The organism is Pleomorphomonas carboxyditropha (assembly GCF_002770725.1).
GTDB lineage: Bacteria > Pseudomonadota > Alphaproteobacteria > Rhizobiales > Pleomorphomonadaceae > Pleomorphomonas > Pleomorphomonas carboxyditropha.
The window spans coordinates 343,207-400,326 of the sequence record NZ_NQVN01000002.1 but is presented as its reverse complement, the minus strand read 5'-3'; the positions used below and the strand labels follow the sequence as shown (position 1 = coordinate 400,326).

Annotated in this window: 51 protein-coding genes and 1 riboswitch (2 of these 52 cut by a window edge); of the genes, 34 read left to right on the top strand and 17 right to left on the bottom strand. The window is 66.4% G+C overall.

Going from position 1 to position 57,120, the window contains the following annotated elements; all coding sequences use genetic code 11:
- From CJ014_RS06295 to CJ014_RS28125, 17 genes are all read left to right on the top strand, one after another.
- Positions 1-870: the 3' portion of an FAD-dependent oxidoreductase gene (locus CJ014_RS06295; protein ID WP_165790767.1), read on the top strand. The gene continues 696 nt to the left of window position 1, outside the view; the window shows 870 of its 1,566 coding nt (coding positions 697-1,566); its start codon lies beyond the left edge, outside the window; its stop codon occupies positions 868-870.
- Positions 871-940: 70 nt separating this feature from the next.
- Complete coding sequence (locus tag CJ014_RS06290; RefSeq protein ID WP_100079677.1) at positions 941-1,720, top strand: cyclase family protein; 780 nt, start codon at positions 941-943, stop codon at positions 1,718-1,720.
- 60 nt (positions 1,721-1,780) lie between these two features.
- The gene (locus CJ014_RS06285; protein ID WP_100079676.1) at positions 1,781-3,070 is read left to right on the top strand and encodes an MFS transporter; all 1,290 of its coding nucleotides are present in this window, start codon (positions 1,781-1,783) and stop codon (positions 3,068-3,070) included.
- Positions 3,071-3,367: 297 nt separating this feature from the next.
- Positions 3,368-4,213 carry a beta-keto acid cleavage family enzyme gene (locus CJ014_RS06280; RefSeq protein WP_100079675.1) on the top strand — a complete coding sequence of 282 codons (846 nt, stop codon included), beginning with the start codon at positions 3,368-3,370 and terminating at the stop codon, positions 4,211-4,213.
- Between the two features lie 28 nt (positions 4,214-4,241).
- Positions 4,242-5,411, top strand: coding sequence for a thiolase family protein (locus tag CJ014_RS06275; RefSeq protein ID WP_100079674.1), 1,170 nt, complete (start codon positions 4,242-4,244; stop codon positions 5,409-5,411).
- An 11-nt stretch (positions 5,412-5,422) separates the two neighbouring features.
- Positions 5,423-6,073, top strand: coding sequence for a CoA transferase subunit A (locus CJ014_RS06270; RefSeq protein ID WP_100079673.1), 651 nt, complete (start codon positions 5,423-5,425; stop codon positions 6,071-6,073).
- A gap of 11 nt (positions 6,074-6,084) precedes the next feature.
- The gene (locus CJ014_RS06265) at positions 6,085-6,729 is read left to right on the top strand and encodes a CoA-transferase (RefSeq protein WP_100079672.1); all 645 of its coding nucleotides are present in this window, start codon (positions 6,085-6,087) and stop codon (positions 6,727-6,729) included.
- A gap of 124 nt (positions 6,730-6,853) precedes the next feature.
- Entirely contained in the window at positions 6,854-8,161 is a 1,308-nt protein-coding gene (locus CJ014_RS06260; protein ID WP_100079671.1) for an MFS transporter, read from the top strand.
- Between the two features lie 104 nt (positions 8,162-8,265).
- On the top strand, positions 8,266-10,230 hold the full coding sequence (locus tag CJ014_RS06255) for an NAD(P)/FAD-dependent oxidoreductase (protein WP_100079670.1): 1,965 nt from the start codon (positions 8,266-8,268) through the stop codon (positions 10,228-10,230).
- 119 nt (positions 10,231-10,349) lie between these two features.
- Positions 10,350-10,682, top strand: a complete 333-nt coding sequence (locus CJ014_RS06250; protein ID WP_100079669.1) for an acyl-CoA thioesterase — start codon at positions 10,350-10,352, stop codon at positions 10,680-10,682.
- A gap of 107 nt (positions 10,683-10,789) precedes the next feature.
- The gene (locus tag CJ014_RS06245) at positions 10,790-11,770 is read left to right on the top strand and encodes a sugar-binding transcriptional regulator (RefSeq protein WP_100079668.1); all 981 of its coding nucleotides are present in this window, start codon (positions 10,790-10,792) and stop codon (positions 11,768-11,770) included.
- 308 nt (positions 11,771-12,078) lie between these two features.
- Entirely contained in the window at positions 12,079-13,056 is a 978-nt protein-coding gene (locus CJ014_RS06240) for an ABC transporter substrate-binding protein (protein ID WP_100079667.1), read from the top strand.
- Between the two features lie 166 nt (positions 13,057-13,222).
- Positions 13,223-14,317 carry an ABC transporter permease gene (locus CJ014_RS06235; protein ID WP_100079666.1) on the top strand — a complete coding sequence of 365 codons (1,095 nt, stop codon included), beginning with the start codon at positions 13,223-13,225 and terminating at the stop codon, positions 14,315-14,317.
- Complete coding sequence (locus CJ014_RS06230) at positions 14,314-15,117, top strand: ATP-binding cassette domain-containing protein (protein WP_100079665.1); 804 nt, start codon at positions 14,314-14,316, stop codon at positions 15,115-15,117. Before CJ014_RS06235 ends, CJ014_RS06230 begins: the two co-directional genes overlap by 4 nt.
- Before the next feature lie 52 nt (positions 15,118-15,169).
- On the top strand, positions 15,170-16,087 hold the full coding sequence (locus CJ014_RS06225) for a tagatose-bisphosphate aldolase (protein ID WP_100079664.1): 918 nt from the start codon (positions 15,170-15,172) through the stop codon (positions 16,085-16,087).
- A gap of 97 nt (positions 16,088-16,184) precedes the next feature.
- Positions 16,185-17,102, top strand: coding sequence for an ROK family protein (locus CJ014_RS28130; protein WP_245427137.1), 918 nt, complete (start codon positions 16,185-16,187; stop codon positions 17,100-17,102).
- A 25-nt stretch (positions 17,103-17,127) separates the two neighbouring features.
- Positions 17,128-17,688 (top strand): P-loop nucleotide/nucleoside kinase family protein, encoded by a 561-nt coding sequence (locus tag CJ014_RS28125; protein WP_245427135.1) that lies wholly within the window; start codon positions 17,128-17,130, stop codon positions 17,686-17,688.
- 271 nt (positions 17,689-17,959) lie between these two features.
- On the opposite strand, the gene CJ014_RS06215 is transcribed toward CJ014_RS28125, so the two are convergent.
- From CJ014_RS06215 to CJ014_RS06185, 7 genes are all read right to left on the bottom strand, one after another.
- Complete coding sequence (locus CJ014_RS06215; RefSeq protein ID WP_100079663.1) at positions 17,960-18,724, bottom strand: SDR family oxidoreductase; 765 nt, start codon at positions 18,722-18,724, stop codon at positions 17,960-17,962.
- A gap of 106 nt (positions 18,725-18,830) precedes the next feature.
- Positions 18,831-20,330, bottom strand: coding sequence for a sugar ABC transporter ATP-binding protein (locus CJ014_RS06210; RefSeq protein WP_100079662.1), 1,500 nt, complete (start codon positions 20,328-20,330; stop codon positions 18,831-18,833).
- A gap of 159 nt (positions 20,331-20,489) precedes the next feature.
- Positions 20,490-21,425: a sugar ABC transporter substrate-binding protein gene (locus CJ014_RS06205; protein ID WP_100079661.1), complete on the bottom strand. Its 936-nt coding sequence runs from the start codon at positions 21,423-21,425 to the stop codon at positions 20,490-20,492.
- A gap of 163 nt (positions 21,426-21,588) precedes the next feature.
- Positions 21,589-22,572, bottom strand: coding sequence for an ABC transporter permease (locus CJ014_RS06200; protein WP_100079660.1), 984 nt, complete (start codon positions 22,570-22,572; stop codon positions 21,589-21,591).
- A gap of 245 nt (positions 22,573-22,817) precedes the next feature.
- Positions 22,818-24,311: an FGGY family carbohydrate kinase gene (locus CJ014_RS06195; RefSeq protein ID WP_100079659.1), complete on the bottom strand. Its 1,494-nt coding sequence runs from the start codon at positions 24,309-24,311 to the stop codon at positions 22,818-22,820.
- A gap of 3 nt (positions 24,312-24,314) precedes the next feature.
- Positions 24,315-25,256, bottom strand: a complete 942-nt coding sequence (locus tag CJ014_RS06190; RefSeq protein WP_100079658.1) for a transketolase family protein — start codon at positions 25,254-25,256, stop codon at positions 24,315-24,317.
- Positions 25,253-25,999: a transketolase gene (locus CJ014_RS06185; RefSeq protein WP_425351897.1), complete on the bottom strand. Its 747-nt coding sequence runs from the start codon at positions 25,997-25,999 to the stop codon at positions 25,253-25,255. Before CJ014_RS06185 ends, CJ014_RS06190 begins: the two co-directional genes overlap by 4 nt.
- Before the next feature lie 674 nt (positions 26,000-26,673).
- Between CJ014_RS06185 and CJ014_RS06180 the strand changes: the two genes are divergently transcribed.
- From CJ014_RS06180 to otsB, 3 genes are all read left to right on the top strand, one after another.
- A complete protein-coding gene (locus tag CJ014_RS06180) occupies positions 26,674-27,645 on the top strand; it encodes a sugar-binding transcriptional regulator (protein ID WP_100079656.1) in 972 nt (323 codons plus the stop codon).
- A 43-nt stretch (positions 27,646-27,688) separates the two neighbouring features.
- Complete coding sequence (locus CJ014_RS06175) at positions 27,689-28,471, top strand: SDR family oxidoreductase (RefSeq protein WP_100079655.1); 783 nt, start codon at positions 27,689-27,691, stop codon at positions 28,469-28,471.
- Positions 28,472-28,599: 128 nt separating this feature from the next.
- Positions 28,600-29,310: a trehalose-phosphatase gene (gene otsB, locus CJ014_RS06170; protein WP_165790766.1), complete on the top strand. Its 711-nt coding sequence runs from the start codon at positions 28,600-28,602 to the stop codon at positions 29,308-29,310.
- Positions 29,311-29,407: 97 nt separating this feature from the next.
- On the opposite strand, the gene CJ014_RS06165 is transcribed toward otsB, so the two are convergent.
- Together CJ014_RS06165 and CJ014_RS06160 are read right to left on the bottom strand one after the other, a co-directional pair.
- The gene (locus CJ014_RS06165; protein ID WP_100079653.1) at positions 29,408-30,655 is read right to left on the bottom strand and encodes an anaerobic sulfatase maturase; all 1,248 of its coding nucleotides are present in this window, start codon (positions 30,653-30,655) and stop codon (positions 29,408-29,410) included.
- A gap of 7 nt (positions 30,656-30,662) precedes the next feature.
- Positions 30,663-31,730: a LacI family DNA-binding transcriptional regulator gene (locus CJ014_RS06160; RefSeq protein ID WP_100079652.1), complete on the bottom strand. Its 1,068-nt coding sequence runs from the start codon at positions 31,728-31,730 to the stop codon at positions 30,663-30,665.
- Between the two features lie 168 nt (positions 31,731-31,898).
- Here CJ014_RS06160 and CJ014_RS06155 point away from each other — a divergent pair, with 168 nt between their 5' ends.
- Genes CJ014_RS06155 through CJ014_RS06130 form a run of 6 tightly spaced genes read left to right on the top strand, consistent with a single transcriptional unit; the run spans position 31,899 to position 37,667 of the window.
- The gene (locus CJ014_RS06155; RefSeq protein ID WP_100079651.1) at positions 31,899-33,332 is read left to right on the top strand and encodes a sulfatase family protein; all 1,434 of its coding nucleotides are present in this window, start codon (positions 31,899-31,901) and stop codon (positions 33,330-33,332) included.
- Complete coding sequence (locus tag CJ014_RS06150; protein ID WP_100079650.1) at positions 33,329-34,219, top strand: ABC transporter permease; 891 nt, start codon at positions 33,329-33,331, stop codon at positions 34,217-34,219. The genes CJ014_RS06155 and CJ014_RS06150 overlap by 4 nt, the downstream gene beginning before the upstream one ends.
- A complete protein-coding gene (locus tag CJ014_RS06145; RefSeq protein ID WP_100079649.1) occupies positions 34,216-34,986 on the top strand; it encodes an ABC transporter ATP-binding protein in 771 nt (256 codons plus the stop codon). The genes CJ014_RS06150 and CJ014_RS06145 overlap by 4 nt, the downstream gene beginning before the upstream one ends.
- A 37-nt stretch (positions 34,987-35,023) precedes the next feature.
- A complete protein-coding gene (locus tag CJ014_RS06140; protein WP_100079648.1) occupies positions 35,024-36,001 on the top strand; it encodes an aliphatic sulfonate ABC transporter substrate-binding protein in 978 nt (325 codons plus the stop codon).
- A gap of 12 nt (positions 36,002-36,013) precedes the next feature.
- Positions 36,014-36,898, top strand: a complete 885-nt coding sequence (locus tag CJ014_RS06135) for an SMP-30/gluconolactonase/LRE family protein (RefSeq protein WP_100079647.1) — start codon at positions 36,014-36,016, stop codon at positions 36,896-36,898.
- A 7-nt stretch (positions 36,899-36,905) separates the two neighbouring features.
- Positions 36,906-37,667, top strand: a complete 762-nt coding sequence (locus CJ014_RS06130; protein WP_100079646.1) for an SDR family NAD(P)-dependent oxidoreductase — start codon at positions 36,906-36,908, stop codon at positions 37,665-37,667.
- A gap of 135 nt (positions 37,668-37,802) precedes the next feature.
- Here CJ014_RS06130 and CJ014_RS06125 read toward each other — a convergent pair whose 3' ends face one another.
- The gene (locus CJ014_RS06125; protein WP_100079645.1) at positions 37,803-38,693 is read right to left on the bottom strand and encodes a LysR substrate-binding domain-containing protein; all 891 of its coding nucleotides are present in this window, start codon (positions 38,691-38,693) and stop codon (positions 37,803-37,805) included.
- Positions 38,694-38,852: 159 nt separating this feature from the next.
- Here CJ014_RS06125 and betC point away from each other — a divergent pair, with 159 nt between their 5' ends.
- The 7 genes from betC (at position 38,853) to CJ014_RS06090 (ending at position 48,670) form a co-directional block, all read left to right on the top strand.
- The gene (gene betC, locus CJ014_RS06120; RefSeq protein ID WP_245427158.1) at positions 38,853-40,322 is read left to right on the top strand and encodes a choline-sulfatase; all 1,470 of its coding nucleotides are present in this window, start codon (positions 38,853-38,855) and stop codon (positions 40,320-40,322) included.
- 167 nt (positions 40,323-40,489) lie between these two features.
- A complete protein-coding gene (locus CJ014_RS06115) occupies positions 40,490-42,538 on the top strand; it encodes an ATP-binding cassette domain-containing protein (RefSeq protein ID WP_100079643.1) in 2,049 nt (682 codons plus the stop codon).
- A gap of 17 nt (positions 42,539-42,555) precedes the next feature.
- Entirely contained in the window at positions 42,556-43,572 is a 1,017-nt protein-coding gene (locus CJ014_RS06110) for an ABC transporter substrate-binding protein (protein WP_100079642.1), read from the top strand.
- Between the two features lie 236 nt (positions 43,573-43,808).
- Positions 43,809-44,873, top strand: a complete 1,065-nt coding sequence (gene nifH / locus CJ014_RS06105; protein WP_342588524.1) for a nitrogenase iron protein — start codon at positions 43,809-43,811, stop codon at positions 44,871-44,873.
- An 11-nt stretch (positions 44,874-44,884) separates the two neighbouring features.
- Positions 44,885-46,423, top strand: a complete 1,539-nt coding sequence (locus CJ014_RS06100) for a nitrogenase component 1 (protein WP_100079640.1) — start codon at positions 44,885-44,887, stop codon at positions 46,421-46,423.
- Between the two features lie 13 nt (positions 46,424-46,436).
- Positions 46,437-47,819: a nitrogenase component 1 gene (locus CJ014_RS06095; RefSeq protein WP_100079639.1), complete on the top strand. Its 1,383-nt coding sequence runs from the start codon at positions 46,437-46,439 to the stop codon at positions 47,817-47,819.
- 176 nt (positions 47,820-47,995) lie between these two features.
- Complete coding sequence (locus CJ014_RS06090) at positions 47,996-48,670, top strand: B3/B4 domain-containing protein (protein ID WP_100079638.1); 675 nt, start codon at positions 47,996-47,998, stop codon at positions 48,668-48,670.
- A 17-nt stretch (positions 48,671-48,687) separates the two neighbouring features.
- Here the strand turns inward: CJ014_RS06090 and CJ014_RS06085 are convergent, their stop codons facing one another.
- Genes CJ014_RS06085 through thiS form a run of 4 tightly spaced genes read right to left on the bottom strand, consistent with a single transcriptional unit; the run spans position 48,688 to position 51,734 of the window.
- Positions 48,688-49,491 (bottom strand): HesA/MoeB/ThiF family protein, encoded by an 804-nt coding sequence (locus CJ014_RS06085; protein ID WP_100079637.1) that lies wholly within the window; start codon positions 49,489-49,491, stop codon positions 48,688-48,690.
- Between the two features lie 15 nt (positions 49,492-49,506).
- Positions 49,507-50,658: a 2-iminoacetate synthase ThiH gene (gene thiH, locus CJ014_RS06080; RefSeq protein ID WP_100079636.1), complete on the bottom strand. Its 1,152-nt coding sequence runs from the start codon at positions 50,656-50,658 to the stop codon at positions 49,507-49,509.
- A gap of 11 nt (positions 50,659-50,669) precedes the next feature.
- A complete protein-coding gene (locus tag CJ014_RS06075; protein ID WP_100079635.1) occupies positions 50,670-51,485 on the bottom strand; it encodes a thiazole synthase in 816 nt (271 codons plus the stop codon).
- Between the two features lie 54 nt (positions 51,486-51,539).
- On the bottom strand, positions 51,540-51,734 hold the full coding sequence (gene thiS / locus CJ014_RS06070; protein WP_165790764.1) for a sulfur carrier protein ThiS: 195 nt from the start codon (positions 51,732-51,734) through the stop codon (positions 51,540-51,542).
- Between the two features lie 141 nt (positions 51,735-51,875).
- Positions 51,876-51,982: riboswitch (TPP riboswitch) on the bottom strand.
- Between the two features lie 306 nt (positions 51,983-52,288).
- Here thiS and CJ014_RS06065 point away from each other — a divergent pair.
- Positions 52,289-53,317, top strand: a complete 1,029-nt coding sequence (locus tag CJ014_RS06065) for an ABC transporter substrate-binding protein (protein WP_100079633.1) — start codon at positions 52,289-52,291, stop codon at positions 53,315-53,317.
- 196 nt (positions 53,318-53,513) lie between these two features.
- On the opposite strand, the gene CJ014_RS06060 is transcribed toward CJ014_RS06065, so the two are convergent.
- The 3 genes in view from CJ014_RS06060 to CJ014_RS06050 are tightly spaced (at most 11 nt apart) and all read right to left on the bottom strand, a layout consistent with a single transcriptional unit that may run on beyond the window.
- The gene (locus CJ014_RS06060; RefSeq protein WP_100079632.1) at positions 53,514-54,506 is read right to left on the bottom strand and encodes an ABC transporter permease; all 993 of its coding nucleotides are present in this window, start codon (positions 54,504-54,506) and stop codon (positions 53,514-53,516) included.
- Positions 54,503-56,026, bottom strand: a complete 1,524-nt coding sequence (locus CJ014_RS06055; RefSeq protein ID WP_100079631.1) for a sugar ABC transporter ATP-binding protein — start codon at positions 56,024-56,026, stop codon at positions 54,503-54,505. The genes CJ014_RS06060 and CJ014_RS06055 overlap by 4 nt, the downstream gene beginning before the upstream one ends.
- Before the next feature lie 11 nt (positions 56,027-56,037).
- Positions 56,038-57,120, bottom strand: partial view of an ABC transporter permease gene (locus tag CJ014_RS06050; RefSeq protein ID WP_100079630.1) — the 3' portion only. The gene runs 60 nt beyond the window's last position; 1,083 of the gene's 1,143 nt are visible here — the last part of the coding sequence; its start codon lies off the right edge, out of view — the gene reads right to left on this strand; the stop codon is at positions 56,038-56,040.

The following is a 57,120-nucleotide window of genomic DNA, read 5'->3' as shown; positions in this document are numbered from 1 at the left end:
GCCGCCGCCCGCGCCGTGGTGCTGGCGGCCGGCGGTTACACCGAAAACCAGGAGATGGTCGACGCCTGGTGCCCGGTGGCCAACGATCCGGAAATCCGGACCTTCAGCCCCCAGGGCGGCAACAGCGGCGAGGTGTTCGCGCAGGCGCTATGGGTCGGCGCCGGGCTGCAGAACTGGCCGCATCCGGTGATGATCCACACCATCCCCGGCTTCCACATCGACCTGATGGCCGGCAACCAGTCGTTCATGCACGTCAACCGGCTCGGCAAGCGCTTCCAGAGCGAGTCGCTGCCCAACCAGAACCTGGTCAACGGCCGCTTCCGCCAGCCGGGCCGCCAGGCCTGGGCGGTGTTCGACGCCAAGTACGAGAAGGACCACGCCACCTTCGAGACCGGCTTCGACGGCCCGATCACCGAGCCGATCGACCAGCTCAATTTCCATGCCGACAAGGGCCGGCTCTGCCGCGCCGATACGCTGGAGGAGCTGGCGCAGCAGATGGGCGTGCCGGCCGACACCTTCGTGGCGACCTGCAAGCGCTATTCGGAGATGGCGCGGAACGGCAAGGACGAGGACTTCAACAAGGAGTCCTACCTGATGTTCACGATCGAACAGGCGCCGTTCTACGCCGTGCCGATCCGCTCGCACATCCTGGTGACGGTGGGCGGCCTCGACTGCGACCCCGACATGCAGGTGCTCGACGTCGACGGCAACAAGATCGACGGCCTCTACGCGGTCGGCAACATGCAGGGCAACTTCTTCGCCAACGAATATCCGCTGATGGCGCCCGGTCTCAGCCATGGCCGGGCGATCACGCTGAGCTACGTGCTCGGCGAAAGGCTGGCTCAGGCGGCCGTCGCCGCCCGGACCTGACCTCCTCCGGGCGCCGGCTCTCCCCCGGCGCCCGGACTTTCCCGGCAGCTCGCGAGGAGCAACCCGACAGATGTGTACCCCGAATTCCCCGCGGCCGGCCTGCCGTTGCCGGAACGCGGTCGACGACCTCTATGGCCGCCTCAAGGCCATGCGCACCGTGGATCTGGCGCCGCGGCTCGAACGCGGCATCCCGCGCTGGCCGACGCACCCGCATTTCTTCATCGATCCGACCATCACCTACGAGCATGACGGCTACTACTGCCAGAGCGTGGTGATGCCCGAGCACGTCGGCTGCCACGTCGACGCGCCGTCGCACGTGGCGCAGAACCGCAAGGACGACACCGTCGACACGCTGCCGGTGGACGCCCTCGTCGCGCCCGCCGTCGTCTACGACTTCTCCGACCGCGCCTTCCAGCCCGGCGAGGTGCTGACCACCGACGATATCGAGGCCTACGAGAAGAGGCACGGCTGCGCCGTCCGGCCGGGCGACATCGCGCTCGTCAACTTCGGCTGGCTGAAAGCCCACTGGCGCCGCGACAACCTGGCCCAGTGGTACGCCACCAACTCGCCGGGCATGAACGAGGAGGTCACCATCCTGTTCAAGGAGCGCGGCGTGACGGCGGTCGGCGCCGACACCATCGCCTGCGAGAGCGCGCTCGTCGATGGCCGCATCATCGACATGCCCGGCCACCGCAAGCACTGGCTGCCGAACGGCATCCTGATCCTGGAATCGGTCGCCAACCTCGAACTGGTCAGTCGCGAGTGCCTGTTCGTCGCCACCGCCCTGCCGATCGAGCGCGGCTCGGGCTCGCCGCTGCGACCGATCGCCTACTGTCCGCAATCCGATTGACCCGAAACGAGGGACGGGAGCCGCTGGGAGGCCGCCACCCGTCCCCTTGGGAGGAAAACGATGGAAACCGAACACCTGCCGGCGAGCTATTCGCCAATCCGCTGGGCGGTGCTGGTCGCCCTGTGCCTGTCCGGCGTCTGCTTCCAGCTCGTCGCCATGGCCTATGCGCCGCTGCTGGGCGAGGTCGCCAAGGGGCTCAATGTCGAGCTGCCGCAGGCGGTGCAGCTGATGACGATCTTCATGCTGTTCTCGTCCTTCTCCTTCTTCATCGGCGGCGTGTTCGCCGACCGCTACGGGCCGGCGCTGTCGGTGACCGTCAGCGCGGCGCTGGCCTTCGTGCCGACGTTCCTGACGCTGTGGGTCGGGGAATCCTACGCCGCCGTGGCGGTGATCCGCGCCCTGCAGGGCTTCACGGTCGGCTTCTGCATGGCCGGCATGGTGCCGCTGGCCATCCGCTGGTTCCCGATGGAGCAGCGGGCGCTGGCGCTCGGCATCACCGGCGCCTGCATCCCGCTCGGCGCCATGGCCGGCGTGGTGCTGACGCCGATGCTGTTCAACGCCTTCGGCGACTGGAAAGCGGCGATGGCCGGCATCTCGGTCATCCCGCTGCTCACCCTGCTCTACTGCGCCTTCATCTTCCGCCTGACCCGCGGCCGCGAGCCGGCGATGATCGGCGCGCCGGAAGGACAGGGCTCGGCCGGCGCCGGCGCCAGGGCCGCCCTCGCCTCGCCCTTCACCTGGCTCGGCGTCGTCGTCACCTTCGCCGCCAACTGGCTGATGCAGACCGCCTTCGGCATCACCCCGTCCTATTTCGCCGAAGCGGCGCCGGTCGGCCTCGGCCTCGGCCCGATGGCCGGCGGCAGCCTGATGTCGATCATGCAGGTCGCCTCGATCATCGCGCCGGTCATCGGCGGCTACATCACCGGCAAGTATCTCGGCGGCCGGCCGGGCGGCATGCTGGTGGCGGCGCTGCTGCTGTCGGTCACCTACGGCGCCTTGCAGTTCTCCGGCATCTACGGCGTGCAGCCGCTGTTCTTCCTGTTCCTGATCCTGCCCGGCCTCGGTATCGGCATGCTGATGCCGCTCCTGCAGACCAAGATCGCCGAGGCCTACGATCCGCGCATCGTCGGCACCATGAACGGCATCTGGATGGGCGTCGGCTCGTTCGGCGGCTCGGTGGGGCTGTTCGTGTCGGCGCAGGCGCTGGCCGCCACCGGCACCTACGTCTCGACGGTCAACATCCTCGCCGTGGTGGCGGTGGCCGGCGCGCTCCTGGCGATCGTGCTCAACCGCCTGCAGCGCGGTTCCAGCGCCGCGCCCGGCAATGTCGGCGACAAGGCGGCCGCCTGACGGAAAGGCAACGACGCAGGCAAGATATTCCGATCGGCGGGCGTGGTCCGCCGATCGGATTTCCCAATTCCCCGGGCAAATTTATCGGTTAATATACATATTCTTGCCGCCCATTATTCATAAGCCGCATGATCGAAATACACAAAAAGAATTACAAATAAGAAAGACGCATCCATATCATGGCGATGAAATACGTGACGTCGCCAATCAATACTTAGGATCGGAAAGGCTCCGCCATCCGATCCGCCCCCAAGGCACCGGCGACGTCCTGCGAACCCACGAAAGACAGGACGAGATATGAGCACGCAGGACAAGACGATCATCTCGGCGGCGCTGACCGGCGCGGTGACCCCCAAGGACGCCAACGAGTTCATTCCGCTGACGCCGGCGGAGATCGCCGAGGACGCCTATCGCTGCTGGCAGGCCGGCGCCGCCGTGGTGCATATCCACGTGCGCGACGAAGCCGGCCTCGGCACCATGGACCCGGCGAAGTTCGCCGAGACCATCCGCCTGATCCGCGCCCACGAGGATTGCGACGTCGTCATCAACTGCACGACGTCGGGCGACAGCCGGTCGGACGACGCCCGCCGCATGGAAGCGGTGAAGACCCTCGACGGCATCGAGATGGCCTCCTTCGACGCCGGCTCGTTCAACTGGATGCCGGGCGGCGTGTTCACCAACTCGCCGAAGTTCCTCGGCGAGCTCGGCGAGGCGATGATCGGGCGCGGCGTCAAGCCGGAAGTGGAGATCTTCGACGCCGGCATGCTCGGCGTCGCCGACTATTTCCTCGGCCAGGGCAAGCTCAAGGCGCCGGTGCATTACCAGCTCTGCCTCGGCGTGCTCGGCGCCATGCCGGCGACGGTCGAGAACCTCCTCTACCTGCATTCCAAGCTGCCGGAGGGCTCGACCTGGTCGGCCTTCGGCATCGGCAAGGCGCACCTGCCGATCCTCTACGGCGCGCTGGCGCTCGGCGGTCACGTCCGCGTCGGCCTCGAGGACAACATCTACTTCGCCAAGGGGGTGAAGGCCACCAACGTCAGCCTGGTCGAGCGCGCCGCCGCGGCGATCCGCCTGTTCGGCAAGCAACCCGCCAGCCCGGCCGAGGCCCGCGACATCCTCGGTCTCAAGCCGCTCGCCCGCTGAGCCCCTCTTCCAGACGGAAAATCCAGCCATGAGAGAAGCAGTTATCGTTTCGGCGGTGCGCACGCCGGTCGGCCGCTGCCGGGGCGCCCTCGCCCCGGTGCCGGCGCACATGCTCGGCGCCGCCGCCGTGCGCGAGGCGGTGAGGCGGACCGGCATCGATCCGACGCGCATCGACGACGTGATCTTCGCCAACCTGATGAACAACGAGATCAACAACATGGGGCGGATGGTGGCGCTGGAGGCCGACCTGCCGCTGTCGGTGCCGGGCATCACGCTCGACCGGCAGTGCGCCGCCTCGCTCAACGCCCTCGCCTACGGCGCCATCCAGATCATGGCCGGCTTCGCCGACGTCATCGTGGCCGGCGGCGTCGAGAGCGACTCCCGCCGCACCTATTCGCTGGAGAAGGCGGAGGTCGCCTATTCGGTGGCGCCGCCGAAGTTCGCCGACATCCATACGGCGCCCGACCGCATCGGCCACGTGACGATGGGCATCACCGCCGAGAACGTCGCCCGCCGCTACGGCCTGAGCCGCCGCGAGCTCGACGACTTCGCCGTCCGCAGCCACGCCCTTGCGGCCGCCGCCTGGGATGCCGGCCGCTTCGACGACGCGCTGGTGCCGATCGAGGTCGATCTCGGCAAGGGCCGCACCGCCACGGTGCGCCGCGACGAATGCGTGCGCGCCGACTGCTCGATCGAGACGCTCGCCGCCCTCCGCCCGGCCTTCATTCCCGACGGCCTCGTCACCGCCGGCAACTCGTCGCCGATGAGCGACGGCGCCGGCGCCATGGTGGTCATGGAGCGCGAGGCGGCCGAGGCCGAAGGGCTCGACGTGCTCGCCGTGTTCCGCGGCTACGCCGTGGCCGGCGTCGATCCCAACTACATGGGCCTCGGGCCGATCGCCGCCGTCGACAAGCTCCTGAAGCGGGCCGGCCTTTCCGTCGCCGACATCGACCTCTGGGAGCTCAACGAGGCCTTCGCCGCGCAGGCGCTCGCCTGCATCCGCGACATCGGCATGCCGATCGAGCGCGTCAATCCCAACGGCGGCGCCATCGCCCTCGGCCATCCGCTGGCCGGCACCGGCGCCATCCTCACCGCCAAGACCGTCGACGAAATGCGTCGCCGCAGCCTGGCCAACGCCGTCATCAGCTTCTGCGTCGGCGGCGGCCAGGGCGTCGCCGTGCTGCTGACGAGAAAATGAAGAGTGAACCCATGACCGGAAAGATCCGCTCCCGCGACGAGATCGTCGCCCAGTTCAAGGATGGGCAGACGATCATGTGCGGCGGCTTCGCCAATCGCGGCGTGCCCAACAACCTGATCCAGTGCCTGCTCGACAGCGGCGCCAAGCATCTGACGCTGATCTCCAACGACACCGGCGACGCCGACCTGACCATCGGCCGCCTCGTCCACCACCGCCGCGTCGACAGGATCGTCGCCTCGCATGTCGGCATGAACACCGAAACGGTGGCGCTGATCGAGGCCGGCGAGATCGCCGTGACCTTCGTGCCGCAGGGCTCGCTGATGGAGCGGCTGCGCTGCGGCGGCTCCGGCCTCGGCGGCGTGCTGACCAAGACCGGCCTCGGCACCATCATGCAGGAAGGCAAGCAGATCATCCGCGTCGACGGCGAGGACTACATCCTCGAGACGCCGCTCAGGGCCGACGTCGCGCTGGTGCGCGCCCGCATGGCCGACCCGCTCGGCAATCTCGCCTACCGCGGCACCTCGCGCAACACCAACCCGCTGGTGGCCAAGGCGGCGGACGTCACGCTGGTCGACGCCGACCTCCTGATGGAAGTCGACGAGATCGGCATCGACCGCATCGTCACCCCCGGCGTGTTCGTCGACATGATCCTGGCGCATTGAGGCGAAAGCAAATGGACATCCGCAACAGAATTGCCAAGCGCGTCGCCGCCTATTTCAAGTCGGGCGACGTGGTCAACCTCGGCATCGGCATGCCGAGCCTCTGCCCGGCCTATTCCGACCCCGGCGTCATGTTCCACACCGAGAACGGCCTGATCGGCGTCGGGCCGCTGTCGACCGGGCTGCGGCAGGTGGAAAGCTTCACCAACGCCTCCGGCCAGCAGTTCCTGCCGCTCTCGGGCGCCTCGGCCTTCGACAGCGCCGAGTCCTTCGCCATCGTGCGCTCCGGCCGCCTCGCCGCCACCGTGCTGGGCGCGCTGCAGGTGGCCGAGAACGGCGACCTCGCCAACTGGGCGCGGCCGGGCAAGATGGTCGGCATGGGCGGCGCCATGGACCTCGTCACCGGCGCGCCCAAGGTGATCATCGCCATGGAGCTCTGCGCGCGCGGCGGCGAGAAGAAGATCCTGAAGGCCTGCACCTTCCCGCTGACCGGCCGCGCCTGCGTCGACCACATCGTCACCGAGCAGGGCGTCATCGACGTCACGGCGCGCGGCCTGGTGCTCACCGACATCGTCGACGGGGTGACGCCGCAGGACATCGCCCGCCAGATCGAGCCGGAGCTGATCGTCGCCGACGACCTCAGGATCATGGAGGCCTGAGGGGGACGGCGAAGGCCGGAAAGCATCGATCAGACCATCGACCCTGGCGCCGGAGGCGGCGACCGGGGCCGTTGGCGAACCAAAGCAAAATCACGGGGCCACGATCCCGAAAGGGAGGAACATCATGCAGAACGAGACATCGGCGGCCGGGCTGACCGCCAGCGGGGAGGTGGCCGATCCCGCCGTCACCGATCTCAGCAGCAACTTCGGCCGGCACGGCTGGACGGTGATCGGTTTTCAGGCCGTGCTGTTCTGGTTCGCGGCGGGCCTCGCCACGCACGGCCTCAACATCACCCTGCCGACGCTGATCGCCCGCTACGGCCTCGACCAGGCGACGCTGCTGGCCTGGGCGACGCCGGCCGCCTGGGCCGGCGTGCCGGCCGGCTTCCTGGCCGCCAAGTTCGCCGAAAAATACGGCGCCAAGCTCACCATTCTGATCGGCATCGCCGCCTGCGCCGTCTGCTGGGGACTGATGGGACAGGCGAGCTCCGTCGCGCGGTTCGCGCTGTGCTTTGCCGGGCTCAGCTTCTTCGCCACCAGCTTCGGCTACATCGCCGGCCCGACGCTGATCGCCACCTGGTTCCCGCTGAAGAAGGACCTGGCGTTCGGCTGGACCACCGTCGGCCAGGCCCTCTCCTCGGCCTTCTTCGTGCCGCTGGTCGCCTTCTTCCTGGCCATCTTCGGCCCCGACTACGGCTTCTGGGGCCTGTCGGCCCTTCTGGCGGTATTGTTCGTGGCCGTCGCCCTCTTCATCCACAACCGGCCCGAGGAGGTCGGCTGCCATCCCGACAACGACCCGCGGTCGCTGGAAAAGCTCGCCGCCCTGAAGCGGGCGGTGCCGGCCGACGCCGCCGAGCTCACCACCCGCCGGCTGCTGCGCGACGTCGACGTCTGGCTGATCGGCCTTGCCACCGGCTGCGTCTACATCGTGCTGGTCGGCGTCATCAGCCAGCAGGTGCCGCGCCTGACCGCCCTCGGCCTGCCGATGGACACGGCCATCTCCTACGTCATGATCACGGCGCTGATCGGCATTCCCGGCGCCTATGCCTGGGGCTGGGTAGGCCAGAAGCTCGGCACCAAGCCGGCCCTCGTCGTCTACATGCTGTGGTGGCTGGTGGCCGTCGCGCTGCAGATGTTCGAGCCGAAGGGCGCCGTCCTCTGGGCCTCGCTGCTGATGATCGGCTTCAGCCTCGGCGGCGCCACCAACTTCGCCACGTCGATCGTCGCCAGCAAGTTCCGCCGCGAGCAGTTCGTCAAGGCGTTCGGCGTCATCCACCCGATCCAGTCGGTGGTACGCTGCTTCTCCTTCTCGATCCTCGCCTTCGGCCTCAACTTCCTCGGCGGCTATGCCGGCGCCTATGCGCTGCTCGCCGGCGTCTGCCTGCTGACCATCGTTCTGGTCTCGCGCATCGATACCCGGCCGATCGCCTGAACGGGACCTTTGCCGAACCGGGCCGAGCGATCACTGTGTTTCCATCCGACTTGACCGGTCCGGCCCCCGCCCGGACCGCAACCCCATGAGGGGAGGACCACGTCATGACGATACCGTTTCCCCATATCTTCACGCCTCTGACCATCAAGAAGACGACATTCAAGAACCGGGTGTTTGCGCCGCCGGTGACCACCAGCCGCTGTGTCGTCGACGGCGCCCCGACAGAGGAGGCAATCGACCAGTACGAAGGGCGGTCGCGCGGCGGCTTCGCCCAGGTGACGATCACCGAGAGCTTCGTCGATTTCGACTATGCCGCGCGCCACGAGCACGGCCTCGACATCGTGTCGCCGGGGCTGACCGTGCACCACCTGGAATCGGTCCACATCCTGACCGACGCGATCCAGGCGCACGGCGCCGTCGCCTCGATCCAATTGAACCACGCGGGCAACACCAACCATCCGGCGCTGCTCGGCGGCCGGAATCCGATCGGGCCGTCGGCGATGCTGCGTCCGGACGGCGTTCAGGTCGACGAGATGGACGAGGAGATGATCCATCGCGTCGCCGACAACTTCGCCGTCGCCTGCGCCTCGGCCCAGGCTCTCGGCTTCGACATGGCCATGCTGCATGGCGGCCACGGCTGGCTGCTCAGCCAGTTCACCTCGCCGCTGTCCAACAAACGCACCGACAAGTGGGGCGGCAGCCTGGAAAATCGGGCGCGGTTCGCCCGGCTGGTGCTCGACAAGGTCCGCCAGCAGGTGGGCGAGGACTTCCTCATCGAATACCGCGTGTCCGGCGACGAGCGCACGCCCGGCGGCATGCAGATCGAGGAAACCGTCGAATTCTGCAAGATGATCGAGGACAAGGTCGACCTCATCCACGTGACCAGCGGCATGTATTTCAACCACGTCGAGTCCAAGGCCTTCTCGTCCATGTACCACGACCACGGCTGCAACCTCGATCTGGCGATCCCGATCAAGAAAGCGGTCAAGGTTCCCGTCGTGTCGGTCGGCGGCTACAACGATCCGGCGCATATCGAGCGGGTGCTCGCCGACGGACTGGTCGACGCCATCGCGCTCGGCCGCCAGCAGTTCGCCGATCCGGAGTTCGTCAACAAGGCCCTCACCGGCCGGGCGGACGAGATCGCGCCCTGCCTGCGGTGTTCCTGCTTCAACCCGCTGCCGCCCGATCCGAACAAGCGACCCAGCGCGCCGCCGTTCCTGTGCACGGTCAACCCGCGGTCCGGACGCGAGCTGCGTCTGCGCTGGGCGCCTCCGCCCAGGAAGGCGAAGAACGTGCTCGTCGTGGGTGGCGGCGTCGGCGGCCTCTATGCCTCGATCACGGCCGCCGAGCGCGGCCACAAGGTGCTGCTGGCCGAGAAGACCGACAAGCTCGGCGGAACGCTGTGGTTCACCGAGGTCGATCCGCACAAGAACGACTTCCGCCGCTATCGCGATTCGCTGGTGACCCGCGCCCAGCGCGCCGGCGTCGATTTCGCGTTCAACACCGAGGTGACCGCCGGCTATATCGCCGACAGGAACCCCGACGCAGTGATCTGTGCCGCCGGCTCGGTGCCGGCGGTGCCGCCGATCAAGGGCATCGACCACGCCTCCCACGCGCTCCTCGCCTATGCCGACTTCGACAGGATCGGCCGGAGGGTGGTGATGATCGGCGGCGGGCTCACCGGTTCGGAGATCGCCCTTTACCTGGCCGAACGCGGCAAGGAGGTGCACATCGTCGAGGTGCGCGGCGACCTGGCCATCGAGGGCAACGACAGCCATCGCCGCGCGCTGCTGCCGCTGATGCGCAAGACGCCGGGCCTCAGCTGGTCGCTAAACACGACGGTCGCCGAGGTCACGCCGGAGGGCGTGATGCTCGTGGCTGCCGACGGCGCGCAAACGCTGCGCGCCGCCGACACCGTCCTCTTCGCCACCGGCATGAAGGCGCGCCGGGACGTGGTGGACGCGCTGCGGAACAGCGTGCCGTGGTTTGTGCCGGTCGGCGACTGCAGGCGCCCGCGCTTCATCCTCGACGCCGTCTACGAAGGCATGTCGGCGGCGATGGATCTCTGACGCGGATATCATGCGGCGCGGCTTCCCTCCGGCGGGATCCGCGCCGCCCCTTCCTTCGAGGAGCACCGACGGCGATAACGAAAGACCCACGCGGCGAACTCACCATCCGCATCAATGCCATGCCGGCCGACACCAACGCCTACGGCGATGTGTTCGGCGGGTGGGTCCTGTCGCAGATGGATTCGGCCGGCGGCATCGCGGCGGTCCATCGCTGCGGCGGCCGGGCGGTGACGGTCGCCGTCGACGCCATGACGTTCATCCAGCCGGTGAAGGTCGGCTACGTGCTGTGCGTCTACGCCGAGCTGCTGGCTGTCGGCCGCACCTCGATGCGGTTCCGTCTCGAGGCCTGGGCGCGGCGCTTCCTGTCCGACCGGCGCGAGAAGGTCACCGAGGCTGAGTTCGTCTACGTGGCCATCGACGCCGAGGGCCGGCCGAAGGCCATCGCTCCCTGACAGGCGATAGCCTGCCGCTGGCGGCCGCCAGCCAAGGGCGAGTGGGCGTGACGACCCGTCCAAACGGTCTTTTGATGCGGTTTGGTTGTTTCAATAAATTTCCTTCGATGATAAGGAGGGCTGCAATCTATTTCACGGAGGTCGATCTGTCCGATTCCACTGGGCAGGAGCCGGGATCCTCGCGGGCTCTCCTGCACACAGTCGCCAAGCTCTACTACCTGTCGAACATTCCTCAGAATGAGATCTCCCGACAGCTTGGCCTCTCGACGGCCACCATTTCGCGGCTGCTCAAGCGGGCGCGCGAGGATGGTATCGTACGGATCGAGGTTCGGGATCTGGTCGGCCCGGAGGAACTGGCCCGCGATCTCGAGCAAAAGCTCGGGCTGAAGCGAGCCGTCGTCGCCGACGTTCCCGAGACCAACGCGGTAACCTCGCTCGCCGGGGCCGTGTCCGGTTGCCTTTCCGACGCCGGACTTCATCCCGGCTCGGTGGTGGCGATCGGCTGGGGAAGAGCCGTACGGGACATCATCCAGGCCGGCCTCGAGCGAATCCCCGGCGTCGTCACCGTGCCGGCCAACGGCGGCATGCAGGAAACGGCCGCGCATTTCCAGATCAACGAATTCGTCCGCCTGGCGGCGGAACAGATGGGCGGGACGCCGCGCTTCCTGCACGCGCCCTACCTGCCGTCGGCCACGTTGCGCGAGGCCTTCCTGAGCGACCCCGGCATCCGCGAGACCATAGCCCTCTGGGACATAGCGGAAGCGGCCATTGTCGGCATCGGCCTGCCGCACGTCTCGCCGGCGGCCGGCCAGCTTGGCGTGACGCCCGATGAGCGCCAGCTCACCAGCGCGGTCGGCGACGTGATCCGCCACTATTTCGATATCCGCGGACAGCTCGTGTCGTGGAACGGGGCCGACCGGCTGATCGCTCTGTCGGTGCAGCAACTGAGGGAAATCCCCTCGGTCATCGGCGTTGCCGTTTCCACCGCCAAGGCCGCGGCCATTATCGGCGCCGCCCGGTCGCGGCTGATCAATATTCTCGTCACGGACGTCCGCACCGCCCAGGCCGTTGTCGACCTCTGCGACTGAAGCCGAGCGCCGACCGTCTTCGTCTCCCGTCCGGCCAGCGTCATTCGTCTCCGGCGCCGCAGTCCATCTCCATTCGCGGTCCTCCGGGCTGCCGATGGAGTTCGCATTGCCGCGGCCTGCCGGCTTTTTCATAGGCTCCGGCAATTTATTTCGCGTCGGATTTCCAAGGGATGAAATTCTCGTCACCGCCACTTGAAATTTATTACGGAAAGATGTTACAGAGAACCTGCCGAACGCGGATGGTCATGACGGCCATCCAGGTCCGGCGATGAGCGTGAGGAGCCATCGCCGGTTTTGGGAGGAAACAGATGAAGAAGATTTCCATCGCGCTGGCTGCCGCATTGATCTCGTCGACGAGTGCAATGGCCGCATCGCTGGCGCCGGCCGACATTACAGTCGCGCTGATCTACGGCATCAAGGGCGATCCCTTCTACGTCACCATGGAAAAGGGAGCCCGGGCAAAAGCCGAGGAACTCGGCATCAAGCTGGTGGCGGACGGCCCGTCGCAGTGGAACCCGCAGCTTCAGACGCCGCTGATCGACGCCATGATCGCCAAGAAAGTCAACGGCATGGTCGCCGTTCCCAACGATCCGACCGCCATGGTGCCGGTGCTCGAGCGGGCCTTCCAGTCCGGCATCGCCATCGCGACGGCCGACACCTTCGTCGGAGACGGCGACTACAAGGACGGCACGGTGAACTTCCCGGTATCGGCCGTGTCGTCCGACAATTTCGCCGGCGGCAAGGTGGCCTGCGAGGCGCTGATCGACGCCATGGGCGGCAAGGGATCGCTCTACATCCTCGTCTCGACGCCCAACGTGCCGTCCGACACGCTGCGCCGTGACGGCTGCAAGGCGGCGGTCGATGCCACGGGCGGCGCCGTCAAGCTGGCCGGCGTCGACTACACCCAGTCCAATGCCACCAACGCCACCAACCTGACGCAGGCGGCGCTGCAACGCGACAAGGAGATCGGCGCCATCTTCGGCGGCAACCTGTTCAGCGCCCAGGGCGCGGCGGCGGCAACCCGCACCGCCAACCTGCAGGGTACGGTGAAGATCGCCAGCTTCGACGCCCCCGAGGAGGCGATCGCCAGCCTGAAGGACGGCACGATCGACATCGTCATCGCCCAGCAGCCGGCGGAGATCGGCGCGGTGGCCGTGCAGGCGGTGTTCGATTCGCTGACCGGCAAAACGGATATTCCGGCCAAGGTCGCGGTGCCCTTCGTCACCATCACCCGCGACAACGTCGACACGCCGGACGCCCAGGCGGCGATCTACAAGGCAAAGTGACGGTCGGGCGGGCGGAAGCGGAGCTTCCGCCCTCGCAAGTCACCGCGCCGCCGCTGCGGCGATCCGCGACGCCCTTTTCCCGCGACACGTCGATCGCCGTTCGGCGGCGCGGGCGCCCTGTCGCGCGCCCGCTCCCCTCTTTCACCAAAGCCCGAGGACGCGCTCCATGAGTGCCAATCCAACGACCATGTCACCTCCTTCCATCGACGACGAGAACATCCGGCCGGCAGGTCTGATCGCCCTCGCCAGCCGCCTCTGGGCGGTGCTGTTCCTGATCGCCCTGATCGTCTTCTTCTCGATCGTTGCGCCCGGCTTCTTCGATCTCTTCAACTTCCAGGCCGTCGGCGCCAACATGGCCGTGCTGCTGGTGCTGGGGCTCGGCCAGACCTTCGTCATCATCTCGGCCGGCATCGACCTTTCGACCGGTTTCGTGATGGGGCTGTCCTCGGTCGCCAGCGCGCTGGTGATGCAGGGACTGACGGGCTATCCGCTGCCGGTCATCATCTTCGCCGGCCTGGCGATGGCGCTGCTGATCGGTCTCGCCGCCGGCGCGGTCAACGGCGCCCTCGTCGCCTACATGCGGGTGCCGCCGTTCATCGCCACGCTCGGCACGCTGTCGGTGGCCCAGGGAGTCGCCTACGTGCTGTCCGGCGGTCCGCCGGTATCCATCGCGACGCGCGGCCTCGGTTTCTTCGGCAACGGCTTCCTGGCCTACTTTCACCCCGAGGCCGGCCTATCGATCCTCGGCCTGCCCGAGGGGGTGAGCGGCGCCGCCGTGCGCGACGTCATGGGCTTCTTCCCGCTGCAGGTGGTCTACATCGTCATCCTGGCGGCGTTCTTCGGCTGGCTGCTCGGCCGCACCCGCTTCGGCCGCCACGTCTACGCCGTCGGCGGCAATCCCAAGGCGGCCTCCCGCGCCGGCATTCCGCTCGAGTGGACGCTGTTCCGTATCTACGTGCTCTGCTCGACGTCGGCCGCCCTCGCCGGCTTCCTCTACGTGCTGCGCTTCAACGGCGGCGTCGCCAACGCCGGCGACGCTCTGATGCTGTCGTCGGTCGCCGCCATCGCCATCGGAGGCGCCTCCATGCTGGGCGGCCAGGGCCGCATCCTCGGCACCATCGTCGGCGCCCTGGTGATCGCCGTCATCCAGAACGGCCTGGTCATCCTCGGCATCGATCCCTTCTGGCAGTACGTCGCCGTCGGCGCCGTCATCATCATGGCCGTCCTGGTGGATCAGGCCAAGGGAAGGTTCTTTCCATGAGCCCGCTCGCAACCGAAACGCGGACCGCGCCGGCCTCCATTCCGCAAGGGCCGCATCCGGAAGGCCTGGCGCCGGTGCTGCGCTGCCGCAAGCTGACCAAGCGCTTCGGCGGGCTCGTCGCCGTCGACCAGGTGGACTTCGACGTCTATCCCGGCGAGACGGTCGCGCTGCTCGGCGACAACGGGGCCGGCAAGTCGACGCTGATCCAGACGGTGGCCGGCGTCCATCGCCCCGACGGCGGCAGCATCGAACTCGACGGCAAGGAGGTGGAGATCCGCTCGCCCCTGCAAGCGCGCGACCTCGGCATCGAGACGGTGTTCCAGGATCTAGCGCTCTGCGACAACCTCGGCGCCGCCGAGAACATCTTCCTCGGCCGCGAACTGCCCGGCAAGGCCTACCGCTTCCTGCCCGGCCTCAATGAAGCCAGGATGCGTTCGGAAGCCAAGTCGGTGCTCTCCGAGCTGCACATCAACATCCGCAACCTCGACGCGCCGGTGCGCACGCTGTCCGGCGGCCAGCGTCAGGCGACGGCCATCGCCCGCGCCGTCTACTGGAAGGCGCGGCTGATGATCATGGACGAGCCGACGGCGGCGCTCGGCGTGCCCGAGCAGAAGAAGGTGCTGTCCCTGATCGAGGCGCTGAAGGCGCGCGGCGTGCCGGTGATCGTCATCTCCCACAACATGCAGGACGTGTTCGAGGTGGCCGACCGGCTGTTCATCATGCGGCGCGGCCGCGCCGTCGCCGACCTCAGGGCGGCCGACACCAACGCCAACGAAGTCGTCCGGCTGATGGTCGGCTGAGGCAGCCATCCCCCTCCCCAAGCAATCAACGACAAGCGACACGGAACAGAAAATGTCAAACAGGATGACCACGGCCGAATATCGCGGCTATCAGCAGATTTGCGGGACCAACGGCCGGATGATGGTCGTCGCCTGCGACCAGCGCGGCGCCATGCGCAAGATCCTCGCCGCGACGCCGGAGGAGCAGGCGAAGATCGACGAGCGAAAGCTCGGCGACGTCAAGTCCGACATCGTCGCCTATCTCGCCAATGCCGCCTCCTGCGTGTTGCTCGATCCGGTCTGCGCCGTTCCGCGCGTCGTCGACGAGGGAGTCCTGGGCCGGGATACGGCGCTCCTCATCGGTCTCGATGCCTCCGGCTGGGACACCGACCCGAGCGGCTACCGCCTGTCCAGGCTGGTTCCCGGCATCGATGCCCGCCGCGTGCGGGAGCTGGGCGGCACGGGCGGCAAGCTGATGGTCTATCTTCGCCCCGACCGGCCGGCGGCCAACACGCACAATATCCAGCTCATCCGCGATTGCGTCGCCGACTTCGCAAAGGAAGACCTGCTGCTGGTGGTCGAGATCCTCACCTATGCCTTCGAGGGAGAGGACGAGGCCGAGTACAAGGCAAACTTCGGCAGGCTGATCGAGGGCTGCGCGCGCATCGCCATCGACGAAGGCGCGAAGGTGCTGAAGCTGCCTTTCCCCGGCAGCGCCGCCTCCTGCCGGGTCATCAGCGAGATCGCCCGCGACGTCCCCTGGGCGGTGCTGTCGGCCGGCGTCGATCACGAGACCTTCCTCGGTCAGGTGAAGGTCGCGATGGAGAATGGCGCCTCCGGCGTCATCGCCGGTCGCTCGCTGTGGAAGGACTGCATCTCGATCGACCGCGAGGAAGAGCAGCGCCGGCTCGCCAACGTGGCGACCCCCCGTCTCCGCCAGCTCCAGGCCATCCTCGACGGCTTTGCCGTGCGGGTGCCCGAACCGGCTTGATCCGCGACTAAAGAAGCGATCGAAAGTCCGCCGCCGTCGGGGCAGAACGGCCTGCGCGTCGTCCGCCCGCAAGCGATCCCGCGCCGGGAGGTGATCCATGACCAGCAAACCAACCGCGCTCGGCGTCGACGTCGGCGGCACCAACTTGCGCGTCGCCGAGATCGACGGGGCCGGCCGCATTCGATCGCGCCACGCGGAACGGGTCACCAGGGGGCGGGAGGCCTTCCTGGCTCGCCTCGTGGATATCGTCGCGGCAAGGCGAGGCCCGGATGTCGGCGCGATCGGCGTCGGCATGCCCGGCCGCATCGACGCCGCCGCCGGCCTGATACTCTCCGCCGGCTACCTCGATCTCGGCGGCCTGCCGCTCGCCGGGCTGCTCGGAACGGCCAGCCATCTGCCCGTCGTCGTCGACAACGACTGTACCATGGCGCTGATCGCCGAATGCGCCGTCGGCGCGGCGCGCGGCGCGGCCAACGTCGTCATGTTTACGATCGGCACCGGCATCGGCGGCGCGATCGCCCAGAACGGCCGGCCGGTGCACGGCCGGGCGACGGCTGGCCAACTTGGCCACATCACCGTCCGGCCGGGCGGCGAACCCTGCAACTGCGGCCGGCGAGGCTGCGTCGAGACCACCAGTTCCGGCACGGCGCTCGGCCGGCACATCCGGCAGGCCGGGCTTGCTTCCGACACCCGGGTGGACGATCTGTTCGCGGCGGCCGATGCCGGCAACACGGTCGCCGAGGCGGTCCTTTCGGCCTGGGCCGCGCCGATGCGCGACGCGGCGACCTCGATGGCCGCCGCCTTCGACCCGGATGTCGTGCTGTTCGGAGGCGGCCTCGGCGCGGCCATGGTCCGAGCTCTGAAAAGACTGCCGGCGGAGGATAGCTGGTACCGCTACGACATCCGGGCGGCCGAACTCGGCGACGATGCCGGCGTCATCGGCGCCGGACTGTGCGCTCTCGGCCGGATCGAGGATGCGGCAAGCGCCCCGCCGGCTTTAATTTCAATACTCTAGCCTGCATTCTTCCGAGACGGTCGTCATGCATCCCATTGTTCTCGTCAACGGCGTGCCGGCCAGCGGCAAGTCCACCGTCGCCGCGGCGATCGCCGACCGGCTGAGATTGCCGATCCTTGCCGTCGATACGGTCAAGGAGGCTTTCTTCGATCATCTCGGCATCGGCGACCGCGACTATAGCCGCCGGCTCGGCCGGGCCGCCTACCAGGCCGTTTTCTCGACCATTGCCGGATTCCCCGACGGTCTCGGCGCCGTTGTCGACGCCTGGCACAAGTTTGTGCCGCTCGACGTGCTCGAGGACCATCTCGTCCGGGCGAAGGCCGGCCGGGTGATCGAAGTCTGGTGTCACGCGCCGCCGGAGGTCTGCGCCGAGCGCTATCGCACCCGCGCCGGCGATCGCCATCCCGGCCATCCACCGGCCGGTTACGCAACCGAGCTTGCCGATCTCGCCGCGCGCGCCACGCCGATCGGCCGCTGGCCGGTGATCGATGTCGACACCGAACGGCCGCTCGATGAGGACGGGCTCCTACGCAAGCTCCATGAGTTGCTTCGTGAGGAACTGGACCGCTCCTCCGAGGCCCGCTGAGCATTGGTCCCGCGGCGCTTGTTGGTGGCACTGCCCTAAGAGCCTAAAGCCATCGACACCGACCATGCCGCGGCATGGCCCGGTCCAGCCGGCCTGCCGGTCGCGCGGCGTTTCGTCAAAGGAAGGGCACCCGCCACTGTCAGCAGGTGCCCCCGTCTAGATCGTCGTGCGTCCTAACGGACGCAAAGCGACGATCTAGCCTTTTGTTCTCGCATCGGATTTACCGAAAACCGGATTCCACTTTTCGGTCCGATGCTCTAGAGTTTCATGATCACCAGCACTCGAAGCCGCCGTCCACGAGCAGATCAACACCGGTGATGAACGACGCGGCTTTCGAAAGCAGGAATACGGCCGGCCCACCCATCTCATCGGGTGTCGCCATGCGCTGGATCGGCGTGTCCCGCTCGAAGATCTTGCGCTGCTCGGCGACCTCCGGCCGCAGGTTCATGGGCGTCAGCGTATAGCCGGGGCTGATGACGTTGATCCGGATGCCCTTGCCGATCCATTCCATCGCCAGGCTTTTGCTGAGGTGGACGACGCCGGCCTTGGAAGCGTTGTAGTGAACCTGCGTAAGGCCACGGTTGACGATCGTGCCGGACATCGACGCGATGTTGACGATGGCGCCGCAACCATGGCGGATCATCGCGCGGCCTTCGGCCTGGCAGGACAGGAAAACACCGGTCAGGTTGATGTCGATCACCTTCTGCCACTGGCTTTGCGGCATCTCTTCGGCCGGCGCGGCGTTGGCGATGCCGGCGGCGTTGACGGCGGCCGAGAGCGGCCCGAGCTTGGCTTCGGTCTCGCCGACAGCGGCCTCCAGCGAGGCAAGATCGGTGACGTTGCCGGCGGTGATCAGAGCCTTGCGTCCAAGCGCCTCGATCTTCGCGGCCGTCTCCCTGATGCCCTGGCTATTCGACAGATCGAACAGCGCAACGTCGGCACCGGCGGCAGCGATATCGAGCGCGATCGCCTGCCCGATGCCGCTTCCGGCACCCGTGACGAAGGCGACTTCCCCCTTGAGGCTGAACTTGTCCATTTTTCCTCTCCTTGCATGCCGCGCACCGGTTCCATTCGGAGCGGGTGCACGCTCTTTCCCGGACCTCCCAAGCCATTGACGGCGGCCGCCTGTCGCCGGTGCGCCGCTAAGTGGTCGCCAGCTCCATCACAGCCACCCGGTCGGCCTTTTCCCGATCGAGAATCCCGCGGTTGATGCCACGGCTCAGCACCATCACCCGATGCGCGAGGCCCAATACCTCGTCGAGGTCCGAGCTGACCACGACGACCGCCATGCCCTGACGCGCCAGGCCGGCGATGACCTCGTAAATGGCGGCGCGGGCGCCGACGTCGATGCCTCGCGTCGGCTCGTCGAGAATGACCACCCGCGGATTGCGCGAAATGCACTTGGCGATGACGACTTTCTGCTGATTGCCGCCCGACAGCTCGTTGACGCGCTGTTCGGCGCGGCCCTTGACGCCGAAGCGCTCGATGGCGACGCGCGCGAACCGGTCGACCGCCTTGGGATTGATCCAGCCCTTGGGCGCGATCTGGTCATAGTTGGTCTGTGCAATGTTCTCGGCGATGGTCTGCGGCAGAATAAGGCCCTGGGCCTTGCGGTCCTCCGGCACCAGCACGATTCCCTGGTCGAGCGCGTCGCTCGGATGGCTGAGGCGGATTGGTTTGCCGGCGATCTTGACGACGCCCGCTGCGATCGGATCGGCACCGGCTATCGCCCTGACCAATTCGGTACGGCCGGCCCCGACGATGCCGGCGATGCCGAGCACCTCGCCCTGGCGCACGGAGAAGCTCACGTTCTTGAAAGCGCCGCTGGCGCTCGTGATGTCCTCCACTTCGAGCAGCGTTTCTCCGATGGCTTCGTCAAGGTCGGGGAACATGCGATCGAGCGGACGGCCGACCATTTCCTCGACCAGCGTTTTGACGGGCAGTTGAGCGGTTTCGTGCGTCGCGACCAGTTGACCGTCGCGCAGAACCGCCACGCGATCGGCGATGCGGGCGATCTCGTCCAGGCGATGGCTGATGTAGATGAACGATACCCCTTCCGCCTTGAGCTGTTCGATGCGCTCGAACAGGCGAAGCGTCTCCTCGCCGCCAAGCGCGGCGGTCGGCTCGTCGAAGATCAGCAGACGCGCATTCAGCGTCAGCGCCTTGGCGATCTCCACCTGCTGCTGGGCGGCGACCTTAAGGTCGCGGACAAGCGTGGTCGGCGCAATGTCGAGACCGAGCCGTCGGAGCTGTTCGGCGGCGCGTCGATTGATGCCGGAACGGTCGACGCGCCCCATTCGTATCGGAAGCCGGCCGACGAAGACATTCTCGGCGACCGAAAGAGCAGGCAGCAGGCGCATTTCCTGATGGATCAGACCGATGCCGGCCGAGAGCGCATCGGCGGGGGATTGCGGTGCGTGCGGTTCGCCCATCCAGGTCATGGTGCCGGTCGTCGGCTGCACCAGACCGGCAATGATCGAGGAGATGGTCGACTTTCCGGCGCCATTCTCACCCAGAAGCGCCAGCACCTCTCCGTGTCGCACATCGAGATCGACGTCGCTCAGCACGGTTACCGAACCATATTTCTTCGTGATGCCGCGAACGCTCAGAATTGTGTCGGACTGAATGGACTGTTCGGACATGGCCGCTCAACCTTGTGGCAGGGGGCGCCGCTCCGGGGGAAGAGGGGGAGGAGTTCCCATCCGTCGCGGCGCCCGGGATGTCCGCATGATCGTGGAGCTACTGCGGACAATTCGGACTCGACATGGCGGCGGCGAGATCGACCCGCCGCCGCGGCCGCATCAAGGATGCTCCGCCACGAACTGGGCGACGTTGTCCTTGGTCGTCAGCGTCGCCGGCTGCAGTTGCTCGGCCGGCACCGTTTCGCCCTTGACCAGCGCAATGGCGGAATCGACGGCCAGGCGGCCCATTTTCTGGGTCTGCTGCGTGACGGTCACGTCGAAGACGCCGTCCCTCAGAGCGACGAGGGCGGCGGTATCGCCGTCAAAGCCGGCCACCAGGATCGGATGATCGGGATGGGCGACCTTAACGGCCTGAGCGGCGCCAAGCGCCAGCGCATCGGCCTGCCCCCAGATGATGCTCACGTCGGGGTTCGTCTGCAGCAGGTCCTGCGTCAGCTTGAAGCCCTCGTCCTGATGCCAGCCTTCCGACCACAATTCGCCGACCACCTTGATGTCCGGGTAGGCCTGCAGCGCCTCGGCGCAGCCCTTGGTGCGATCGACCTCGGGCGTCGTACCCTTCTGACCATGGATGATCAGCATCTCGCCCTTGCCGCCCGTCTGCTTGCCGATGTAATCGCAAAGGTTCTTGGCGGATTCGACGGAGTTCGTGGCGATAAAGGTATCGCCGGGCGCGCCTTCGGCGTTGCGGTCGACGTTGATGACCGGCACGCCGGCGGCCTTGGCGGCCTTGACGGGCACCGACGCCGCAGTGGCGCCGGCCGGGATGTAGATCAGGGCGTCGATGTTCTGGGCGAGCAGATCCTGGATCTGGCTGACCTGGGTGGCGGCATCGCCCTTGGCGTCGACCGTGATGATCTCGAGATCCTTGGTCTTGCCGTAGGCTTCGACCGACTGCTTGATCTGATTGAAGAAGTCGGCCTGCAGATTGGCGACCGCAAGACCGATCTTCTTGGCTTCCTTGGCGTTCGCGATATCAACGGCGCCCACCAGAGCCAGAGCGGCGGCGGCAGTAAAGAGAACAGCACGAGACAGCATTACAGTTTCCTCCAGTTGCTGATGTCTGTCCGCGACGAAGGGCTCCTCCCCTACGTTTCGCGGTCTTCTTGGGTCCCAGAAGGACCTCGTTTCGCCGGTGTGGCGAACTCCGGGCCAACGCAAAGGATGTTTGCGCCGGCAATTCTCCGGTCGGCAGGCGGCTTCAGCGGCGACGGGCGCGGAACGTATCGGCGGCGACGGCCAGCGCGATGACGACGCCGATGATCACCTGCTGCACGAAGGGCGAAACATGCAGGAGATTGAGGCCGTTGCGCAGGAAGCCGATGATAAGCACGCCCACCACCGTTCCGCCGATGCCGCCGACGCCGCCGGCGAGGCTGGCACCGCCGATCACCACCGCGGCGATGGTGTCGAGCTCATAGCCGATACCCGAGCTGGGCTGCGCACTGTCGAGCCGCGCGGAAAGAATGACGCCCGCCAGGCCGGACAGCAGCGCGCACGTCGTGTAGACCAGGAGCGTCGCGCGTTCGACATGGATGCCGGCGAGACGCGCCACCTCGGGATTGCCGCCGACGGCATAAAGAGCCCGTCCCGCCGGGCGATATTTCAGGAAAACGTAGAAGATGATCGTCAGCACGATCATCACCGAGACGGTGGCGCTCAACAGGCCGAAATGGCGAATAATCGCCAGATTGGAAAACCAATCAGGAAAGCCGACGATCTGCTGGCCATCGGTGATGATCGAAGCGATGCCGCGGGCAATCGACATCATCGCCAACGTGGCAATGAAGGCCGGCATGTTCAGCTTGGTGATCATCAAACCGGAAACCGCACCGCAGAGCGCGGAAACGACCAGCGCGACGACGATGCCGACGGCAAACGGCCAGCCAAGGTTGTTTCCCAGATAGCCGAGCACCATGCCGGAAAGCGCCAGCACCGAGCCGACGCTGAGGTCGATGCCGCCGAGAAGGATGACCAGGGTCATGCCAAGCGCCATCACGCCGATGACGGTGATCTGGTCCATGACATTCAGGAAATTCCGGAGCGTCAGAAATGTTTCGGACGTGAACGAGAGAAATATGCAAAGCGCTACCAACCCAAGGAACGGCCCTACCGCGCCTCCGCTAAAATAGCTCTTCCAGGTGGCCTTGGTATCACCTGATTTGGTTCCGGCAAGGCTGGCCATAGCAACACTCCTCCCTAGCAGATGCAGCAACCACTCGAAGTCCGCTCCTCCGACAGGTTTTCATCCCTCCCCTGGCGGACTATTCAGACTCATTGCCGCAAATTCGATATCTCGTGACCGGATGACCTAAGTGAAAACGGGGTTACACTTGCGTCCGAGTCATAATATTTACGAGCGAGAGAGGCCGTTGCCGACGAACTCCTTCACTCCGGGCCTCCGCTTTCCTCGAAGCGACGGCTGCCTCTTTATGGCTCGGCAGGGGCGACGGACCCGAGCGACCGGGCAACCGCCCGGCGCCAGCCGAGCCGTTTCGCCATGCGCGCCTTTTCATCCAGCACCGGCGTGAAGCTCCGTCCGCCACGATCCATCCGGCTCAATCCCGCGAAGGTGAAAATTCCTTCCGCTATGCCTGCAAGGTGGGCGACACCCATAGCCGACAGCTCGGCGGTATCGGTGCGCGCCACGGTCACGCCCGTCATGTCCGCCTCGAACTGCATGAGCTGATCGTTGCGGGTCGGTCCCCCATCGACGTGCAGGCGGTCGACAACCAGGCCTGACTGCCTGACCACATCGACCACGTCGGCAATCTGATGGGCGAGCGAATCGATCGTCGCCCTGGCGATGACCGAACGTCCGGCACCGAGCGTCACGCCGGAAATCGTGCCGACAGCGTTGCCGTCCCACCAGGGCGCACCCAATCCGTTGAAGCCGGGCACCACGTAGACGTTGCCGGCGTCCTCGCAGGTGGCGGCGAGCCGAGCCAATTCGCCGGGATCGATACCGAGCAAATCGGCCATCCAGAGGATCGTCGAACCGGCCGAGCGGATGTTGCCTTCGAAACCCAGCATCGGCTTGTCGATCCACCAGGCCAGCGTCAGGCAGAGGCCCGGATGCAAGGCATTGCCGCCCCTGACAGAGGTAGAGTCGAAGAGACCCATCACCGAAGAGCCCGTGCCCTGGGTCGCCTTGATCGGGCCGGGCTTGTAGGCGCCGTGAGCGAACAGGGCAGAATGGGAGTCGGCCATGATCGCCCGCACCGGCACGCCGTCGGGGATCGGCGCGAAATCCCGGCAGGCCGGGAATGGCCCGATCGAGGGAACAATGCGGGGAAGCGCCGCCCTTGGAATGTCGAAGATGTCGAGCAGAACCTCGTCATATTCGGCAATGCCGACGTTCACGAGCTGCATGCGCGAGGCATTGCCGGCCTCGACGAACGCCTCGCCGCCGAAGCGGGACAGCAGGAAGCTGTCGATGGTGCCGATGACGATGTCGCCGGCGCGCGCCCGCTGGCGATCCGGATCGATGCGGTCCAGCAGCCATTTCGCCTTGACCGCCGTGAACATGGGATCGAGCGGCAAACCGCTCTTCTCGCGAATGATGGCGCCCTGACCTCTGGCGCGAATGCCGGCGCAGAGATCCTCCGTCCGCTGATCCTGCCAGGACAGAAGCGGCGTCAGCGCCTTCCCGGTCTTCCTGTCCCAGATGACGCAGGATTCGCGCTGCGTGCTGAACCCGACGGCCACGACGCGCGCGGCCAGCTCGGCAGTGACGCAGGCGGCCACCGCGGTGCGCACGCTGGCCCAGATTTCCTCGGGATCCTGCTCGACCCATCCCGGCTGCGGCGTGGACTGACCGAGCGGCGCGCCGCCGCGGGCCACCACTTCACCCCGTTCGTCGACCAGCAGGCACTTGCTGGAGCCGGTACCCTGATCGATGGCCAAAATCAAAGGCGAAGCCATTCCTCACCCCCTCAGTTCTCTCACCGCGGCGATGATGCCGTCGGCGTTGAGGTGGAAATGATCGAGCAGGAACTCGGCACTTCCCGTCGGTGCGAAGCCGGTCACGCCGAGGATGCGCATCGGAACGGGATGGTGACGGACGACCACCGACGCCACGGCAGCGCCAAGTCCGCCTTCGGTCAGCGCCTCCTCCGCCGTCACGATCGCGCCGGTCTCCTTCGCAGCGGCGATCACGGCGGCCTCGTCGAGCGGCGAGATGGTCGACATGTTGACGACGCGCACGCCGATGCCCTCGGCCGCCAGGCGTTCGGAGGCTTCGATGGCGCGCGATACCAGGATGCCGGTGGCGATCACCGTGACGTCGCCGCCGCCGCGCGCCACGTTTGCTTTTCCGTAGACGAACGGGTCGGCCTGGCCGGCACTCACCGACGGCACTTTCGTGCGGCCGATCCGCATGTAGATCGGCTTGTCGGCGGCTGCGGCCCACTTCACGGCGGCAATGGTCTGTTCGGGATCGGCCGGCACTAGAACCGACAGGCCACTCATGGCCCGCATCCAGGAAAGGTCCTCGATCGAGTGATGGGTGGGGCCGAGCTCACCATAAGCCATGCCCGGGCTCATGCCGCAGAGGACGATGTGATATTTGCTGTAGGCGACGTCGGCCTTGATCTGCTCGGCACCCCGACCGGTCAGAAAGGGAGCGGCGGCGCAGACGAACGGAATGAAGCCGCCGTTGGCCAGCCCAGCCGCCACGCCGATCAGGTCCTGCTCGGCGATGCCGACGTTGACGAGCCTGTTCGGGAATTCCTTCTGGAACGCGACGAGGTTGGAGGAGCCGACGCTGTCGTTGCAGACGGCGACGATGCGGTCGTTTTCCCGGGCCAGGGCGGAGAGGGTCTCGGCGAAGGCCTGACGGCAGTCAAAGGTGGCGAGCGGCGCGTTCATCGGGCAAGCTCCTCGAGGGCCAGCTTGACCTGTTCGGGCGACGGCACCTTGTGGTGCCACTCGACGCGATCCTCGATGAACGAGACGCCCTTGCCCTTGATGGTGTTGGCGACCACGGCGAGCGGCTTGCCCCGGCCGGGACGGGTGAACACCTCGTAAAGGGCGGCGTGATCATGGCCGTCGATCTCGATGGCCTCCCAGCCGAAAGCGGCCCATTTCTCGGCAAGCGGATCGAGCCGGTTGGTTTCCTCGGTACGGGCGCCTTGCTGCAATCGGTTGCGATCGATGACGGCGACGAGATTGTCGAGCCCACGGTGGCCGGCCGCCATGGCGGCTTCCCAATTGGAGCCTTCCTGCAGCTCGCCATCGCCGAGGGCGACGAAAGTCCGCCAGTTCTTGCCGGAAAGGCGCGAGGCGATGGCCGAGCCGACGCCGATGGGCAGGCCGTGGCCGAGCGGGCCGGTGTTGGCCTCGACGCCCGGGATCTTGCGGTTGGGGTGGCCGTTGAGCACCGACAGCGGCTGCATGAAGGTGGATAGCCAGTCCGTCGGAAAAAAGCCGCGCATGGCCAGCACCGAATAGAGCGAAGCCGCGCAATGCCCCTTCGACAGGATGAAACGGTCCCGCTCCGGCCAATCAGGATTGGCCGGATCGAGGCGCAGGACGCCGAAAAACAACGTCGTCATGGCATCGGTGATGGAAAAGTCGCCCCCGATGTGGCCGAGCCGCGCGGTGCCGATCATCTCGACGATCGATCGCCTTGCGGTCTGGGCAAGCCGATAAAGCAGAGCCGCCCGCCGCTCTCGGGGAAGAGAGGAAAGCGTGTCCGGCGTCGGATAGGCCTCGACTGACGTGAGGGTTCCGATCGTTCCCATAGCGTCCTCCCGCTTGGAATATTTATTCATTATCGGATGTTCTTCCAATATAGGAAAATGATTGAAAAGCGTCAAGGAATTTTTTCGCGGCCTCCTCATTGAGGCGCGTTTTCTTTCGATTGGTTTCGATTTCTCGTTTTAGCTGTGGTCAAATAGGATAGCTGCAAATCGATTGAACTGGCTATAACGTCGCCTATGGAGAGTTTTCATGCGGTTAGCCCGCAAACTTTCTGCAACTTCAGCATGCAAACATAATTTCACATATGATGGCGCCGTCTGGCAATCAGATTGAATATTTATTCAATACAGGATTGACATCCAATAAATGGATCCTTATAGGCTTTCCCAACAAGGCCTCCGATGGGCGATTTTGGTCCTCATCTGTAAGCCAAGGTAAACAAGGTCTTTTTTTGAGAGTACGCCGTCGTCGCTCGATGGTGCCCGGCTATGAATAAACTACGCTCTGGAATATACATTCAGTATCCAGCAACGATGCGCGTCCGCAACGGACGGCCGCGTCGTTCTGTTATCTGGAGGTTTTCATGAGCCGTATTTACGAGCTGCGACTAATGGCGCGGGTTGCCCAACTATATCACGAGAAAAATCTGAAGCAGGCCCAGATTTCCAAGCAGCTGCATTTGTCGCAGGCAACGGTATCGCGCCTGCTGTCGCGCGCCGTGGACGAAGGAATAGTGCGGATCACGATCAATGCGCCGCGCGGGACATATCCTCAGCTCGAGGATCAATTGCGTGACCGGTATCGGCTTGCCGAGGTGGTGGTCGCCGAGTGCTATGAAGACCGCGACGAGGCAATTCTTTCCGCCATCGGAAGCGCTGCTGCATATTACTTTGAATCAACGGTCAGCCCGGATGAGGTGATCGGCATTTCCTGCTGGAGCTCTGCATTACTGCGCCTGGTCGACGCTATTCATCCAATCAAGCGGCTCAAGGCGGAAAAGGTGATTCAGCTCGTAGGCGGTATCGGTAACCCTGCCGTACAAAGCCACGCTACCCAGATCACCACCCGTCTTGCAAGTCTGGTTGGCGCAGCCCCCGTGCTGTTGCCCGCTCCGGGGGTCACCGCCTCGTCGGCTGCCCGCCTTGTCATGCTCGGGGACGGCTATGTCCGCTCCACGATGGAGCAGTTTCGCCGCCTGACCATGGCAATCGTCGGCATCGGTACGCTCGAACCGTCCTACATGTTGCACAATTCCGGCAACACCTTCGCCGCCGACGAGCTGTCCGACCTCAAGCAACGCGGCGTGGTCGGTGATATTTGCATGCGCTTTTTCGATGCAGATGGCCGGTTTGTCGACAGTCCGTTCGACGAGCGCGTGATCGGCATCACTCTCCCCGAACTCAAGAGTGTCCCGCACGTGATCGGGGTAGCCGGTGGCGCCCGCAAGACCGCCACCATCCACGGCGCTTTGGTCGGCGGCTGGGTCGATACCTTCATCACCGACAAGTTTACTGCGGAACGCCTGCTGAGCCTGCCGTTTCCGCACAGGGAATAGATTTCCAACCAACAGTGCCAACTGACAAACCCAGGAGGAAATCATGGCGCGATTTGACAACAAGACGGTGGTCGTTGCCGGCGCAAGCCGAGGTATCGGCGCAGCAATTGCCAGGCGTTTTGCGCAGGAGGGAGCTTCCGTGTTCGTCAGCGCCAACGAGGCCCGGGTGGAGGAGGTCGCCAAGGCGATCCGGGCCGAGGGCGGCCGCGCCGAATGGTCGATCAACGATGTCACCGACAAAGCCTCGGTGATCGCCCTCTACGATGCCGCCGAAGCAGCCTTCGGCTCGATCGACATTTCCTGCCAGAATGCCGGTGTCATCACCATCGCCAAGATCGAGGATCTCACCGAAGCCGAGTGGAACAAGGTATTGGCGGTCAACACGACCGGCGTATTTCTGTGCTGCCAGGAAGCTATCCGGCGGATGCGCAAGCATGGGCGCGGCGGCCGTCTGATCAATACCGCCTCCGGGCAGTCCCGGCAGGGCTTCATCTATACGCCGCACTATGCGGCTTCGAAGTTCGGCGTCATGGGCATTACCCAGAGCCTGGCCAAAGAGGTCGCGAAGGAAAAAATCACCGTCAACGCCTTCTGCCCCGGCATTATCGACACGGATATGTGGGCTTACAACGATCAGGCCTGGGGCAAGCTTCTGGGCGACTACAAGCCGGGCGAGTTGATGGCCGAATGGGTTGCCAATATTCCAATCGGCCGTGTCGGAACCGGCGAGGACGTCGCGGGCGTGGTTGCCTTCCTTGCGAGCGACGATGCCGCTTATGTGACGGGACAGACCATCAATATCGATGGCGGCATGTTCATGTCTTGAACGGCTCCCCGCAAAGAAGAGACTAATCGAGCTCAGCCTGAAGGCTGAGCTCAAGTCGAAAGGGCCCAGTCCATGCCGAAGATCGAATTATGATGCCACCCGTTGTCCAGCCTGGCAAAATCGCTCTGATGCTCGACTTCGACGGGACGCTTGTCCCTTATGCATCCGAAACCAGACTGATACCCGAAGTCGATCCACGGTTGCCGGGTCTGCTCGAACGGCTGGTACAAAGGACCGGCGGCGCCACGGCTATCGTCAGCGGGCGTGGAGTTGCCGAATTCGACAAGCTGCTCGGACCGATTCAACTGGCAATTTCGGGAGCGCATGGTTTCGAATTTCGGGCGGCACCCAACTCCCCGATCGAATTCGGTCTCGCCGGTGAAAACCTGAATCGCATTGTCGAGGGGCTTGAACGCCTGTTCGCGCTTTCGTCGGCGTGGGCGGAAAAGCACCGAGGGGTCTATGTGGAAAGAAAATCCCTTACGGTTGTGCTGCAATTCCACGACGCGCTCGAGATTGCCGACCTCGCCTGTCAATTCGCCTTCGACACTTGCAAAGTCATGCCGGATTTTGCGCTGCAGGCCGGTCGGGGCGTTGCCGAGTTCAGACCGGTCGTAGCCGACAAGGGATGCGGCATTGGCAGACTGATGGCCCGGGTACCGTTTTCAGGACGCATACCTGTTTTTATTGGCGATGATTTAGCGGACGAAGCCGGGTTTTTGATCGTCAATTCTCTAGGCGGCATTTCAATCCGCGTGGGGCCTGGAGAAAGCAATGCGCCCTATCGTCTTCAGGACACGCGCGAAGTCCTGGCATTTATCAATTCCATAGCGGCGTAAATTCCGTCGTCGGTGCCGAAGCCCAGGTCGGCGCGCTGATACCTTGGGGTTGACGGCGGCCTGATCCCGCAACCGCATCCGACGATCGGGAGTATCGTCAACAGGCAGTCGACGGGCGGTCGGCGGCGATGGCCGATGCGAAACACATTACGTCGGCCGGGGCTCGTCCGCGGCGGATCTGTTCGGCCATGAAGCGCATGTAGGGGTCCATGTGGGCGAACATCGCCTTGTAGCCGGCGCAGAGATGGTTGTGCCAGCGGTTGCCGACCTGGTGGATGCGGTGCTTGGGACAGCCGCCGTGGCAGGCGAAGCGCCAGTCGCAGCGCACGCAGTCGGGCGTCAGCTCGGTCTTCATCATGCCGAAGGCGTGCTGCTTGCGGCCGTCGACCAGGGCGGCGAGGGAATCTGTCCGGAGGTTGCCGAGCCGGTGCTCGGGATAGACGTAGTGGTCGCAGGAATAGACATCGCCGTTCTGCTCGACGACCAGCGCGGCGCCGCAGGACGGCTGCATGATGCAGAGGCTCGCCCGCTCGCCGAGCCAGGCGGCCAGCGCGTTGTCGAACAGTTGCACGAAGACCCGGCCGACGTCGCGCCGCACCCATTCCTCGAAGATGCCGATCATGAAGCGGCCGTAGGCCTCGCCGGACACCGACCAGTCGGTGAGGCGGGCGACGGTTGCCTGCGGATGGGCGAGCTCGCCGGCGGTGGCGCCGGCCGGCCGCTGCTCGACGGCGGGGATGAACTGCAGGAAGGTCTCGCCGAGATCGCCCGTCAGGTAGCGGTAGATCTCGGCCGGATGCTCGGCCGTGGTGGCGTTGACCACGGTGAGAACGTTGTGCTCGACGCCCTGCCGCCTCAGATGGTCGAGGCCGGCGAGCACCCGGTCGGCGACGCCGCGGCCGTTGCGGGCGACGCGGTGGCGGTCGTGGATGTGCGGCGGGCCGTCGATCGACACGCCGACGAGAAATTTATTGTCTGCGAGGAACTTCGCCCAGGCGTCGTCGATCAACAGGCCATTGGTCTGCATGGCGTTGGTGACCGTCTTGCCGCGGGCGTATTTTGCCTGCAGCGCCAGCGCCTTCTCGTAGAAGGCGATGCCGGCCAGCGTCGGCTCGCCGCCCTGCCAGGCGAATTCCACCGTCTGCGCGGGATTGGCCTCGATATAGCTGCGGACGAAGGCGTCGAGCGTCGCGTCGTCCATGTGCCGCTGGTGCGTCCGGGGCTTCAGCGTGCCGGCTTCCTTTTCGAGATAGAAGCAGTAGTCGCAGGCGATGTTGCACTGGAAGCCGGTCGGCTTGGCCATGACGTGGAAGGGCTTGCGGGCCGTTCGGCGCTGGGCGGACATCGATGACCTAGCCTTTCCCGAGAGGATCGGCCGGAATGGCCGCTGCCATGGCAAGCGGTATCCGGGATTGGCGGGCCGTCGTTTCCCGCGTCATCAGGCGCCAGTCGGCACGCCGGATTTCCGGCCCGCCGCCGTCGATGCGCGACAGGATGGCGGCGGCGGCCAGCCGGCCGATCGCCTCGCGGTCCGGGCGGACGGTGGTGAGCGCCGGGGTGAGGCAGCTCGATGCCTCGCTGTCGCCGAAGCCGATCACGCCGACGTCGCCGGGCACGTCGCGACCGAGCCGCCGCAGCCCGCGCAGCACGCCGTAGGCGATAACGTCGCTGTTGCAGACGACGGCGTCGACGTCGGACTGCCGCTCGATCAGCTCGCCCAGCAGACGTTCGCCGAGGTCGGGGTTGCCCGGCAGCGGTTCGGTCCTCCGCACCACATGGCCGAGGCCGGCCGCCGACGTCGCCTCCTCGACGCCCGCCAGGCGTTTGTGGGCGCGGCTGTCGTTGTCGCGGAGGCTGCCGAGGAAGGCGAGGCGCCGATAGCCCCGCTCGACGAGGTGCTGCCCCTGGGCGCGGCCGATCGCCCGGTGATCGATGCCGACGGCGGTATCGATCACCGGGCCGTCGACGTCCCACATTTCGACCACCGGCACGCCGGCCGCCTTCAGCAGTTCGACCGCCTTCGGCGGATGGTCGATGCCGACGATGGCGATGGCGGCCGGCCGCCAGCTCAGCACGGCGCGGACGAGGCGGACCTCCTCGTCGGGATCGTAGCGGGTATTGGCGAGCATCACCTGCAAGTCTTGGGCGAGAAGCTCGGCCTGCAACGTGTCGACGAGGCTGGCAAATTCCGAATGGTGCAGCGAGGTGACGATCACGCCGACCACGTCGGAGCGAGTGCCGGACAGGCCACCGGCCAGCCGGTTGGGGACGTAATTGAGTTCGTCCATCGCCGCGCGTATTTTCTGGCGCAGTTCGGGGCGCACCGTGTTCGGCGCCCTGAGGGCGCGCGAAACCGTGTTGACGGAAACGCCGACGCGAGCGGCGATGGAGGCAAGGGTCGGCGTCGTCCTGTCGGTCATCCGGCCTTTTATATACCGAACGCCCTGGCGAACGGCAGGTTCGCCGCCCAAGTGAACGTTGAGTTATCGGTAACTTTTTTGTCCCGATCGGGCCGGAATTAGCAAATCCATGTCTTCTGTCGCCGGCGCCTGTCTCTAGGATCGGGACCTATCCGAACGGGGGCGCGCATGGCGGCACGGCCGAACATCATTCTCATCATCACCGATCAGCAACGCTACGATTCGATCGGCGCCCTCGGCTTTCCCTATGCCTCGACGCCCAACATCGACGCGCTCGCCGAGCGGGGCGTGGTGTTTTCCAACTGCCATATCACCGCGCCGAGCTGCGTGCCGTCGCGGGCGAGCCTGTTCACCGGCTACTATCCCCACAGCACCGGCATCCTGGCCAACGGCCAGAAGTGGCGGCGCACCTGGGTGTCGCAGTTGCGCGAGGCCGGCTACCGCTGCGTCAACGTCGGCAAGATGCACACCGTGCCCTACGACGCCGATGCCGGCTTCGACGAGCGCTACGTGGTCGAGAACAAGGACCGCTATCTCGACGGCCGCTGGTTCTTCGACGAATGGGACAAGGCGCTCGCCGCCCACGGTCTCGTCAAGCAGCAGCGCGAGCTCTACCGGCAGCGCGACGACTACCGCGAGCGGCTCGGCGCCTTCGACTGGGAACTGCCGGAGGAGCTGCACTCCGACACCTTCGTCGCCAACATGGCCAAGTGGTGGGTCAACACCTATCCGAAAACGGAGCCGCTGTTCCTGCAGGTCGGCTTTCCCGGGCCGCATCCGCCCTACGATCCGCCGGCCCGCTATTCGGCGGCCTATCTCGACCGCGACGACCTGCCGCTGCCCGCACCGTCGCAAGCCGAAATCGACAGCCTGCCGACGGCCCTCAGGGAAAAGCGCCACCACGACGTCGCGGTCGATCACGATTCTGTCGCCTGGGACCTCGAGCCGTCCCGCGAGCAATTGCAGCGGCTCTGGGCGCACTATCTCGGCAACGTCACGCTGATCGACGAGAAGATCGGCGAACTGCTCGGCGTCCTGGGCGATCGCGGCTATCTCGACGACGCCATCGTCATCTTCGCCTCCGACCACGGCGAATGCCTCGGCGACCACGGCCTCAGCCAGAAGTGGTCGATGTACGACGCCGTGACGCGCGTGCCGGCCATCGTCTGGTCGACGGCCGGGCGTTTCGCGGGCGGCCGCCGCGTCGACGGCCTCTGCCAGTTGTTCGACCTCGGGCCGACCATCCTCGAATACGCCGGCATCACGCCGCCCGCGAGCTTCGAGGCCGCGAGCCTGAAGCCCGCCCTGGAGGGAACGGCGTGGACGCCGCGCGCCCACGTCTTCTTCGAGCAGGCCGGCGACATCTCGCTGACCGGCGCCGACTTCATCATCGGCGTCCGCTCGGAGAACTGGAAGCTCGTCCAGTTCAAGGGCACCGACGAGGGCCAGTTGTTCGATCTCGACAACGACCCGGCAGAGGTCGACAATCTCTGGGACGATCCCGCCCATCTCGACAAGCGGCGCGAATTGCTCGATGCCATCCGCGATTGGCTGATCGAGTCCAACTATCGCACCCGCGATCTCCTGGCGGAGGCGAGATGACGCTCGCCGCCTCCGACCGCCCGGACCCGGCCGCTTTCCGCCGGCCGCGTCTCACCCGCTCTGCCGAAGGGAAGACGGCATTGGCGCCCGCACCGCTCGAAGACACCGCCGGCAACGCAGCGCAACGCTCCCTGCTCGACCGGCGCGCCGGCCGGCTCGCCATCAACGTCCTGGCCGTCGTCGCCGGCATCCTGATCTGGGGGCTGTTCACGACCGAAGGCATGGTCGGCCTGCCGACGCCGCTCGAGGTCGGCCGCCAGGCGGTGGTGCAGGCGAAAAACGGCCTCCTCTGGTCGGATGCGGCGGCCAGCCTCGCCCGCGTCTCCAGCGGCTTCCTGCTCGGCATCGCCGTCGCCATCCCGATCGGCTTCCTGATGGGCTGGTACCGCCTCGCCCGGGCGGTGATCGAGCCCTATGTCCAGTTCTTTCGCACCATCCCGCCGCTCGCCATCATCCCGCTGGCCATTGTCACGCTCGGCATCGAGGAGACGCCGAAGATCTTCGTGATCTTCCTGTCGTCCTTCCTGTCGAGCGTCGTCGCCACCTACCAGGGCGTCGTCAACGTCGACAAGACGCTGATCAACGCGGCGCGCGTGCTGGGGGCCGGCGATTTCACCATCTTCCGCCGCGTCGTGGTGCCGGCCTCCCTGCCCTACATCATGGTCGGCGTGCGCATCGGCCTCGGCTCGTCCTGGGCGACGGTGGTGGCCGCCGAGCTGATCGCCGCCCAGTCGGGCCTCGGCTTCCGCATGCAGCAGGCCCAGCTCTACTACGACCTGCCCACCATCTTCGTCAGCCTGATCTCGATCGGCGTCCTCGGCCTGCTGATGGACCGCGTCGTCCTGGCGATCGACGGCTTTCTCACCGCCTGGCAGGAGAAGCTATGACCGCCAAGATCTCCTTCCGCAACGTCACCAAGACCTATGCCGTGGCCGGGCAGGCGCCGTTCAACGCGATCGAGGACTTCAATCTCGACGTCGCCGACGGCGAGTTCGTCACGGTGGTGGGGCCGTCCGGCTGCGGCAAGTCGACGGCGCTCAACGTCGCCGCCGGCCTCGTCAGGCCGTCGTCGGGGGGCATCACCGTCGACGGCGCCAGGGTCGAGGGGCCGGGGCCGGAGCGCGGCGTCATCTTTCAGCAATACGCGCTGTTCCCCTGGCTGACCGTGCGGCAGAACGTCGAATTCGGCCTCAGGATCGCCGGTCACCGCCGCGACGAGCGCCGCCGCATCGCCGATCACTTCATCGACCTGGTGGGCCTGACCGATTTCGCCGGAGCGCTGCCGAAGACGCTGTCCGGCGGCATGAAGCAGCGCTGCGCCATCGCCCGCGCCTACGCGGTCAATCCCAAGATCCTGCTGATGGACGAGCCGTTCGGTGCCCTCGACGCGCTGACCCGCGTGCAGTTGCAGGACCAGTTGCTCGCCATGTGGAGCCGCGAACGGCGCACGGTGGTGTTCATCACCCACGACGTCGACGAGGCGGTCTATCTCGCCAACCGCGTGGTGGTGATGGCCGCCCGCCCGGGCCGCCTCCACCGCGTCGTCGACGTCGACCTGCCGTTCCCGCGCACCGAGGACATCCGCCTGTCCGCCGCCTTCGCCGCGCTGCGCAACGAGGTGTGGCGGTCCGTCTATCACCCGGCCCTCAACTGAAGCCGCGACTGCCCGATCATCACCAAGGGAGTGGACCATGCTGACGAGACGACACCTCTTCAAGACGGCCGCGGCGCTGGCCGCGGTTTCCGCGCTGCCGCTCGGGCGGCAGGCCTTCGCCCAGTCCGGCGAGCTGACCATCGGCTATATCGCCGACTTCCCCAATGCCTCGGTGCTGGCGATCGCCGAGGACCAGAAATACTGGGAGGCCGAAGGCGTCACGCCGTCGCTGAAGGTGTTCACCAACGGCCCGCTGCAGATCCAGGCGATGGGCGCCGGCAGCCTCAACTTCGGCACCATCGGGCCGGGCGCCCTGTGGCTGCCGGCCAGCGGCAAGGCCAAGGTGATCGGCGTCAACGATATCGGCTTCTCCGACCGGGTGATCGCCCAGGCGGGCTTCGGCTCGATCGCCGATCTCAAGGGCAAGAAGGTGGGCGTTCCCCAAGGCACGTCCGGCGACATGATCCTGCGCCTCGCCCTGGCCAAGGCCGGCCTGTCGATCGACGACATCAGCGTCGTGCCGCTCGATCCGTCGGTCATCGTCACCGCCTTCACCTCGAAGCAGATCGACGCGGCCGGCATCTGGTATCCGCTGATCGACGCGATCAAGCAGCACGTTCCCGACCTGAAGGAGCTGGCGGCGAGCCAGGACTTCTATCCGGCCCACTCGTTCATCAACGCCTTCGTCGCCCGCAACGAGATCGTCGAGAGCAACCCCGAGGTGGTGAAGACCTTCCTGCGCGTCATCAAGAAGGCGATCGACTACCGGGCGGCCAATCTCGAACGGTCGATCGAGCTGACCACCGCCTTCCTCAACGCGCCGGCCGCCGCCACCGCCAACGTCGCCCACAGCCGCAAGCTCTTGACCAGCCAGGAGCTCGATGCGCTGACCAAGGACGGCACGGTCAACGGCTGGCTCGACGACTTCAACAAGATCTTCGTCGAGTTCGGCAAGCTGGAAAAGCCGCTGCCGCCGGCCGAATACTACACCGCCGACCTGTTCACCAGCGCCTGAGCGGGGACGGAGATGGCGGCCGGCTTCGAGCTTGCGCTCGACGCGCAATGCGCCCTCGGCGAAAGTCCGCTCTGGTCGGTCGCCGAGGAGGTGCTGCGCTTCGTCGACATCAAGGGCCGGCGCATCCACCGTTTCGACCCTGCCTCCTCCGAGCATGCGTCCACCCAACTGCCCGAGGAGGTCGGCTGCATCGGCCTTTCGGACGACGGCGGCCTCGTCGCCGGCCTGCGGTCCGGCATCTGGCTGCTGGACGGGGACGGGCATGCCGTCCGCAAGCTCGCCGACAACCCCGAGGACCAGCGGACCAGCCGCTTCAACGACGGCGCCGTCGATCCGGCCGGCCGTTTTATCGTCGGCACGCTCGACGAGACGCGCGAGTGGGGAGACGCCGGTCTCTACCGGTTCGACGAGCGCGGTCTCGTCCGGATCGACGGCGGATTGATCACCTCCAACGGCACCGCCTTCTCGCCGGACGGCCGGCGGCTCTATCATTCCGATACCTTCCGCCACGTCCTCTACGTCCGCGACTACGATCCGGCGACCGGCGAGGCGACCAACCGCCGAGTGTTCGCCCGCTTCGGCAGCGAGACCGACCGCGGCCGCCCCGACGGCGGCGCCATCGACGCCGACGGCTGCTACTGGACGGCGCTCTACGAGGGCGGCCGGGTGCAGCGCTACGCGCCCGACGGCCGCCTCATCGCCGAATACCCGGTGCCGGCGCGCTGCCCGACCATGGTCGCCTTCGGCGGCCGCGACCTGCGGACGCTCTATTGCACCAGCGCCCGCGCCGGCCGGCCGGAAGCCGAGCTTGCCGAATACCCGCTGTCCGGCGCACTGTTCGCCATGCGCGTCGACGTCGCCGGCCTTGCCAGGCCGCTGTTCCATCCGCCGGGCTGAATCCGCCATGCCCTCTCCCTTCGATACCGTCCGCTACCGTTCGCTCGAAGGCCGCAAGGTGCTGGTCACCGGCGGCGCCTCGGGCATCGGCGAGGCGATAGTCACCGCCTTTGGCAGCCAGGGGGCGACGGTCGCCTTCCTCGACATCGACGAGCCGGCCGGCCAGGCGACGGCCGCGGCGACCGGCGCCATGTTCATCCGCTGCGACGTCACCGACATCGCCGCCCTGCGCGGTGCCATCGCCGGCGTGGAGGAGCGGCTCGGCGCCGTCGACGTCCTCGTCAACAACGCCGGTCGCGACGATCGCCATTCCATGGAGGGCGTCGAGCCGGACGGCTGGCGCGAGGCGCTGGCGATCAATCTCGACCACCAGTTCTTCGCGACGCAGGCGGTGGCCGCCGGCATGCGCGCGAAGGGCCGGGGCTCGGTGATCATGATGGGTTCGGTATCGTGGATGCGCGGCAATCCGGCGATGGTCGGCTACACCACCGCCAAGGCGGCGATCAACGGTCTCACCCGGACGCTCGCCCGCGACCTCGGGCCGGCGGGCATCCGCGTCAACTGCATCGTGCCGGGCGCCGTCGAAACCGAGCGGCAGAAACGCTGGTTCTCGGCCAACGACGGCCGGCGCTTCGTCGAGCTGCAGGCGCTGAAGTTCCGCCTGAACCCGACCCACGTCGCCCGGCTTGCCCTGTTCCTCGGCTCGGACGAGAGCGCCGGCTGCACCGGCGCCAATTTCATGGTCGACGCCGGCCTCACCCAGAACTGATACCAATTCGCGGAGATGCTGACGCATCCGCTCATTGAAGCCATTGCCGATTTCTCATGTGCAGCAAGGGCATGAGAAATCGGCAAGCGGAATACCAAGAGGCATTTTAATGCATCTTGGTATGAGCGGCGTGCGTCACATCATGGCGGTGAGGTCGCGGGCCAACGCCAGCGTCCCGGCGTCGAGGCCACGCCGGAACGTCAGGAAATAGCCCTTGTCGCTCCTGAGGCTCACCGGCGTGGCCGGCACCAGATCGCCGCTGGCGAGCGAGCGATCGATCAGGCCGCGCCAGCCGAGCGCCACGCCCTGGCCGGCCATCGCCGCCTCGATCACCATCGTGTAGGTGTTGAGGACGATGCCGCCGCGTCGGCCGAACGGCAGGTCGGCGCCGGCCGCCCGGAGCCAGCTCTCCCAGGTGAACCAGCGGTGGTCCTGGCTGGTCTCGAGATGCAACAGATCGGCCTCGGCAAGGTCGGCCGGATGCACAATCGGGCCATGGCGATCGAGCCAGCCGGGCGAGCAGACCGGCAGCACCTCCTCGGCCTCGAACAGCGTCGCGTCGTCGGGAAAATCCTCGCGCCGGCCGAATTGGATGCCGAGATCGGGGCCGGTCTCGCCGGCCGGCGGCAGCAGGGACGAGGCGGCGATCCTGAGGTCGACATCCGGATGGCGGTCGCGGAAGGCGGCGACGGTCGGCATCAGGCGGAAGGCGGCAAGGGCGTAGTCGGTGGCGACCGACAGCGTCCGCGGCCGGCGGCCGCGCCGGATGCCGTCCACCGCCTCGTCGATGGCGCCGATCGCCGCCTGCACCGCCTCGAGCAAGGCCTCGCCATCGTCGAGCAGGTCGACGCCGCGCGAGCGGCGGGCGAACAGCGCCGTGCCCAGGCACTCCTCGAGGCGATTTATCTGATAGCTGACGGCCGGCTGCGACATTCCAAGTTCCTGCGCGGCGCGGGTAAGATTTTTCAACCTTCCGACCGCCTCGAAAACCCTGAAACTGCCGAGATCGGGAGAGGGAGAAGCCATAAAGTCCCCTTATCGCTGGCATCGAAATTATCCCTCTTCAGCCGGGCTGAAAAACCATGCTGTTGCTATTTCGAGCGCCCAGGCGGCAGGAAATTTCTCAAGGAGAGGACGGCACCCGTGTCCGATGCTACGGCGAAGCAACCCAACATCCTGGTCCTGATGGTCGACCAGTTGAGCGGCGTGTTCTTCCCCGACGGGCCGGCCGATTTCCTCAGGACGCCGCGCCTTGCGGCGCTGTCGCGCCGCGCGCGCCGCTTCTCGAACTGCTATACGGCAAGCCCGCTCTGCGCGCCGTCGCGCGCCTCGTTCATGACCGGTCTTCTGCCGTCGGAAACCGGCGTCTACGACAACGCCGCCGAGTTCCGCTCGGACATCCCGACCTTCGCCCACCGGCTGCGCGGCGCCGGCTACCGCACCGTCCTCTCCGGCAAGATGCACTTCGTCGGCCCCGATCAGTTGCACGGCTTCGAGGAGCGGCTGACCACCGACATCTACCCGGCCGATTTCGGCTGGACGCCGGACTACGAGAAGCCGGAGGAGCGCATCGACTGGTGGTATCACAACCTCGCCTCGGTGACCGCCGCCGGCACCGCCGAGATCACCAACCAGCTCGAATACGACGACGAGGTCGCCTTCCAGGCCCGCGCCCGCCTCTACGACCTCGCCCGCCGGCCGGACGACCGGCCCTGGTGCCTCACCGTCTCCTTCACCCATCCGCACGACCCCTACGTCGCCCGGAAGCGCTTCTTCGATCTCTATCAGGACAGCCCGGCGCTCGACCCGACGGTGCCGCCGATCGACGACGAGGCGCTCGACGTCCACTCGCGGCGCATCCGCGCCGCCTGCGACAGCGACAGCTACGCCATCGACCAGGCGACGGTGCGGCGGGCGCGGCAGGCCTATTTCGCCAATATCTCCTATATCGACGAACAGATCGGCTCCCTCCTCGACGTGCTGGAGAGCTGCGGCCTTGCGGACAACACCGCCATCGTGTTCACCGCCGACCACGGCGACATGCTCGGCGAGCGCGGCCTGTGGTTCAAGATGTCCTTCTTCGAGGGATCGGCGCGCGTGCCGCTGATGATCGCCGCGCCGGGCCTCGGCGCCGGCCGGATCGATACGCCGGTATCGCTCGTCGACGTGGCGCCGACGCTCGCCGCGCTCGCCGGCGCGCCGGAGGCCGACATCGGGCCGGGCCGGTCGCTGCTCGGCGATGTGACGCCGGACGATCATCCGTCGGTGCTGATGGAATATGCCGGCGAGACGACGGTGGCGCCGATGGTCGGCATCCGCAAGGGGCGCTGGAAGCTCGCCGTCTCGGCATCCGATCCGCCGCTGCTGTACGACCTCGAAGCCGATCCGCAGGAGCTCGACAATCGGGCCGGCGACCCGGCCGCCGCCGCCATCCTCGCCGAGCTCTCGGCCGAGGTCGCCGCCACCTGGGATCTCGACCGCTTCGACCGCGAGGTGCGGACCAGCCAGCGGCGGCGGCAGGCCGTCTATGCGGCGCTGCGCAAGGGCGCCTATCACGCCTGGGACTTCCAGCCCCGGACCGAGGCGTCGGAGCGCTTCATGCGCAACCATCTCGACCTCAATGTCCTGGAGGCGCGGAGCCGCTTCCCGCGCTGACCGGCCGCCGTGGAAAGCGGTTCCGGAATTGGCCCGGATTATGTGTGTTTTTGCCTGCCAGTCAAAAAGAAAAACAATAGACTAAATATGGAATTGGCATCTTTACCGGAATGGGAAGGTCCATTTTTCGTATTTCCGCAAGGCATAGCCGAAAGACGTGATCGCCGATGATGCATCTTCGACCCCAGGAAATCCAGGCGAACAACTCCGGTGATGCGGCCATCGCGTTCATCGGCGTCCACAAGTATTTCGGTGGAGACGAAACCAATCCTGTGCTGACCGGCATCGATCTCGAGATCCGCGTCGGCGAAATCTTCTGCCTGATGGGCACTTCGGGCAGCGGCAAGTCGACGCTGCTGCGCCTCGTCAACCGGCTGATCGCGCCGTCGAGCGGCGCCATCCGCGTGCACGGCCGCGACCTCGCCAAGCTCGATCCGGCCGCCCTGCGCGGTCTGAGAGCGCAGACGGTCGGCATGGTGTTCCAGGACTTCGGCCTGTTGCCGCATCGCACCGCGCTCGAAAACGTCGAGCTGCCGCTGGAGCTCAGGCAGGTTCCGCCGGCCGAGCGGTCGGCGGCGGCGCGCCTCCAGCTCGAACGGGTCGGCCTTGCCGAGGCGGCGGACAAGCATCCCAGCCAGTTGTCCGGCGGCATGCGCCAGCGGGTCGGTCTCGCGCGGGCGCTGGTCGGCCGCCCCGACATCCTGCTGATGGACGAGCCCTTCGGCGCCCTCGACCCGACCATCCGCCGCGATCTGCGCCAGCAGGTGACCGAGCTGGTGCGGCGGAACGGCATCACCACCCTGCTGGTCACCCACGATCCGGCCGAGGCGCTGGCCATGGCCGACCGCATCGCCGTGCTGCGCGACGGCGTCATCGTGCAGGTGGCGACGCCCGAGGAGATCGTCGCGCACCCCGCCGACGCCGGCGTCGCCGATTTCTTCGGCGGGGCCGTCGATGCCGACGCACCGGCGACAAGGCAGCCGGCCGCCGTCACCGAAGAGGATACGGCCGCCGAGCCGGCGGCATCCGGCCGATCCCGCCTTGCAGCCGTTGCAATAGGACCGGCCCGCTTCGCCGCCGGCCGTCCGGCGCTGTTCTGGGCCGGCCTGCCGATCGAGGCGCTGCTCGCCGCCGCGCTCGGCGCCAGCCTCGGCAACGGCTGGCCGGTCGGCGCGGCGCTCGCCGCCGCCGCGATCCTCCTCTCGCGCGGGCTGTGGAGCCTCGTGCCGGCCGGCGGAGCCGAATACCGGCGGCGCGGACCGATCCTTGCGGCACTGCTTCTCTATGCCATCGACGCCATCGTCCTCGCGCGGGCGCACGGATCGCTGATCGCGGGCGACTTCGGCCTGCCGCTCGCCGACCGGTCGCGGGCGCTCTGGGCGGGCGGCTATCTCGACGCCGCCGTCGCCGCCACCCAGGTGGCGCTGGCGCCGGTGTTCGCTGGGGTGGTGGCCGCCGTCCGCTCGACCATCGACGCCAGCGAGGCGTTGCTCGGCTGGCTGCCCTGGCCGGTGCCGGCGCTGGCGCTGGTCTATGCCGCCGGACAGTTCGCCGGCCGGGCGGTGTTCGCCCTCACCGTCGTCGCCGTCGCCTATCTGGTGCTGTTCGGCTACTGGCCGCCGACCATCGCCACCGTGTCGCTGGTCGGCGCCGCGGTGGCGCTCACCGTGATCGTCGGCGTTCCGGTCGGCGTGCTGATGGCCAGAAGCCGGCTGACGCGCCACGTGCTGTCGCCGCTGCTCGACGTCATGCAGACGCTGCCGAGCTTCGTCTACCTCATCCCGGCCGTCGCCTTCTTCTCGGTCGGCAAGACGCCGGCCGTCGTCGCCACCATCGTCTTCTCGCTGCCGCCGATGATCCGCCTGACGGCGCTCGGCATCACCGAGGTGCCGCGCTCGGCCGTCGAGGCGGCGGTCGCCCACGGCGCAACGCCGCTGCAGACGCTTGTCAAGGTCGAACTGCCGCTGGCCGCCCGCTCGCTGCTGCTCGGCGTCAACCAGACCATCGTCATGAGCCTTTCCATGGTGGTGATCGCCGCGATGATCGGCGCCGGCGGCCTCGGCTACGACGTGGTCACCGCGCTCCGCAACATCCAGAGCGGCGCCGGCCTGCTCGCCGGCCTCGCCATCGTCTTCTGCGCCCTCGTCCCCGACCGCATCATCCAGGGCGCCATGCGCCGCTGGGGCGATCCGTCCGGCCCGCACCCGCATCCGTAAGCAAACAGGAGTTGTTGATGAGCCTGAAATCGATCCTCGCCGGCCTGACGCTCGTCGCGTCCTTCGCCGGTCCATCGGCCGCCGCCGAGAAGGTGGTGATCGGCGAGCAGAACTGGACCGGCGCCATCGCCATCCAGCACGTGCTCGCCGAGGTGATCCGCGGCCGGCTCGACGGCGAGGTGAGCTTCCTCGCCGCCGACCTGCCGGTGCTGTTCGCCGGCGCCGCCAAGAACGACGGCTCGGTCGACGTCCTGCCGGATATCTGGCTGCCCAACCAGGCGACCGCCTGGGCGAAGTTCGTGGCGCCGGGCGGCACCGAGACGCTGATCCCCAACACATCGCCCTACACCGCCGAGCAGGGCTTCTACGTTCCCGCCTATATTGCCGACGAACACGGCGTCAAATCGGTCGACGACCTCGTCAAGCCGGAGGTCGCCGCGCTGTTCGCGGCGCCCGGCGGCGGCAAGCCGGAATTCCTGGTCGGCCCGGCCGGCTGGGAATCGACCTATATCAGCGAGGTGAAGGCCAAGGATTACGGCTTCGCGCCCAATTTCGACATCGTCTCCACCGAGGCGGCCGCCACCTACGCCAAGATCGACGCCGCCTTCAAGGCCAAGACCGGCGTGCTGTTCTACGGCTATACGCCCGACTGGATCTTCGCCGCCTACGATCTCCGCCGCCTGGAGGAACCGGCCTTCGACGGCTACGCCCAGGACAACAAGAAGGACGATCCGCAGTATAACCCGAACGGCAAGTGGAAGTTCGTCAGCCCGACCGAGGATCCGGACTGGCTGAACAAGAGCTCGATCACCTCCGCCTTCCCCGATGCGCAGGTCTACGTGCTGCACGCCAAGCATCTCGAGACGGACGCGCCCAGGATCGCCGCCTTCCTCACCAACGTGAAAATCGATCCGGCGGCACTCAACAGCCTGATCCGCGAGATCGATCAGAACAAGGTCGAGCCGGCCGCCGCCGCCAAGGCCTGGGTGGAGGCCAACAAGCCGACGGTCGACGCCTGGGTCGCCGGCCTCTGACAGACACCGCCGATCAGCCGCTCTTTCCCGACAAGGTCGCGATGGTCCCGCCATCGCGACCTTTCCGCATGGGTCGGCCTTCGCGCCCCGAGGACCGGCGATTGCCGTGCGATGAAACGACATTGCCCCAACCGCGCCACTCATAGGCGCAACCAACGGATTGACGGGCAATAATAGAATATCAATTTAGTATTTTATATTCACCTTCGCGCCGCACTCCCCTAAAGTCCAGGCAGTTGTCGTCAGTAACAGCCCGGGAAATAGATAAGTATATTTACAGTAATATAAAGTACTTATCGCTGAAAGCCTGGTTTGTCGGCCCCGGCCGCACCGGCGGGGCGACGGCGCCGAACCTATTCGGGATCCGACCAAACCGCCGCTCCGCGCGTGGAGCGGCATCGGCTCGTCTTTGTCTGAAGGAAGCACACATGGCCAAGAAAACCAAACAGATCGCCATCTACGGCAAGGGTGGCATCGGCAAGTCGACGACCACCTCCAACATCTCGGCGGCCCTCGCGGAAGCCGGCTACAAGGTGATGCAGTTCGGCTGCGACCCCAAAGCCGACAGCACCAATACGCTTCGCGGCGGCGACTATATCCCCACCGTGCTCGACCTCCTGCACGCCAACAGCTCGGTCGACGCCCACGACGCCATCTTCAAGGGCTTCGGCGGCATCTACTGCGTCGAGGCCGGCGGTCCGCAGCCGGGCGTCGGCTGCGCCGGCCGCGGCATCATCTCCGCCGTCCAGTTGCTCAAGCAGCAGGACATCTTCGAGGAGCTCGACCTCGACTTCGTGATCTTCGACGTGCTCGGCGACGTGGTGTGCGGCGGCTTCGCCGTGCCGGTGCGCGAGGGCATCGCCGAGCACGTCTTCACCATCTCCTCCTCGGATTTCATGGCGATCTACGCCGCCAACAATCTGTTCCGCGGCATCCAGACCTATTCCAACAAGGGCGGCGCCCTGCTCGGCGGCGTCATCGCCAACTCGATCAACACCGATTTCCACCACGAGATCATCGACGACTTCGTCGGCCGCACGGCGACGCAGGTGGTCGAATACGTGCCGCGCTCGGTGACCGTCACCCAGGCCGAACTGTCCGGCCGCACCACCATCGAGGCCGCTCCCAAGTCCGAGCAGGCCAGCATCTACCGGCGCCTGGCCACCCGTATCGCCGAGCACACCCAGTCGAAGGTGCCGACGCCGCTCGGCCAGCAGGAACTGCGCGAATGGTCGGCCAGTTGGGCGGATCGGCTGATCGAGGCCGAGAACCAGCGCGAACGCGCCATCCAGGTGGCTTGAGGAGAAAAACGATGGCGATCAACCTCAAGACGGCGGTGGTCGAAAGCCGCGAGCAGCGGCTCGGCACCATCATCGGCTGGCATGGCAGGGCTTCGGACCTCGCCCGGGAATCGGCCTACGCCCGCGGCGGCTGCGACGGCTGCGGCGGAAGCGACGGCCGCAAGGCGCGGCGGGTGTGCGAGCTGAAGGGTCCGTTCACGCAAGGCTCGGTCTGCTCCGAGCAGATGGTCGAGTGCCAGGCCGGCAACGTCCGCAACGCCGTGCTGGTCCAGCATTCGCCGATCGGCTGCGGCACCGGACAGGTGATCTACAATTCGATCTACCGCAACGGCCTGGCGGCCCGCGGCCTGCCGGTCGAGAACCTGCACCTCATCAGCACCAACCTCACCGAGCGCGACATGGTGTTCGGCGGCATCGCCAAGCTGGAACAGTCGATCCGCGACGCCTTCGAGCGCCACCACCCCGAGGCGATCTTCATCGCCACCTCCTGTGCCACCGGCATCATCGGCGACGACGTCGAAAGCGCGGCCGGCCATCTCGAGAAGGAACTGGGCATCCCGGTGGTCCCGCTGCATTGCGAGGGGTTCAAGTCCAAGCACTGGTCGACCGGCTTCGACGCCACCCAGCACGGCATTCTCCGGCAGATCGTCCGCAAGAACCCAGCGAAAAAGGACGAGGAGCTCGTCAACGTCATCAACCTCTGGGGTTCCGACGTGTTCTCGCCCATCCTCGGCGAACTGGGCCTCAAGGTGAACTACGTCGTCGATCTCGCCTCGGTCGAGGATCTGGCGAAGATGTCGGAGGCGGCGGCCACCGTCGGCTTCTGCTACACGCTGTCGTCCTACCTGGCGGCCGGGCTCGAACAGGAGTTCGGCGTGCCGGAGATCAAGGCGCCGCAGCCCTACGGCTTCGCCGGCACCGACGCCTGGCTGCGCGAGATCGCCCGCGTCACCCACCGCGAGGAACGGGCCGAGGCCTATATCGCCCGCGAGCACGAGCGCGTTCAGCCGCGCCTGGCCGAACTCAAGGAACTGCTCAAGGGCAAGAAGGGCTACGTGTCGACCGGCTCGGCCTATTCGCACGGCCTCATCGCCGTGCTGCGCGAGCTCGGCGTCGAGGTCGACGGCTCGCTGGTCTTCCACCACGACCCCGTCTACGACAGCCAGGACCCGCGCCAGGATTCGCTCAGCCACCTGATCGACAATTACGGCGACGTGCCGCAGTTCACGGTCGGCAATCGCCAGCAGTATCAGTTCTACGCGCTGCTGCAGCAGGTGAAGCCGGACTTCATCATCATTCGCCACAACGGCCTCGCCCCGCTCGCCTCGCGCCTCGGCATTCCCGCCATCCCGCTCGGCGACGAGCATCACACCGTCGGCTACCAGGGCATCCTCAATCTCGGCGAATCTATCCTCGACGTGCTGGCCCACAAGAAGTTCCACCAGGACCTCGCCGGGCGCGTCAAGCTGCCCTACAAGAAGTGGTGGCTCGAACAGAGCGATCCCTTCCTGCTGGCCCGGGCTTCCCAGCCCTCCCGGGCCGCCGAGTGAACGGAGCGCTCCCATGACCCTGATCGACCACGCCTCCATCAAGCCGGCGGCCGCCCCCGCCAAGACCAATTCCATCGAGCAGATCCGCTACGGCTGCGCCATCGGCGCCCAGCAGACCGTGGCGGCCATCCCGCGGGCCATTCCCATCACCCACTGCGGGCCGGGCTGCACCGACAAGCAGTTCATGAACCTCAGCTTCTACAATGGCTTCCAGGGCGGCGGCTACGGCGGCGGCGCCGTCATCCCGAGCACCAACGCCTCCGAGCGCGAGGTGATCTTCGGCGGCGGCGAGCGGCTCGACGAATTGATCGATGCCGCGCTGAAGATCCTCGACGCCGATCTGTTCGTGGTGCTGACCGGCTGCATCTCCGACCTGGTCGGCGACGACATCGGCGGGGTGGTGTCGCCCTACCAGAAGCGCGGCGTGCCGATCGTCTACGCCGAGACCGGCGGCTTCCGCGGCAACAACTTCACCGGCCACGAACTGGTGACGCGGGCGATCATCGACCAGCATGTCGGTCCCTACGAGGGCACGCGCGACGCCGACCTCGTCAACGTCTGGTCGCTGCTGCCCTATCACAACACCTTCTGGCGCGGCGACCTCACCGAGATCAAGCGGGTGCTGGAGGGCGTCGGTCTCAGGGTCAACATCCTGTTCGGCCCGGAATCGAAGGGCATTTCCGAGTGGAAGGCGATCCCGAAGGCTGCCTTCAACATCGTGCTCGGCCCGTGGCTCGGCGTCGCCACCGCCCGCCATCTCGAAGCGAAATACGGTCAGCCGTTCCTGCACGTGCCGGCGCTGCCGATCGGCGCCAACGCCACCACGGCCTTCCTGCGGCAGGTGCTCGCCTTTGCCGGCCGCAAACGCCGGAGCGCCAGGGCGGAAGCGTTCATCGCCGAGGAGGAGGCGCGCTACTACAAGTATCTCGAGGATTTCAGCGACTTCTACGCCGAATACTGGTGGGGCCTGCCGGCCAAGTTCGCCGTGGTGGGCGACGCCACCTACAACCTCGCCCTCACCAACTTCCTGGTCAACCAACTGGGCCTGATCCCCGGCAAGCAGATCATCACCGACAATCCGCCGGAGGAATTCCGCGCCGGCATCGTCGAGCACTATCGGCACATCGCCGACGACGTCTCGACCGACGTCGAGTTCGAGGAAGACAGCTACACGATCCATCAGAAGCTGCGCGCCACGGACTTCGGCCACAAGGCGCCGATCATCTTCGGCACCACCTGGGAACGCGATCTCGCCAAGGAACTGAAAGGCGCCATCGTCGAGGTCGGCTTCCCCACCTCCTACGAGGTGGTGCTGTCGCGCTCCTACGTCGGCTATCGCGGCGCGCTGACGCTGCTCGAGAAGATCTACACGACTACCGTCGGCGCCAGCGCCTGAACGCGCCCGCGGCCGCTCGGGTGGCGAGCGGCCGCATACGGCGGCACGAAATTCCGCTGGATGCACTGGCATTCATGGCGGGCTCGAATAAGCTGCGATCCATGCTCCGGATACGGTTCCATTTTCTCACCCGGCTTCCCGACCTTTCGGGCGGCATACGAAAGACCTGATCGACGATGCGGTTTCATCTGGCCCCGGCCGTTGCTGAGAAAGGGCTGATCGGCGCCTATTCCCTCCTCAAGGACTTCGATATCTCGCGGGCCGATCCCGCCGCCGTGACGGCATACGTCGATAAGGCGGTTGCCAGGGCGCGGGGCGCGCTCGCCAAAATCCCGGTGTCGGACGATCCGGTCCTCCGGGGGTTCCATCAGTTGCACCTGGACTTTTCCGTCCCGACCCGGAAATTGCATTCGGCGCCGGAAACGCTGCTGCGCTACCTGGAAAAACGCGGCGACATTCCGCGCATCGGGCCATTCGTCGATCTCTACAACGCCGTGTCCATCGAAACCCGCCTGGCGCTCGGCGCACACGATCTCGACCACGTCGAGGGCGACGTGTCGCTGCGCCTCACCGACGGCACGGAGCACTTCCATCCGATCGGCGCGCCCGAACCGGAAGCGGTGCGGCCGGGGGAATACGCCTATGTCGACGATGCCGGCGACGTCATCTGCCGGCTCGAAGTGCGGCAGGTGGAAAAGACCAAGGTGACCGCCGGCACCAAGAGCGCCTTCCTCATCGTGCAGGGCAACGCCCGGACCTCGCCGGAATTCGTCCGGCAAGGACACGACCGCCTGCTGTCGGTCCTGTCGGGATTCTTCGGCGGAACCGTCGAGCCGCTTTACCGTCCCTGAACCCGGAACAGGGGAGATCACCGCGCGTCCGGCCCGCCTCCGCCGGCTTCCGGGGCGCCGGCTTTCGCCGTGCGGCAACCGCAGGCGGCGCAGTGGCTGTCGGCCTTGACGGGCACCTTGCGGAATTTCATGTCCCGGGCGTCGAAGGTGAGCATGGTATCGACGAGCAACTGGCCGGTGTCGGTGAAGAATTTCAGCGCTTCGGCCGCCTGGATGGTTCCGAGCATGCCGGCGACGGCGCCGAGAATGCCCATGCGCGAACAGGGCGGCACCGCCCCCTCCGGTGGCGGCGCCCCGAAGACGCAGCGATAGCAGGCCGAGCGACCGGGCAGGACAGTCATCGTCTGGCCCCGAAACCGGCCGACGCCGCCATGGGAGAAGGCGACGCCTTCGGCGACGCAGGCGTCGTTGATCAGGAACTTGGCGGCGAAGCTGTCGGTCCCGTCGATGACGAAATCGTAGTCGCGGACGATCGACCGGATGTTGTCCTCGTCGACATGCTGCCGGTACGGCCGGACGACGACGTCGGGATTGAGCGCGGCGATGCTGTCGGCGGCCGAATCGACCTTCGGGCGGCCGACATCCGGCGTGGCGTGGATGATCTGGCGTTGCAGGTTGGAAAGATCGACCACGTCGGCATCGACGAGGCCGATCGTGCCGATGCCGGCCGCCGCCAGATAGAGCGCCGCCGGTGAGCCCAGGCCGCCCACGCCGATCACCAGCACCCGGGCGTCGAACAGCTTGCGCTGGCCGGCGCCCCCCACCTCGTTCAGCAGGATGTGGGGGCTGTAACGCTCCAGCCTTTCCGGCGTGAAGTCCATCTTGCGCTCCCCATGTCAGGTCCTGATGTAATCGCGGTAGACCGGCTGCAGGCCGCGGCCGACGATCGCCGCGTGCACGGCGCCGACGTCGCGGCCGTCGGCGATCTCGAACTGACCGTCGCCTTTTTCCGCTTCGCCGTGGCCGCCGATGTCGACCCGGACGCCGGCCGACATCCTGGTGGCGCAGAGATCGACGGCATGGTCGCGGAAGCCGGCCCGCTCGCGCGAGGAGATGGTGATGGCCGCGTGCGGCATGAACAGCCGGTAGGCCAGCATCACCTGCAGGAGCTCGGTCTCATGGACGTCGCCGGCATTCTCGGCGGCGTTGCTGACGTGCGGCCGCAGGCGCGGCAGCGAGAAGGATATCTCCGCCCACGGGTAGGCGCGCTGGATGAGATGGGCGTGCAGGCCGGTGGCGAAGGCGTCCTTGCGGAAGTCGGCGAGGCCGAGCAGCGCGGCGAACGCCACCGAGCGCATGCCGCCCCTCAGCGCCCGCTCCTGGGCGTCGAGGCGATAGGGGTAGACCCGCTTGGGGCCGGCCGCGTGCACCTCAAGATAGCGCACCGGATCGTAGGTCTCCTGGAACACGCAGGTGTAGTCGGCGCCGCAGGCGTTGAGATAGGCGTATTCGTCGGTGTTGAGCGGATAGACCTCGATGCCGACCAGGGCGAAGCGGCGGGCGGCCAGCCTCACCGCCTCGCCGATATAGGCGACGCCCGACATCGACCGCGCTTCGCCGGTGAGCAGCAGCACGTCCTGCAAGCCGGTGGCGGCGATGGCGGCCAGTTCGCGGTCGATGCTGTCGAGGTCGAGCTGGGCCCGGCGGATCCTGTTGGCGGCATTGAAGCCGCAATAGACGCAACGGTTGCGGCAATGGTTGGACAGATAGAGCGGCGTGAACAGCGACACGGCGGTGCCGAAATGCCGCCGCCGCTCGGCCCGCGCCCGGACGGCCATCGCCTCGAGGAACGGCCGGGCGGCCGGCGACAGCAAGGCGGCGAAATCGTCGAGCGTCAGCCGGTCGGCGCCGAGCGCCCGGGCGACGTCGCGCTCGGTCGGAGCGGCGGGGTCGTAGCGCCCCACTCCGTCGAGGATCCGGCCCATGATGCCGGAGTCGATGACTTCCATGCCGTCCTGGTAGGGAGCGTGGACAAAGTGTGCACTCATGGTTGCCTCCGTCAGTCGCGCAGGAAACCGGTCAACGGGCTCGACGCCTCGGCGCCGGCGTCGAGACGGCGACCAAGACCGGCCCGCCAGGCAAGGCGGCCGGCCTCGACGGCGGCGCCGAAGGCCCGGGCCATGACGGCGACGTTGCCGGCGGTGGCGACGGCGGTGTTGGCCATGATGGCGGCGACGCCCATCTCCATGGCCTCGCAGGCTTCCGACGGCCGGCCGATGCCGGCGTCGACGATGATCGGCAGGTCGATCTCCTCGACCAGGATGCGGATGAATTCGCGCGTGGTCAGGCCGCGATTGCTGCCGATCGGCGCGGCCAGCGGCATGATCGCCGCCGCGCCGGCCTCGCGCATCGCCCGGGCGGCAACGAGGTCCGGATGCATGTAGGGCAATGCGGCGAAGCCCTCGCGCGCCAGCACCTCGATGGCCCGGACGGTCTCGCCATTGTCCGGCAGCAGATACCTGGCGTCCGGCACCACCTCGATCTTGACGAAGGGACTGCCGGTCAGTTCGCGGCCGAGACGGGCGATGCGGATCGCCTCGTCGGCGGTGCGGGCGCCCGAGGTGTTGGGCAGGAGCGTGATGCCGGGCGGAATATGGTCGAGGATATTGCCGGGGCCGCCGACGCTCACGCGCCGGAGCGCCAGCGTGACGATCTCGGTGCCGGCGTTTTCGATCACCGCCCGCATCAGGTCGAGCGAGAACTTGCCCGATCCCAGGATGAAGCGGGAGCGGAAGGCTTTGCCGGCGATGACGAGATCGTCGGCTGCCGCCGGATGCGGCGATGCCGGGCGGTCGGGACTGGATATGTTGGACATGGCAACCTCGGATGCGAAAACGATGGGAAACGCCGGCTATGTCCGGGCGGGTGGTCAGCCGCCGCCGACGAAATAGAGGATTTCCAGAACGTCGCCGGCCGACAGCATGGTCGTGTCGTAGCTGTCGCGGGCGACGATCTCGCCGTTTCGCTCGACGACGATGCGCGACGCGCCGATCTCCATGTCGGACAGGAACGCGCCAAGGCTCATGGGCCGGGCGAGATCCGCCTGTTCACCGTTGACCTGCATGAACGATCTCCATCTGCCCGGGCCCATGCCGGAGCGCCGGCACAGGCGGGGCCTGCGGTGGGGGCGGACGAAACAGGACGAGACATCCGGCCCTCCTCTCTTGCGGGAAGATCCGGGTGCGATGAGCGCAGAATGGGGACTGAAATCTATGCATCCCGTTCCTTCGCCGGCATGACCCGGATCAGGTTCAAAGGGTTCGGCGACATGCCATCTCAGCCCCGGTTGACGGGACACCCCTCGGACATCGGCAAATGTGGGCGAGGCCGGCCTCTCCCGTCAACCGAGATAAATTGCTGATCCACCCCGTGGGTCGTGGCGAGGCCAAGCGAGGAGAGCCGCAGGCGATCCAATAATATTCAGGAAACGCTCAAGAAAACGGGGCCGTATTTCAACGTATTCCAAGGCGAAGGGAGCGGCCGCGTGTCTGCCCGAAGGCGCGGAAAGAGATTTTCCCGGTTTTCGTCAACGTTAGTCTATTTAATCTATCTATAATATGTCGATAACGCTAGTTTCCTGCCCGACTCTCGCATCCAGTTCAAGGAGCTTTGACGAGCATGAAACAGGGGGCTTTTCCGCCGGCCGGACTTTCCCGGCGCGGCTTCATCAAGGCGGCGGGCGCTACCGGGGCGGTCGCCGCCTTCGGCATCGCCGCCACGCAACCGAGCAGATATGCGATCGCCGGCAACCTGACGCCGATCAAGCTGGAATGGACGGAAGTCGCCGCCTGCCACGCTCCGGTCGGCTTCGGCGTCGACAAGGGGTTTTATGCAAAGCACGGACTGGAGGTGGAGCTCTTCTATCAGGGCTCCAGCGGCCAGACGCTGATCCAGGCGCTCGCCACCCACAAGGCGGAGGCCGGACCGGGCCTGCTCTACGACTGGCTGAAGCCGATCGAGCAGGGCCTCAACGTCAAGCTGTTCGCCGGATCGCATGGCGGCTGCCAGCGGCTGCTGGTGAAACCGGATGCGGGGATCAAGACCCTCGCCGATCTCAAGGGCAAGACGATCGGCACCTTCGACGTGATGTCGCCGTCGCGCGTCGCCTTTTCCGTGGCGCTCGCCAAGGCCGGCCTCGATCCGGACGCCGATGTCACCTGGAAGGTCTTCCCGTTCGATCTCGTCGCCGAGGGCGTGCTGAAGGGCGAGGCGGATGCCGTCGCGCACATGGACCCATGGGCCTATTCCTACCAGAAGCAGCACGGCTTCCTGAAGATCGCGGATACCCAGTCGGGCACGTTCCAGGACCGCGTCTGCTGTGTGCTCGGCGTCAACGGAGACTATTACGAAGCCAACAAGGACGCCATCCGGCGCGTCGCCGCCGCCAATCTCGAAATCCATCACTATACCGCGGAGCACCCCGACGAGGTTGCCAAGTGGTATTTCGACACGCTGAAGCCCGGCTTGCCGCTGGAAGACCTGACGGAAGTGCTGGCTTCCTTCACCTATCACGACCACTGGTTCGGCAAGCAACTGCGCGACGAAGTACGGATCGGCTACGAAGATCTCAAGCTGACCGGCGTCGCGGATTCCTCGACCGACCCGGAAGAGATCGCCAACCGCATCACAGTCGATATTTTCGCCTGAGCGACCGTGTGGCTACTCCACGGCAACAGGGGTCCGGCCGGCATTGAGTTCCATGCGTTGCCTCGCCCGCGCGAGGCAACGCGGCGGCTCAAAACGATAGCGATCACCGATCTCCATCATCAGAACCGCGTCCGGAAGAAACGTCCGTTCGCTGGAGACGTCTTGCCATTCGGTGTCGTATCGACGAGAGCTTTCCTCAGGAATCGGAGAGCCTCATGATGTTGCGCCGTTCCAGTTTCTTGAGCTGAACGCGCCGGAAGGAGTCGAGAAAGACGGCAAAGAAGATGATCCCGCCCATGACGATCGGCTGGATGTACAGATCGACGCGTATGAATACCAGACCGGCCTGAACCATTTGGATCATGATGGTGCCGAGCACCGTGCCGGGGAAGGCGGTACCAACGCCGCCGAACAGGCTGGCGCCGCCCAGCACTGCCGCGGCAATGGCGTCGAACTCATCGCCCATGCCGAAGCCGGCGTTGACGCGGCCGAGCTGGGAGATCGACACGAAGCCGGCCAGCGCCGCGCAGCCGCCGCTGATCACGTAGGTCATGGCAATGAGAGCCGTCGCGTTGATGCCGGCCTTGCGGGCGGCCTCTGGATCGTTGCCGACAGCGTAGAGCCGTCGTCCGGAGGCGGTGAGCATCAGGAAGACCGTCGCCGCCAGCACCACCAGCGCGAAGATGAAGATATTGAGCTGGATGCCGAACACCCGGACGGCAGAGAGCATCGTCAGCTCATCCGGAAAGTCCACCGCCGCCGAGCGGGTGAGCAGCAGGCCGACGCCGCGGCCGGCGATCATCGTCACCAGCGTGGCGATGAACGGCGGAATGCCGAGCAAGGTGATCACCACCGCGTTGAACAGGCCGAAGGCCAGGCCGGCCAGGAAGCCGACCATCAACGCGGCGGCGATGGAGAAGTCGTAGTTCTCGATCAGCAGGCCGACCACCACCGCCGACACGTACATCACCGATCCCACCGACAGGTCGATGCCGCCGGTCAACAGGACGAATGTCATGCCGACGGCGATGATGCCGATGTAGGAGGCGTTGGAGATGATGATCTCCAGGTTCCTCAGACTAAGGAAGTTGGGCGCCAGCAAGCCGAACCCGACGAACAGCAGCAGGAACAGGATGATGGTCGTATTCTTCAAAAGGGTGCGCACCACCCAGACCTGGAGGGTATTCATGCCGCTGTCTCCTCTGTGCTCTGGCGGAAGGCAGCGGCCATGATGCGCTCCCGGTCGAATTCCGAACGCTGGAAGGACCCGACGATTTCGCCGCGGTTCATGACGACGATCCGGTGCGCCACGCCCATCAGCTCCTCAAGCTCGCTCGAGATGAACAGGATGCCCGAACCGGCCTCGGCGAGATTGCCGAGGATGGTGTAGACCTCGAACTTGGCGCCGACGTCGATGCCGCGCGTCGGCTCGTCGACGATCAGCACTTTCGGCCGCGCCATCAGCCATTTGCCGATCACCACCTTTTGCTGGTTGCCGCCCGAGAGGCTCTTGGCGCTCTGCCTGAGGTAGGACGCCGCCTTGATGCGGAGATCGGTGGCGATGCCGGTCGCCGCGTCGTAGAGGCGCTTCTGGTCGATGATGCCGCTGTAGGGTCGGGCATAGCCCGGCAGGGCCACCAGGCCGATGTTCTCGGCGATCGGCATGCTCATCAACAGGCCCTCCTCGCGCCGGTTCTCGGTGACGAAGGCGAGGCCGCCGACGATCGAGGCGGCGGGATCGCCGCCGGGGAGCGGCTTGCCGGCGATCGTCACCCCGCCCTCGGCATAGGGGTCGAGGCCGTAGATCATGCGCACCAGCTCGGTGCGCCCCGCCCCCATCAGCCCGAACATGCCGACGATCTCGCCGGAATGGACCGCGAGGTCGATGTTGCGGGCGACGCCCGGCTGCGACAGGCCGCGCACCTCGAGGATCGCTGCCTCGCGCACCGACTGCGGCGGCGGCGGGAAGATGCTTTTCACGTCGCGGCCGACCATCGAGGAGATCATGCGCGGGATCGGGAAATCTTCGACCCGGCCGGTGGCGACCAGCGCGCCGTCGCGCAATACGGCGATATCGTCGGAGAGCGCCACCACGTCGCTCAGGATGTGCGAGATGTAGACGATGGCGACACCCCGCGCCTTGAGGCGGCGGATGACGTCGAACAGCACCGCCGTCTCCTTGGCGGTCAGCGACGTCGTCGGCTCGTCGAACAGGATGATGCGGGCGTCGGAGGCGAGGACCTTGGCGATCTCGACCAACTGGCGCTCGCCGGGCGACAGGCGCTCGACCGGGGTCCACGGTGATGCGGCGAGACCGATGTCGGCCAGCAGCTCCCGCGCCCGGTCGGCCATGCGCCGGTGATGGATGAACGGCAGCCAGCCGAGACGCGGGAAGTCCTCGATAAAGATGTTCTCGGCGATGGTCAGGTTGGTGAAGAGGTTGAGTTCCTGGTGGATGAAGCCGATGCCGGACGCCGAGGCGTCGGCCGGCCCCTTCGGCTCGTAGAGCCGGCCCTCCATGCGCATGGTGCCGCGTTCCGGACGCAGTACGCCGCCCATGACGTTCATCAGCGTCGACTTGCCGGCACCGTTCTCGCCGATGAGGCCGAGCACGCGGCCGGAATGGAGTTCGAGGTCGATGCCGTCGAGCACTTGTACGCCGAAGAAGGCCTTGCAGATGCCGCTGAAGGAAAAGAGCGTGTTGGTCATGACCCGTGTCCTCAGCGGCTCTGGATGGCGGCCCGGTTGCGCGCCACGTCGAGCAGCGCCGCCGCCAGGATCACCGCGCCCTTGACGATGTCGATCATGTAGAAGGGCAGGTTCAGGAGATTGAGCGAATTGGCAAGCAGGACGAAGAAGAACACGCCGAACAGCGTCCAGGTGATCTTGCCCTTGCCGCCGGCCAGGCTGACGCCGGCGATGACGTTGGCGCCGACAATGTCGATGAACTGCATGTCGCCGAGCGTCGGCCGGCCCATTTCGAGGCGCGACGAATAGAGGACGGCGCCCAGCGTCGCGCACAGCGCCGAGATCACATAGGCGAGGACGACGATGCGCTTGGTGGGAATACCGGAGATTGCCGACGCCGTGGGATTGATGCCGATGGCATAGAGGCGGCGGCCGTAGAGCGTCCGCGACAAGAGGATATGCGCGGCGACGCCGACGGCCACGGCGAGCAGTAGCGGATAGGGAATGCCGAGCAGCGATCCCGAGGAGATCGAGGTATAGGCCTCCGGCAGGCCCTGGATGTTCTCCGATTTGGGCAGGTAGACGGCGATGGCGCTGAAGAACATCATCGACACCAGCGTGACGATGAAGGCCGGCATGCGGAACACGGCGACGGCAATGCCGTTGAACAGGCCGACCAGGGCGCCGATCGCCAGCATGGCGACGATGGCGAAGATAAAGCTGAGGCTGTAGCCCGAAAGGAGGCCGCCCTCCTCGGTCAGCAGAATGCCCCAGACCGGGCTCTTGGAGAACAACAGCGGATCGACGTGGCCGACCATCAGCATGGCGCCGACGACGCTGGTGAGCGCCATGACCGACGTCTGCGACAGGTCGATGCCGGCGGTGATCAATACAAAGGTCTGGCCGATGGCGATGATCAGCAGCGGCCACATGTTCGACAGGATGTCGGAAACGTTCTGCGCGCCGAACATCCAGGGGATGATCGGCCAGAGGACGATCATGTAGGCGATGCTGAGGTAGAGAACGAAGTATTCGGACAGCAGGGCGTTCTTGGCCAGCGAACCGATGGATATGGTGTCTCGCCTGGGGAGGAACATACGCCCGAAAGCGTGCGA

Excerpts from the sequence above, each read along its gene's own strand:
- CJ014_RS06255 (WP_100079670.1), top strand. The coding sequence starts at position 8,266 with ATGACGATACCGTTTCCCCATATCTTCACGCCTCTGACCATCAAGAAG.
- CJ014_RS06155 (WP_100079651.1), top strand. The coding sequence starts at position 31,899 with ATGGCGGCACGGCCGAACATCATTCTCATCATCACCGATCAGCAACGC.
- CJ014_RS28130 (WP_245427137.1), top strand. The coding sequence starts at position 16,185 with ATGACCAGCAAACCAACCGCGCTCGGCGTCGACGTCGGCGGCACCAAC.
- CJ014_RS06210 (WP_100079662.1), bottom strand. The coding sequence starts at position 20,330 with ATGTCCGAACAGTCCATTCAGTCCGACACAATTCTGAGCGTTCGCGGC.
- CJ014_RS06290 (WP_100079677.1), top strand. The coding sequence starts at position 941 with ATGTGTACCCCGAATTCCCCGCGGCCGGCCTGCCGTTGCCGGAACGCG.
- CJ014_RS06245 (WP_100079668.1), top strand. The coding sequence starts at position 10,790 with ATGATAAGGAGGGCTGCAATCTATTTCACGGAGGTCGATCTGTCCGAT.
- CJ014_RS06240 (WP_100079667.1), top strand. The coding sequence starts at position 12,079 with ATGAAGAAGATTTCCATCGCGCTGGCTGCCGCATTGATCTCGTCGACG.
- CJ014_RS06115 (WP_100079643.1), top strand. The coding sequence starts at position 40,490 with ATGATGCATCTTCGACCCCAGGAAATCCAGGCGAACAACTCCGGTGAT.
- thiS (WP_165790764.1), bottom strand. The coding sequence starts at position 51,734 with ATGCAGGTCAACGGTGAACAGGCGGATCTCGCCCGGCCCATGAGCCTT.
- CJ014_RS06110 (WP_100079642.1), top strand. The coding sequence starts at position 42,556 with ATGAGCCTGAAATCGATCCTCGCCGGCCTGACGCTCGTCGCGTCCTTC.
- betC (WP_245427158.1), top strand. The coding sequence starts at position 38,853 with ATGGTCGACCAGTTGAGCGGCGTGTTCTTCCCCGACGGGCCGGCCGAT.
- CJ014_RS06125 (WP_100079645.1), bottom strand. The coding sequence starts at position 38,693 with ATGGCTTCTCCCTCTCCCGATCTCGGCAGTTTCAGGGTTTTCGAGGCG.
- thiH (WP_100079636.1), bottom strand. The coding sequence starts at position 50,658 with ATGAGTGCACACTTTGTCCACGCTCCCTACCAGGACGGCATGGAAGTC.
- CJ014_RS06140 (WP_100079648.1), top strand. The coding sequence starts at position 35,024 with ATGCTGACGAGACGACACCTCTTCAAGACGGCCGCGGCGCTGGCCGCG.
- CJ014_RS06205 (WP_100079661.1), bottom strand. The coding sequence starts at position 21,425 with ATGCTGTCTCGTGCTGTTCTCTTTACTGCCGCCGCCGCTCTGGCTCTG.
- CJ014_RS06230 (WP_100079665.1), top strand. The coding sequence starts at position 14,314 with ATGAGCCCGCTCGCAACCGAAACGCGGACCGCGCCGGCCTCCATTCCG.
- CJ014_RS06130 (WP_100079646.1), top strand. The coding sequence starts at position 36,906 with ATGCCCTCTCCCTTCGATACCGTCCGCTACCGTTCGCTCGAAGGCCGC.
- CJ014_RS06200 (WP_100079660.1), bottom strand. The coding sequence starts at position 22,572 with ATGGCCAGCCTTGCCGGAACCAAATCAGGTGATACCAAGGCCACCTGG.
- CJ014_RS06275 (WP_100079674.1), top strand. The coding sequence starts at position 4,242 with ATGAGAGAAGCAGTTATCGTTTCGGCGGTGCGCACGCCGGTCGGCCGC.
- CJ014_RS06260 (WP_100079671.1), top strand. The coding sequence starts at position 6,854 with ATGCAGAACGAGACATCGGCGGCCGGGCTGACCGCCAGCGGGGAGGTG.
- CJ014_RS06135 (WP_100079647.1), top strand. The coding sequence starts at position 36,014 with ATGGCGGCCGGCTTCGAGCTTGCGCTCGACGCGCAATGCGCCCTCGGC.
- CJ014_RS06180 (WP_100079656.1), top strand. The coding sequence starts at position 26,674 with ATGAGCCGTATTTACGAGCTGCGACTAATGGCGCGGGTTGCCCAACTA.
- CJ014_RS28125 (WP_245427135.1), top strand. The coding sequence starts at position 17,128 with ATGCATCCCATTGTTCTCGTCAACGGCGTGCCGGCCAGCGGCAAGTCC.
- CJ014_RS06060 (WP_100079632.1), bottom strand. The coding sequence starts at position 54,506 with ATGAATACCCTCCAGGTCTGGGTGGTGCGCACCCTTTTGAAGAATACG.
- CJ014_RS06165 (WP_100079653.1), bottom strand. The coding sequence starts at position 30,655 with ATGTCCGCCCAGCGCCGAACGGCCCGCAAGCCCTTCCACGTCATGGCC.
- CJ014_RS06150 (WP_100079650.1), top strand. The coding sequence starts at position 33,329 with ATGACGCTCGCCGCCTCCGACCGCCCGGACCCGGCCGCTTTCCGCCGG.
- CJ014_RS06085 (WP_100079637.1), bottom strand. The coding sequence starts at position 49,491 with ATGGACTTCACGCCGGAAAGGCTGGAGCGTTACAGCCCCCACATCCTG.
- CJ014_RS06065 (WP_100079633.1), top strand. The coding sequence starts at position 52,289 with ATGAAACAGGGGGCTTTTCCGCCGGCCGGACTTTCCCGGCGCGGCTTC.
- CJ014_RS06145 (WP_100079649.1), top strand. The coding sequence starts at position 34,216 with ATGACCGCCAAGATCTCCTTCCGCAACGTCACCAAGACCTATGCCGTG.
- CJ014_RS06285 (WP_100079676.1), top strand. The coding sequence starts at position 1,781 with ATGGAAACCGAACACCTGCCGGCGAGCTATTCGCCAATCCGCTGGGCG.
- CJ014_RS06075 (WP_100079635.1), bottom strand. The coding sequence starts at position 51,485 with ATGTCCAACATATCCAGTCCCGACCGCCCGGCATCGCCGCATCCGGCG.
- CJ014_RS06055 (WP_100079631.1), bottom strand. The coding sequence starts at position 56,026 with ATGACCAACACGCTCTTTTCCTTCAGCGGCATCTGCAAGGCCTTCTTC.
- CJ014_RS06280 (WP_100079675.1), top strand. The coding sequence starts at position 3,368 with ATGAGCACGCAGGACAAGACGATCATCTCGGCGGCGCTGACCGGCGCG.
- CJ014_RS06265 (WP_100079672.1), top strand. The coding sequence starts at position 6,085 with ATGGACATCCGCAACAGAATTGCCAAGCGCGTCGCCGCCTATTTCAAG.
- CJ014_RS06095 (WP_100079639.1), top strand. The coding sequence starts at position 46,437 with ATGACCCTGATCGACCACGCCTCCATCAAGCCGGCGGCCGCCCCCGCC.
- CJ014_RS06235 (WP_100079666.1), top strand. The coding sequence starts at position 13,223 with ATGAGTGCCAATCCAACGACCATGTCACCTCCTTCCATCGACGACGAG.
- CJ014_RS06100 (WP_100079640.1), top strand. The coding sequence starts at position 44,885 with ATGGCGATCAACCTCAAGACGGCGGTGGTCGAAAGCCGCGAGCAGCGG.
- CJ014_RS06195 (WP_100079659.1), bottom strand. The coding sequence starts at position 24,311 with ATGGCTTCGCCTTTGATTTTGGCCATCGATCAGGGTACCGGCTCCAGC.
- CJ014_RS06225 (WP_100079664.1), top strand. The coding sequence starts at position 15,170 with ATGTCAAACAGGATGACCACGGCCGAATATCGCGGCTATCAGCAGATT.
- CJ014_RS06160 (WP_100079652.1), bottom strand. The coding sequence starts at position 31,730 with ATGACCGACAGGACGACGCCGACCCTTGCCTCCATCGCCGCTCGCGTC.
- CJ014_RS06270 (WP_100079673.1), top strand. The coding sequence starts at position 5,423 with ATGACCGGAAAGATCCGCTCCCGCGACGAGATCGTCGCCCAGTTCAAG.
- CJ014_RS06090 (WP_100079638.1), top strand. The coding sequence starts at position 47,996 with ATGCGGTTTCATCTGGCCCCGGCCGTTGCTGAGAAAGGGCTGATCGGC.
- CJ014_RS06250 (WP_100079669.1), top strand. The coding sequence starts at position 10,350 with ATGCCGGCCGACACCAACGCCTACGGCGATGTGTTCGGCGGGTGGGTC.
- CJ014_RS06215 (WP_100079663.1), bottom strand. The coding sequence starts at position 18,724 with ATGGACAAGTTCAGCCTCAAGGGGGAAGTCGCCTTCGTCACGGGTGCC.
- otsB (WP_165790766.1), top strand. The coding sequence starts at position 28,600 with ATGCTCGACTTCGACGGGACGCTTGTCCCTTATGCATCCGAAACCAGA.
- CJ014_RS06190 (WP_100079658.1), bottom strand. The coding sequence starts at position 25,256 with ATGAACGCGCCGCTCGCCACCTTTGACTGCCGTCAGGCCTTCGCCGAG.
- CJ014_RS06175 (WP_100079655.1), top strand. The coding sequence starts at position 27,689 with ATGGCGCGATTTGACAACAAGACGGTGGTCGTTGCCGGCGCAAGCCGA.
- CJ014_RS06185 (WP_425351897.1), bottom strand. The coding sequence starts at position 25,999 with ATGATCGGCACCGCGCGGCTCGGCCACATCGGGGGCGACTTTTCCATC.